The sequence below is a fragment of the Pseudomonas sp. HP_12 genome (assembly GCF_055283955.1).
In genome coordinates this window covers 1-57,671 of the sequence record NZ_JBTOQG010000016.1, presented here as the reverse complement: position 1 = coordinate 57,671, position 57,671 = coordinate 1, and the positions used below count along the sequence as shown (strand labels likewise).

General features: G+C 60.3%; 45 protein-coding genes, 3 tRNA genes and 1 pseudogene (1 of these 49 running past the window's edge). 20 read left to right on the top strand and 29 right to left on the bottom strand.

Annotated features, from left to right (window positions below; genetic code table 11):
* Together ACYASU_RS13480 and ACYASU_RS13475 are read left to right on the top strand one after the other, a co-directional pair.
* Positions 1-29, top strand: the 3' portion of a protein-coding gene (locus tag ACYASU_RS13480) for an enoyl-CoA hydratase/isomerase family protein (protein ID WP_463583064.1). The gene continues 1,069 nt to the left of window position 1, outside the view; the window shows 29 of its 1,098 coding nt (coding positions 1,070-1,098); its start codon lies beyond the left edge, outside the window; its stop codon occupies positions 27-29.
* Between the two features lie 3 nt (positions 30-32).
* The gene (locus ACYASU_RS13475; protein WP_463583063.1) at positions 33-1,184 is read left to right on the top strand and encodes an acyl-CoA dehydrogenase family protein; all 1,152 of its coding nucleotides are present in this window, start codon (positions 33-35) and stop codon (positions 1,182-1,184) included.
* A 65-nt stretch (positions 1,185-1,249) separates the two neighbouring features.
* Here ACYASU_RS13475 and ACYASU_RS13470 read toward each other — a convergent pair whose 3' ends face one another.
* Positions 1,250-6,547, bottom strand: coding sequence for a hypothetical protein (locus ACYASU_RS13470; RefSeq protein ID WP_463583062.1), 5,298 nt, complete (start codon positions 6,545-6,547; stop codon positions 1,250-1,252).
* Positions 6,548-6,774: 227 nt separating this feature from the next.
* Positions 6,775-7,338 carry an NADPH-dependent FMN reductase gene (locus ACYASU_RS13465; RefSeq protein ID WP_282372575.1) on the bottom strand — a complete coding sequence of 188 codons (564 nt, stop codon included), beginning with the start codon at positions 7,336-7,338 and terminating at the stop codon, positions 6,775-6,777.
* A gap of 331 nt (positions 7,339-7,669) precedes the next feature.
* Here ACYASU_RS13465 and ACYASU_RS13460 point away from each other — a divergent pair, with 331 nt between their 5' ends.
* A complete protein-coding gene (locus ACYASU_RS13460) occupies positions 7,670-7,882 on the top strand; it encodes a hypothetical protein (protein WP_192174094.1) in 213 nt (70 codons plus the stop codon).
* Between the two features lie 81 nt (positions 7,883-7,963).
* On the opposite strand, the gene ACYASU_RS13455 is transcribed toward ACYASU_RS13460, so the two are convergent.
* The 4 genes from ACYASU_RS13455 to ACYASU_RS13440 form a co-directional block, all read right to left on the bottom strand.
* The gene (locus tag ACYASU_RS13455; protein ID WP_463583061.1) at positions 7,964-8,530 is read right to left on the bottom strand and encodes a GNAT family N-acetyltransferase; all 567 of its coding nucleotides are present in this window, start codon (positions 8,528-8,530) and stop codon (positions 7,964-7,966) included.
* A gap of 91 nt (positions 8,531-8,621) precedes the next feature.
* Complete coding sequence (gene dnaQ / locus ACYASU_RS13450; protein WP_463583076.1) at positions 8,622-9,368, bottom strand: DNA polymerase III subunit epsilon; 747 nt, start codon at positions 9,366-9,368, stop codon at positions 8,622-8,624.
* A gap of 258 nt (positions 9,369-9,626) precedes the next feature.
* A complete protein-coding gene (rnhA, locus tag ACYASU_RS13445) occupies positions 9,627-10,079 on the bottom strand; it encodes a ribonuclease HI (RefSeq protein WP_192174096.1) in 453 nt (150 codons plus the stop codon).
* A gap of 46 nt (positions 10,080-10,125) precedes the next feature.
* The gene (locus ACYASU_RS13440) at positions 10,126-10,884 is read right to left on the bottom strand and encodes a class I SAM-dependent methyltransferase (protein WP_065986459.1); all 759 of its coding nucleotides are present in this window, start codon (positions 10,882-10,884) and stop codon (positions 10,126-10,128) included.
* Positions 10,885-10,983: 99 nt separating this feature from the next.
* Here ACYASU_RS13440 and gloB point away from each other — a divergent pair, with 99 nt between their 5' ends.
* The 9 genes and pseudogenes from gloB to fabI all read left to right on the top strand — a co-directional run bounded on the left by gloB (position 10,984) and on the right by fabI (position 21,866).
* Positions 10,984-11,763, top strand: a complete 780-nt coding sequence (gene gloB / locus ACYASU_RS13435; protein WP_463583060.1) for a hydroxyacylglutathione hydrolase — start codon at positions 10,984-10,986, stop codon at positions 11,761-11,763.
* Between the two features lie 99 nt (positions 11,764-11,862).
* Positions 11,863-11,971: pseudogene (locus ACYASU_RS13430) on the top strand (lytic transglycosylase domain-containing protein); the annotation flags it as partial.
* A gap of 68 nt (positions 11,972-12,039) precedes the next feature.
* Positions 12,040-13,476, top strand: coding sequence for a lytic transglycosylase (locus ACYASU_RS13425; RefSeq protein WP_423572723.1), 1,437 nt, complete (start codon positions 12,040-12,042; stop codon positions 13,474-13,476).
* A 146-nt stretch (positions 13,477-13,622) separates the two neighbouring features.
* Positions 13,623-15,452, top strand: coding sequence for an extracellular solute-binding protein (locus ACYASU_RS13420; protein WP_282372579.1), 1,830 nt, complete (start codon positions 13,623-13,625; stop codon positions 15,450-15,452).
* Positions 15,449-17,344 carry an extracellular solute-binding protein gene (locus ACYASU_RS13415; RefSeq protein ID WP_346631086.1) on the top strand — a complete coding sequence of 632 codons (1,896 nt, stop codon included), beginning with the start codon at positions 15,449-15,451 and terminating at the stop codon, positions 17,342-17,344. The genes ACYASU_RS13420 and ACYASU_RS13415 overlap by 4 nt, the downstream gene beginning before the upstream one ends.
* A gap of 1 nt (position 17,345) precedes the next feature.
* Positions 17,346-18,419: a microcin C ABC transporter permease YejB gene (locus ACYASU_RS13410; protein WP_237252271.1), complete on the top strand. Its 1,074-nt coding sequence runs from the start codon at positions 17,346-17,348 to the stop codon at positions 18,417-18,419.
* A gap of 1 nt (position 18,420) precedes the next feature.
* Entirely contained in the window at positions 18,421-19,440 is a 1,020-nt protein-coding gene (locus tag ACYASU_RS13405; protein ID WP_074891214.1) for an ABC transporter permease, read from the top strand.
* 1 nt (position 19,441) lies between these two features.
* Positions 19,442-21,052, top strand: coding sequence for an ABC transporter ATP-binding protein (locus tag ACYASU_RS13400; RefSeq protein ID WP_463583059.1), 1,611 nt, complete (start codon positions 19,442-19,444; stop codon positions 21,050-21,052).
* A 19-nt stretch (positions 21,053-21,071) separates the two neighbouring features.
* Positions 21,072-21,866 (top strand): enoyl-ACP reductase FabI, encoded by a 795-nt coding sequence (gene fabI / locus ACYASU_RS13395; protein ID WP_037013635.1) that lies wholly within the window; start codon positions 21,072-21,074, stop codon positions 21,864-21,866.
* 238 nt (positions 21,867-22,104) lie between these two features.
* On the opposite strand, the gene ACYASU_RS13390 is transcribed toward fabI, so the two are convergent.
* The 9 genes from ACYASU_RS13390 to ACYASU_RS13350 form a co-directional block, all read right to left on the bottom strand.
* Positions 22,105-23,979 (bottom strand): SurA N-terminal domain-containing protein, encoded by a 1,875-nt coding sequence (locus ACYASU_RS13390; RefSeq protein WP_463583058.1) that lies wholly within the window; start codon positions 23,977-23,979, stop codon positions 22,105-22,107.
* Between the two features lie 239 nt (positions 23,980-24,218).
* Positions 24,219-24,506, bottom strand: coding sequence for an HU family DNA-binding protein (locus ACYASU_RS13385; RefSeq protein WP_272631174.1), 288 nt, complete (start codon positions 24,504-24,506; stop codon positions 24,219-24,221).
* 121 nt (positions 24,507-24,627) lie between these two features.
* A complete protein-coding gene (gene lon / locus ACYASU_RS13380; protein ID WP_192174103.1) occupies positions 24,628-27,024 on the bottom strand; it encodes an endopeptidase La in 2,397 nt (798 codons plus the stop codon).
* Positions 27,025-27,225: 201 nt separating this feature from the next.
* Positions 27,226-28,509: an ATP-dependent Clp protease ATP-binding subunit ClpX gene (gene clpX / locus ACYASU_RS13375; RefSeq protein WP_037013640.1), complete on the bottom strand. Its 1,284-nt coding sequence runs from the start codon at positions 28,507-28,509 to the stop codon at positions 27,226-27,228.
* A 115-nt stretch (positions 28,510-28,624) separates the two neighbouring features.
* Positions 28,625-29,266 (bottom strand): ATP-dependent Clp endopeptidase proteolytic subunit ClpP, encoded by a 642-nt coding sequence (gene clpP, locus ACYASU_RS13370; RefSeq protein WP_122537614.1) that lies wholly within the window; start codon positions 29,264-29,266, stop codon positions 28,625-28,627.
* Positions 29,267-29,357: 91 nt separating this feature from the next.
* A complete protein-coding gene (tig, locus tag ACYASU_RS13365; RefSeq protein ID WP_463583057.1) occupies positions 29,358-30,668 on the bottom strand; it encodes a trigger factor in 1,311 nt (436 codons plus the stop codon).
* Positions 30,669-31,041: 373 nt separating this feature from the next.
* Positions 31,042-31,126: transfer RNA gene (locus ACYASU_RS13360), tRNA-Leu, on the bottom strand.
* A gap of 56 nt (positions 31,127-31,182) precedes the next feature.
* Positions 31,183-31,258, bottom strand: a tRNA-His gene (locus ACYASU_RS13355).
* Positions 31,259-31,317: 59 nt separating this feature from the next.
* Positions 31,318-31,394: transfer RNA gene (locus tag ACYASU_RS13350), tRNA-Arg, on the bottom strand.
* A 310-nt stretch (positions 31,395-31,704) separates the two neighbouring features.
* Between ACYASU_RS13350 and folD the strand changes: the two genes are divergently transcribed.
* Positions 31,705-32,559, top strand: a complete 855-nt coding sequence (gene folD, locus ACYASU_RS13345; RefSeq protein WP_133776580.1) for a bifunctional methylenetetrahydrofolate dehydrogenase/methenyltetrahydrofolate cyclohydrolase FolD — start codon at positions 31,705-31,707, stop codon at positions 32,557-32,559.
* A gap of 90 nt (positions 32,560-32,649) precedes the next feature.
* On the opposite strand, the gene ACYASU_RS13340 is transcribed toward folD, so the two are convergent.
* The 6 genes from ACYASU_RS13340 to ACYASU_RS13315 are packed head-to-tail and all read right to left on the bottom strand — an operon-like array spanning position 32,650 to position 38,710.
* On the bottom strand, positions 32,650-34,455 hold the full coding sequence (locus ACYASU_RS13340; protein ID WP_192174105.1) for an ABC transporter substrate-binding protein: 1,806 nt from the start codon (positions 34,453-34,455) through the stop codon (positions 32,650-32,652).
* Positions 34,456-34,514: 59 nt separating this feature from the next.
* Complete coding sequence (locus tag ACYASU_RS13335; RefSeq protein WP_065986436.1) at positions 34,515-34,787, bottom strand: DUF2160 domain-containing protein; 273 nt, start codon at positions 34,785-34,787, stop codon at positions 34,515-34,517.
* 11 nt (positions 34,788-34,798) lie between these two features.
* Positions 34,799-35,599, bottom strand: coding sequence for a carbohydrate ABC transporter permease (locus tag ACYASU_RS13330; RefSeq protein ID WP_122537834.1), 801 nt, complete (start codon positions 35,597-35,599; stop codon positions 34,799-34,801).
* Positions 35,600-35,626: 27 nt separating this feature from the next.
* Entirely contained in the window at positions 35,627-36,493 is an 867-nt protein-coding gene (locus ACYASU_RS13325) for a carbohydrate ABC transporter permease (protein ID WP_122537610.1), read from the bottom strand.
* The gene (locus ACYASU_RS13320; protein ID WP_463583056.1) at positions 36,486-37,616 is read right to left on the bottom strand and encodes an ABC transporter ATP-binding protein; all 1,131 of its coding nucleotides are present in this window, start codon (positions 37,614-37,616) and stop codon (positions 36,486-36,488) included. The genes ACYASU_RS13325 and ACYASU_RS13320 overlap by 8 nt, the downstream gene beginning before the upstream one ends.
* The gene (locus ACYASU_RS13315) at positions 37,616-38,710 is read right to left on the bottom strand and encodes an ABC transporter ATP-binding protein (RefSeq protein WP_282372168.1); all 1,095 of its coding nucleotides are present in this window, start codon (positions 38,708-38,710) and stop codon (positions 37,616-37,618) included. Before ACYASU_RS13315 ends, ACYASU_RS13320 begins: the two co-directional genes overlap by 1 nt.
* Before the next feature lie 355 nt (positions 38,711-39,065).
* On the opposite strand from ACYASU_RS13315, the gene ACYASU_RS13310 reads away from it, so the two are divergent.
* The 3 genes from ACYASU_RS13310 (at position 39,066) to ACYASU_RS13300 (ending at position 41,721) form a co-directional block, all read left to right on the top strand.
* A complete protein-coding gene (locus ACYASU_RS13310) occupies positions 39,066-40,937 on the top strand; it encodes a sigma-54-dependent Fis family transcriptional regulator (RefSeq protein ID WP_463583055.1) in 1,872 nt (623 codons plus the stop codon).
* A 170-nt stretch (positions 40,938-41,107) separates the two neighbouring features.
* Entirely contained in the window at positions 41,108-41,347 is a 240-nt protein-coding gene (locus ACYASU_RS13305) for a type II toxin-antitoxin system Phd/YefM family antitoxin (RefSeq protein WP_065986546.1), read from the top strand.
* Positions 41,344-41,721, top strand: a complete 378-nt coding sequence (locus tag ACYASU_RS13300) for a type II toxin-antitoxin system VapC family toxin (RefSeq protein ID WP_463583054.1) — start codon at positions 41,344-41,346, stop codon at positions 41,719-41,721. Before ACYASU_RS13305 ends, ACYASU_RS13300 begins: the two co-directional genes overlap by 4 nt.
* A 253-nt stretch (positions 41,722-41,974) precedes the next feature.
* On the opposite strand, the gene cysS is transcribed toward ACYASU_RS13300, so the two are convergent.
* Entirely contained in the window at positions 41,975-43,357 is a 1,383-nt protein-coding gene (cysS, locus tag ACYASU_RS13295) for a cysteine--tRNA ligase (RefSeq protein ID WP_463583053.1), read from the bottom strand.
* A gap of 10 nt (positions 43,358-43,367) precedes the next feature.
* The gene (locus ACYASU_RS13290; protein WP_192174110.1) at positions 43,368-45,065 is read right to left on the bottom strand and encodes a glutamine--tRNA ligase/YqeY domain fusion protein; all 1,698 of its coding nucleotides are present in this window, start codon (positions 45,063-45,065) and stop codon (positions 43,368-43,370) included.
* Between the two features lie 275 nt (positions 45,066-45,340).
* Here ACYASU_RS13290 and ACYASU_RS13285 point away from each other — a divergent pair, with 275 nt between their 5' ends.
* Together ACYASU_RS13285 and ACYASU_RS13280 are read left to right on the top strand one after the other, a co-directional pair.
* On the top strand, positions 45,341-45,844 hold the full coding sequence (locus tag ACYASU_RS13285) for a peptidylprolyl isomerase (protein WP_463583052.1): 504 nt from the start codon (positions 45,341-45,343) through the stop codon (positions 45,842-45,844).
* Positions 45,841-46,593 carry a UDP-2,3-diacylglucosamine diphosphatase gene (locus ACYASU_RS13280; RefSeq protein ID WP_463583051.1) on the top strand — a complete coding sequence of 251 codons (753 nt, stop codon included), beginning with the start codon at positions 45,841-45,843 and terminating at the stop codon, positions 46,591-46,593. The genes ACYASU_RS13285 and ACYASU_RS13280 overlap by 4 nt, the downstream gene beginning before the upstream one ends.
* 153 nt (positions 46,594-46,746) lie before the next feature.
* Here the strand turns inward: ACYASU_RS13280 and ACYASU_RS13275 are convergent, their stop codons facing one another.
* From ACYASU_RS13275 to ACYASU_RS13250, 6 genes are all read right to left on the bottom strand, one after another.
* Entirely contained in the window at positions 46,747-48,279 is a 1,533-nt protein-coding gene (locus ACYASU_RS13275) for a DHA2 family efflux MFS transporter permease subunit (RefSeq protein ID WP_133773439.1), read from the bottom strand.
* A gap of 69 nt (positions 48,280-48,348) precedes the next feature.
* The gene (locus ACYASU_RS13270) at positions 48,349-49,614 is read right to left on the bottom strand and encodes an HlyD family efflux transporter periplasmic adaptor subunit (protein WP_463583050.1); all 1,266 of its coding nucleotides are present in this window, start codon (positions 49,612-49,614) and stop codon (positions 48,349-48,351) included.
* Between the two features lie 10 nt (positions 49,615-49,624).
* Positions 49,625-51,121 carry an efflux transporter outer membrane subunit gene (locus ACYASU_RS13265; protein WP_463583049.1) on the bottom strand — a complete coding sequence of 499 codons (1,497 nt, stop codon included), beginning with the start codon at positions 51,119-51,121 and terminating at the stop codon, positions 49,625-49,627.
* A complete protein-coding gene (locus tag ACYASU_RS13260) occupies positions 51,118-51,591 on the bottom strand; it encodes a MarR family winged helix-turn-helix transcriptional regulator (RefSeq protein WP_192174116.1) in 474 nt (157 codons plus the stop codon). The genes ACYASU_RS13265 and ACYASU_RS13260 overlap by 4 nt, the downstream gene beginning before the upstream one ends.
* Positions 51,592-51,735: 144 nt before the next feature.
* The gene (locus ACYASU_RS13255) at positions 51,736-52,344 is read right to left on the bottom strand and encodes a MiaE family protein (protein ID WP_122537832.1); all 609 of its coding nucleotides are present in this window, start codon (positions 52,342-52,344) and stop codon (positions 51,736-51,738) included.
* A 119-nt stretch (positions 52,345-52,463) separates the two neighbouring features.
* Positions 52,464-52,937 carry a DUF1289 domain-containing protein gene (locus ACYASU_RS13250; protein WP_423572634.1) on the bottom strand — a complete coding sequence of 158 codons (474 nt, stop codon included), beginning with the start codon at positions 52,935-52,937 and terminating at the stop codon, positions 52,464-52,466.
* A gap of 426 nt (positions 52,938-53,363) precedes the next feature.
* Here ACYASU_RS13250 and acnB point away from each other — a divergent pair, with 426 nt between their 5' ends.
* A complete protein-coding gene (acnB, locus tag ACYASU_RS13245; RefSeq protein ID WP_463583048.1) occupies positions 53,364-55,964 on the top strand; it encodes a bifunctional aconitate hydratase 2/2-methylisocitrate dehydratase in 2,601 nt (866 codons plus the stop codon).
* A 661-nt stretch (positions 55,965-56,625) separates the two neighbouring features.
* Positions 56,626-57,129 carry a GNAT family N-acetyltransferase gene (locus ACYASU_RS13240; RefSeq protein ID WP_463583047.1) on the top strand — a complete coding sequence of 168 codons (504 nt, stop codon included), beginning with the start codon at positions 56,626-56,628 and terminating at the stop codon, positions 57,127-57,129.
* Positions 57,130-57,671 lie beyond the last annotated feature (542 nt).

Here is a 57,671-nt window from a genome sequence, read left to right as displayed (position 1 = left end):
CAAGCTTCTTCAGCGGTCATGAGGGGTGACCTATGCAAGATCTTGAACTGACCGAAGAGCAAGTGATGATCCGCGACATGGCGCGGGACTTCGCGCGCAATGAAATCGCGCCCCATGCCCAGGCCTGGGAACAAGCCGGCTGGATCGACGACGCGCTGGTGGCGAAGATGGGCGAACTGGGCCTGCTCGGGATGGTCGTCCCGGATGAATGGGGCGGCAGCTACATCGACTACGTCGCCTACGCGCTGGCGGTCGAAGAAATCTCCGCCGCCGACGGCGCCACCGGCACGCTCATGAGCGTGCACAGTTCAGTGGGCTGCGGGCCAGTGCTCAACTACGGCAGCGACGGGCAGAAACGACAGTGGCTGGAAAAACTAGCCAGCGGTCAGGCCATCGGCTGCTTCTGCCTGACCGAACCCCAGGCCGGCTCCGAAGCCCACAACCTGCGCACCCGCGCGGAGCTGAAAGACGGTGAATGGGTGCTCAACGGCGCCAAGCAGTTCGTCAGCAACGGCAAGCGCGCGCAGCTGGCGATTGTCTTCGCCGTGACCGATCCGGAGCTGGGCAAGCGCGGCCTGTCGGCATTTCTGGTGCCCACGGACAACCCCGGTTACAGCGTCGACCGCATGGAACACAAGATGGGCATCCGCGCCTCCGACACTTGCGCGGTAACCCTGAGCAACTGCCGGATTCCGGCGGAAAACCTGCTGGGTGAACGGGGCAAAGGACTGTCCATCGCCCTTTCAAACCTGGAAGGCGGACGCATCGGCATCGCTGCCCAGGCCTTGGGCATCGCCCGTGCGGCATTCGAGGCGGCGCTGGGTTACGCCCGTGAGCGGGTGCAGTTCGACAAGCCGATCATCGAGCACCAGAGCATCGCCAATCTGCTGGCCGACATGCACACCCGCATTAACGCTTCGCGCCTGTTGGTTCTGCACGCCGCGCGCCTCAGAACAGCCGGCAAACCCTGTCTGTCGGAAGCGTCCCAGGCCAAGCTGTTCGCCTCGGAAATGGCCGAGTGGGTCTGCTCCAAAGCGATACAAATCCACGGCGGCTATGGCTATCTGGAAGATTATCCGGTGGAGAAATACTACCGGGACGCGCGGATCACCCAGATCTACGAAGGCTCCAGCGAAATTCAGCGTCTGCTGATCGCCCGCGAGCTGCGGCACTACGCGCTGTAAGCGACGCGCCCCTCGCCTCCTCCCCCCCAGAAACGCCGAGCCCCTCAGGGCTCGGCGTCTGTCACTCAGCGCCCGCCTGGCGCGGGGCTTGGCGCGACAAAGCTGCGTCTTCCCAACTGGAGGACAAGCAGGGTCACCGAATCGGCATTGGCCAGGAGAACTCGACTGCGTTTGCGTGCATCGCCGAGAAACGCCTCACGGGCTTCATCCATGGTTTTGCTGCGCGTGAGCTTCAGGATTGCATCATGCTCAAAGCCCTCCTCCTCATCAAAATCACGCCACTCGCCCTCCTTCAACTGCAGAAACAGCTCGTCCCGGACACTCAAATGCGACAAGCCATGGGTTTGCATGCGTTCGATATCCGCTTTCAGCTTGATGTTGTTGGCATTGTTTTCCAGGAGCAGGTCCGGATACGGCGCCGTGGTCTCCAGATAGGCGATGTCATGGGTATCGAGCACCAAGTGGGAGAGTTCGTGGATCAAGGTCGCGGCGCGATAATGGGCCGGGGAATCGAAGCCTTGGGTGGCCGCCTCGGGCGTGAGCGGGAACGGCGGCGCATCGAAATAGCGGTCGGTCAGGAACACGCGCTTTTTCGGGTCTTTCTTGATGACAAAGCCCATGGTCCCGGAATGGCCCGCGCGGCTGGTGCCCACCACAAACCGTGGTGAAGAATATGGCGACAGCGACGCATCCATGACCTCATCGAACAGCGCCTTGATCGCGCGTTCGGTATCGACCAACAGCTCGGGACCGGGCTCACTGACACCAAAAAAGTCAGCGATGATTTGCGTGACGCGCGGGTGCAGTGGCGTGCCGGGTTCATGCACGTTCAGATTATCCAGAGCGTTCTCCAAATACCGCTTGGCCTGCAGATGAGCCTCGCCGATATGCTGCGCGCGTTCGCGAAAAAACTTGCGTATCTCGGGCATGCCATTGGCTTCGATGAGCAACACGTCATCGGCGCTGACGTCCGCCGCGTGTGTGCGCAGCTTGGTCATTGCCCCGCCCCCGCCCTTCAGACCGGACTCGATGTCCAACTGCCAGCGCTGGTTGTCATCCAGCCTGAGGCGCGGGCCGGGTGTTCGGTCGGGGCCAATGATCATCCATCTGCCATCCCTGGCCTGGCGGTGCACTTCATAGACGCGTCCGGCGACTGCTGCATAGGCCTTCCCATTGGTCGGGTCCATGAACAGACTCAGCAATTCATCGCGACGCAGGTCTTTCAGCGAGATGTTCCGGGCTTCCAGCGCCTGCAATCGCTTCAACTGGTCGGCGGTGAGTGTGACGCCGACCCAGGAAAACTCTGGCGGCGTCAAGTCATCGTCGGTGATCAGGTCGCCGCCGATCAGCTCGTCCTTCTCGGCCTGTTCCCTGGCCGTCACCATCACGCCCAATGCGGCAGAAAATTCGGAAATCGCCTCGCCCCAGTGACGCCCGGCCGCCGACGCAGCCGATGCACGAAACAGCGTATGGCTCTGCCAAAACGCGACCATGACGGCAAGCTTGCCGGGCACAATGCTCAGCGCCTGCTCCAGCCCCAGCGAAGCCAGGAACTTGCGCGACGCCTGATCAGCCTCTTCGGTCGTGACCGTATCGGACGCGCCAATGTCCACCAACAGGCTCACGGTGTCGGTGAACATGAACTGCAGCGAGTTGCCTTTTTCTTCAGCCAGCGAAACCGTCACCGGCCCCGGCGTGTGAGTGGGCACATCGCCTGGTCCCTGGTCAAAAAAAGGCAGATGAGGCTCGACGAACCCGCCATGCTCATATCGCTTGCGCACCTCCGGGTCCAGTCGCTCGAGCACCAACTGTTGCAGCGTCGCGTCGCTGCGCAGATCGTCCAGCAGCGCAGACAGGCTGGCGTATTCGCGGAAGACTAAATCCGGGTGGAACACGGCATGTAAGATTACCGGGCCGCTGTCAGGGTGCTCGGCACAGATCAGGTAAACACCCTTGACGAGATCGGGGGTCATGCCCTCGTCGGCGACCAACCGCAGGGCACTGATGATCGTGCGCTCACCGTCGAACGGTTCGCGGGCAATACCGTCAGGCATCTCAACCACCCGCGAGATGAATTCGCAGGCTCGGGAACTCAGCTTTCCCTGCAGCCTCTGCTGCATCGCCACCGCTTGCATCATCGGTGGCAGTTGATTGACAAACAGCGTGTTGCGCTTTCCCCAGTTGGCGTCCGCTGGATTCAACGTCTGCCGCAACAGGGCTCGGAACCCTGCGCCGACGTCCAGCCGGCGGACAGTCCCGCGCACATAATCCTGGGTCAACAGGCGTCCGACATCGGGGTATTCGGTGGCGTGGATGTTCAGTGCCGCTTGCGGAAAATCAACGAAGCGATTGATGGCGTAGTCGGTGAGAGACTCGCTGTGCTCAAGGGTGGCGGCGGGAATCGCTGACGGGATCTGCCCAACGCCGGGGGGCGCGGCGACGTAGCGACGCTGGGTAACGGTGATCTGGTCAGGGTCCAGATCGCGCTCGGGGAAATCCTTGCCCAGCTGATCCAACAGCCTGCTGCGCGCGTATTCAGTCAGGGTCGGGAGGTCAAAGAGAAAATCCTCGTCACCTTCGCTGGCGAGAAAAAAACGACGCCATATCTCGTTATACGCACGAATGTCGCTGGCCGATGCAGACTTGAACCAGTCCGGCAACAGCTCTTCAAACAATGTGTTGTCGATTCGGACCGCCAGAGCGTCGAGCATGTCGACCAGTTGCGCATCCAGTTCGGTGGCGCGTGCAACGCGGGTGAAGAGCCCGGCTTCAAAACGACACCGCCGGGCACGGGCGCACAGTTGCTGGAGGTTCTGTAACTGGCGGTTAAACACAGTCTGTTGCAACGCCTCGATCGCATGGCCATCACAGCGACTGAAATCAAAGCGGACCTGGTCCGCCGGTTGCGCCCGCAGGTGGTTGCGCAACAGCGTACGGTCGCGCTCCCCCACCAGAGCCAACCAGCGCTCGCTGTGCACGCTGCGCAATCGCCTGCCTAGTTTGTCGGTCAATGCCTGCACGGAGTCGAAATGTTCCCAACCCTGCAGGCTGCTCCAGAACATCAAACCTGCACCGGTCCGCCGCGGCTGCCAGAGCACCATTGAATCGCTGAGGGTCGCCCCGGCGCCGGGTCCGTATACCACCGACAGCGAAAACACCTCGGTCATCGACAGGCCCGATTCGGATCTCTGCGCACGGACAGGCGCGTTGAGCACTTGCATGACCATGTGCGCCGGCTCGCTCGGAACCATCTCCATTCGCTGTCTCAGCGCCAGGTCCAGGCGCAACGCGTCTTCCCTGAGCACCAGCGCCATGGCAACCGGTTGCAGTTGCCTGTCACCCAGACGCGCAAGGGCCGTGCGCGATCGTCCAAATCGGTCGAGGTAGCGCTCGACGAAGTCCGAAGCAACGCGCTCGAGCATGACGTTAATCAGTTCGACATCAAGGTGCGCCCCCGCTGCTTGAGAAGTGAGCAGCACCTGCGCCGTGTGTGCGAGCGCATCAGGACGGTGCCCACTGACGCGCTCAAGCAACAGCGCCACCAGATCCATTGACGTGGCGCGCAAGGACTCACTGATGGCGACAGAACTCGGCTCGACATCGGAGGCGGCAACAGGCAGCGATTCCAGCCAGCGCACCCGTATCTCACTCGCGCGCAGGCCGCGTGCCGAAGCCGCGCATAGATAGCATTGCAGTGCCTGCTCGGCGTAGCTGACCAGAAAGTTGTCCAACTGGCGCAGGTGGGCCGCACTGGCATCGGATACCTGGGTTCTCTCCAGCCACGACGGGGGCGACGGCTGTAGCGCAGTGGGCTGGGAAGGTCCGGAGGCGGAAGGTTCAAGGACGGCGCTCTCAGGCTCTGGCGCCGGGACGACCTGAATCAGGTCATCGTTGGCGCTGCTGCACCAGACGGCAGCAAAGTCCATCGGTTGGTCGTGCCGCCAGCGCCCCGCCGTGAAATGCATCTGACGCGGGTCGATCAGGTAACGCACGTCCAGCGCATCGTCATACATCGCTGAGACCTTCACGGGCTCAGCCGACAACCCCGTCACGTACTGCAGGTTACGCAACTGGAGCGCAAGGACGGAGTCCACCCGTTCGCGGAACAAGGGCCCGTCGATGCTATCCAGCGTAAGGGTCAAATGACCTTCGCGCAGCAACAGAGGCTGGTCCGCCAGCGCCAGTGTCGGGCGCAACATCTCGCGCCCTTCCGGGGTCGAGCAAAACGCACTCAGCGCTGTCAGGTTGGCAAATCGACGCAGGCCTTGCTCCGGGGTAAACCACAGCAGCGGCAGCTCGGCCGGGGAGAAATCGAAAACCAGTGTACCGGCCAGTTGTGTGGCTGTTCCGTCGGCCAGGTGCAGCACAAGACGTCTGCAGCGCAGCTCAGCTTCCGACGAAATGTAGTGCGGTCCGGACATGAGCAACGGCCTCAGCATTTCGTGCTCCTGCCGACTGAGATTACCCTCGTGGCCATAGCGGTAGAGCTCATGGCACAGGCTGGTCGCGTAGACCTGAACCGCCACGTCGCGGCAGGAACCGGCCGGGCGTTGATGGCTCCAGTAATCGCGCAGCAACTGGGCGAATCGGTCAGGCAGCGCAGACATCGTGTCGGTTATGGCCTGAGCGAACAATTGTGAGTCGCGTTCGCTCACCACTCGGCCCTGTGCATCCAGGAATTGCGGCGTCACGCCCGGCGCCTGCTCGGCATGGCAAAACGCTTCAAACGCCGTTTGAGAGAGCGTCTGGGTCATCAGCACAAGCTCATCTCCGGTGCCGAAAGCCGGTTGCGCCATGCGCATGAGGTGCCTCGCCGGATCAATCTGCTGATCCGGCAAGAGCCGACGCAGTTGCAGGGCCAGCGCGGAGGTGACAGCCCCAACCAGGTCTGGCGTCAGCTTCAGTCGCTCGGTGAACTGCCTGACCGAATTTGCCTGATATTCGACGATGGCCTGCATCTGGGCCTGAAAAACGTTGTCGTCGATTTTTTCGTACTCGAACGCCGCCGAAGGGTCGTTGTTTGCAAACCGGCCGAGCAATGCCTCCAGCAACTGCTGGCGACCGTCGAAGGCCTCGACGCCGGACGCCAGCGTGAACAGGAATATCCGTGGGTCGCTGGTCTGGCCGTGGCTGAACATCAGCGCAGCACTGAGTTCCAGCGAAGTAGGCAGGCCGTCATTGAGCAGCAACCGATCGACCCTGACCGGATCGGGATCATCGGCGGCCATCGCGCCTGCCGCGCGTTTAAGCCAGGTCTGTTCAGATGAGCGGAGCACGCCGGCAGCAACGGCGCGGTCGACTCCGTCGAGAAAGCGCTGTCGCAGTGACGCGCTGTTGAAGTACGTGGTGGTAACGGTAGGCATTGCAGCTCCTTGAGCACAAACGCCCGCGGCTGGCATCGGCCAGGCAGGGGCAGGAAAGGCTGGGAGCGTAGGGAAGAAATCCACCGCAACTGCGGTACATAACGCTGTACACGGGGAGGGAAATTCAGGATTGAATGGCGAAGACGCGGCGACGTCCGGCGATGAATGCGAAAGGCCTGCACGTTGAGTGGCGTGCAGGCCTTTTCATCGGAAGACAGTCCAGCCGATCAGGCTTTCGACGTGCGCTCAACGTGACCGGCGAAGGCGTCGATGATGTTCTGCAGGAACGGGCGGGTTTTCTCGTTCAGCTTGCCCTGTTCGTCAAAGAAGGTGCCCGCGTTGCCCAGGTACGCTTCCGGCTGCTGCATGCACAGCACGTCGAGGAACACGAAGCACTGGCGCAGGTGCTGGTTGGCGCCAAAACCGCCGATGGCGCCCGGCGAAACGCTGACCACCGCCGCCGGCTTCGCACTGCCCCACGCGCTTTTGCCGTAGGGGCGCGAGCCGACGTCGATGGCGTTCTTCAGCGCGCCCGGCACCGAGCGGTTGTATTCCGGGGTAACGAACAGAAAGCCGTCTGCCCCCTGCAAGGCTTCACGAAAGGCGGTGTACGCGGCGGGCGGCGAATCATGGTCGATGTCTTCGTTATAGAGCGGCAGGTCGCCGATTTCGACGATGCTCAGTTTCAGGCTTGGCGGCGCCAGTTCGGCCAGTGCACGGGCCACTTTGCGGTTGATGGAATCTTTCCTCAAGCTGCCGACGATGACTGCAATCGAATGAACCTGGCTCATGAAACGGACCTTCTGCTGTTGGAGGAGATAACAGTTATAGATGAAACATGGGCGCAATTCTGTGTTGTTTTTCCGTTGCTAATCATCGAAGGGTTCGATGCTGTAGCGTGGGTTATCGGCGCATGTGCGTCGCGCGGGGCGCGCAACCTGCGCTCGCGACTATTTTCCCGAGGGCCGAAAACTCCCCCTGAAAACCGCGGTCTGACTGCCTTAGGCGAATAAGGTCCTGATAGAAATTTGGGAATTACCTTACAAGCGGACACGGTTTATTCACTCGCGGTGTTAGGATGCGAGCGAAAACGAGCAGTTATTTCCAGAGGTTACAAAGCAAATGGCTTCAGTTCTAGTTGGGCAATTTCATGCGCGGGACGCGGAGGGACGCGTTTACTCGGTGCATGAATTCCGTGAATCACAGCCCGATGAGGCTGATGGCAAGGAGCCCGTTTCAACTTATCGCCTGGCCATTGGCGACCGCGTCAAGCACTTGAGCGGAGAGGAATTCGAGTTGATTCAAAGCAAGGTCGTACTGACAAGAGAGCGCTGAGGCGCTGCTGCAAGCCCGGCTCTTTACACACAGGCCACTCACGTCGCGCGGCCACGAGTCAGGCCATAAGGGCTTGCAGCTTTAATCGACGACAGGCCCGTCGAACAGCAGATACCAGAAAATCGCCGCCTCTTGCGTACCCGGATCTATCGCGCGATAACGCAGATGATCCACCCCGCCGACCACAAATCCGTAGCGCTCATATAACCGACACGCCGCCAGATTATTGTTCTGGGTTTCCAGGGTGATGCCCGGCAGACCACGCTTGCGGCTCCAGAACTGCGCCACGTCCAGCAGCTTTTGCGCCACGCCATTGCGCCGCGCCCCGGTGTCGACTGCCAGCTCATCGATGTGGGCGAAACCGTTCCAGTGCTGGCTGACCACCACATGCCCGACCGGCTGTTCATCGAGCCAGGCCACCAGCACAGTGCTGTCGGCGGCGTCCCGATAATGGCAGAACTCTTCGGAATCGATACCGTAGTTTTTCAGGTAGGGCTCGACAGGTTCGACGGGCCACTGCGCCACGGGCTCGCCGATCTGCACCCGGGCATAACCGGTAACGGTGAACGTGAATTCGCTGTTGAGGATGTAATCCTCGAAGCACTCGTCAGCGACACGAATGCTGAAAGTCGGGCTGGACGTGTTCACCATGGGCCTCCTGCACCATTACCGGATCGACATCACCTTCTCTCAAGGCCGCTGCCTGGCGCAAGCAGGGCCTTGAACGCCGCTGCCATCGTCAGGCTTGGGCCTGAGTCTGCGCCTCGAGCAACTGGGTCCACAGGGCCGGAGCACCCGCGGATTTGGCGATCACGGCCAGACGTGCTTCGTGTTCCGCCAGCTCGGCCTCGCTGGCGACGATGATGCGGCCCGGCGTGCGGTTGGCGATCCGGCGGATCTCGGAAGGACGATCAGCGCCGCCCTCTCCATCGTTGTTGCCGGCCAGCGACAGGGTCGTCTGGCCACCGGTCATCGCCAGATAGACTTCCGCGAGAATCTCGGAGTCGAGCAAGGCGCCGTGCAGTTCGCGGCCGGAGTTGTCGACGTCGTAGCGTTTGCACAGGGCGTCGAGGCTATTGCGCTGGCCCGGATGCCGCTCGCGGGCCATGGCCAACGTGTCGAGGATGGTGCAGTAGCTGCTGAGGTTGGCGCGATCGTGCTGGCCGATCAGGGCAAATTCGTTGTTCAGAAAGCCGACGTCGAACGCCGCGTTGTGGATGATCAGCTGAGCGCCTTTGATGAACTCGAAGAATTCGTCGGCGACTTCGGCAAAACGCGGTTTGCCGATCAGGAACTGGTCGGTGATGCCGTGAACACCAATGGCGCCCTCGTCACTCTCCCGGTCCGGTTGCAGGTAAACGTGGAAATGCCGCCCGGTCAGACGCCGGCCAACCAGCTCGACGCAGCCGATTTCGATGACCCGATGGCCATCCGTGACGGGCATACCGGTGGTCTCGGTATCGAGGACAACCCTTCGTTCAGTGATGATGTTTTGTACAGTCATTGCCTACCGCCTCAGCTTCAGGCGCGGATATTAGCATGGGGGTTTTGGGATGTGGGCGGCCTTGCCAGACCGCACCTGCCAGTGTGGGAGTGAGCTTGCTCGCGAAGAGGTCAGTGCCTCCACTCAATCTCTAGCAGCCGGAATGCCGCATTCGTGAGCAAGCTCACTCCCAAAGGGCCCGTGTTTGCTCCACGACCGCGCAGCATCTGGACGACGGAGATCCCGCGCAGGACTCAGCCATCAGCCGTGCTTGATACCGCGCACTTCATCCACCCCACGGTTCGCCAACTGGTCGGCGCGTTCGTTGCCGGGATGGCCGATATGCCCGCGCACCCACTTCCAGCTCACGTTGTGCCGGCTGACCTGCTCGTCCAGCTGCTTCCACAAATCGGCGTTTTTAACCGGTTCTTTCGCCGCTGTCTTCCAGCCGCGCTTCTTCCAGTTGGTCATCCACTCGGTGATGCCTTTCATCACGTACTGCGAGTCGGTCACCAGGATCACTTCACATGGCCGCTTCAGCTCTTCCAGGCCGCGAATGGCGCCGAGCAGCTCCATACGGTTATTGGTGGTGTTGGCTTCACCGCCCCAGAGTTCTTTTTCAACGCCTTTGCACACCAGCAACGCACCCCAGCCGCCAGGGCCCGGGTTGCCCTTGCAGGCGCCATCGGTGAAGAGTTCTACGGTATCGCTCATTACGATGTTTCCAGAAAATTGAGAAAGCGTGGCGCCGGCCGGACAATCAAGGCTCGGGCGTGCGCCGATTGACCTTGGCCATGGGCAACGGCAGCAGTTTGCCCATCGGCTCGCGACGCGGCATGCGCACAGGCCGCAATCCGACACTCATCTTGCGCGCGATCAATAGATAGAAGCCGCCGCCGGGACTTTGCCAGCCATCGCCGAGACGTTCGAGTCCGGCCAGACGGGCCTGCCACTTGGGCGAAGCGAGCGGCGGACGATAGCACCCGAAGCGGCGTTTCTCCAGCGCGAAGCCCAGCAGGTTGAGCCAGTCGCCGACCCGTGAAGGCGAGATGCAGCGGGCCCTGCGCAAGGCATCGTTGGCAAAGAAATGACGAATGCCCCAGGTGCTCCAGGGATTGATCCCGACGATCACCAGGTGCCCGCCGGGACGCACGCTGCTGGCGGCTTCGCGCAACAGGCCGTGGGGCGACAGGCAGAAATCCAGGCCATGCTGCATGACCACCACATCGGCGGCGTGCTCGCTCAACGGCCAGGCCTGCTCTTCGCAGACAATTTCAACGCCCGGCAACGGCGCGCCCAGCCGCACGTTGCGCTGCACTTGCTTCGCCGCTGGCGGCGTCTGTGCCGACGGGCCGTAATGCACCAGATAGCCGCCAAAAAAACGTTCGAGCTCTTGCTCCAGCACGCGGCTTTCTTCTTCCAGCAACAACTGCCCCAGGGGCCCGGACAGCCAGTCGCGGGCGGCGCTGATCAGCTCAAGCCATTCAGGGTCGGCCTGGGCGAACGCTTCATCGGTCATTTCCGGTCTCCATGAGAGGGTCATTGCGATAGAGACTCGCCTCGAGTCAGTTCAGACCCTAAGATGCTTCTCTATGTTTCCAGCCAAGCGAACCGCGCCATGATACAGGTCGATGCCCTGCCCGCTTTCAGCGATAACTACATCTGGTTGTTACAAGACAATGCCGTCAAGCGCTGCGCCGTGGTTGACCCGGGCGATGCTGCCCCCGTCATTGCCTGGCTGGAACGCAACCCGGACTGGCGCCTGACCGACATTCTCATCACCCATCACCACGCGGACCACACCGGCGGCGTCGCGCAACTTAAAAGGCTCACCGGCGCCAAGGTCTACGGCCCGGTCAATGAGAACATTCCGGCGCGGGACGTGGCCCTGTCCGACAACGATGAGCTCACCGTACTCGGCCTGACATTTGCCGTCCATGCAGTCCCGGGCCACACCCTGGGCCACATCGCCTTTTACCACGCCGACGCGCAACAGCCGCTGCTGTTCTGCGGCGACACGCTGTTCGCCGCCGGTTGCGGGCGGCTGTTCGAAGGCACCCCGCAGCAGATGCATCACTCCCTGAGCCGGCTCGCCGAGCTGCCCGACAGCACCCTTGTCTATTGCGCCCACGAATACACACTGAGCAATCTGCGCTTTGCCGTCGCGGTCGAGCCGGAGAATGCCGACGTAGTGGAACGCTTCGAGCAAGTGACGCAATGGCGTGCACAAAATCGCATCAGCGTGCCGTCGACGCTGGCACTGGAGCGCAAGACCAATCCGTTTCTGCGAGCCTCTGTCATCTCCGTGAAACAAAAAGCAGACGAACGGAGCGGAACCCACAACGCGACGCCCACAGAGGTCTTTGCGGTGCTGCGGGCATGGAAAGATAAGTTCTAAACAGGCAGCGAATCAGCACGGAAATTCTGAAAGGTTGACCGTTCAGCAGCCACTTTCTAGAATCGCCCGACATTTTCGCCTGGAACTATCCCCCAGCCAATGTCGTCATCTATACGTAAAACCTTCAATTCCGACACATTGACTCGGTTGGCCCAGGCAATCGCGGTGGTCGCGAGCGCGACACTGGCAGGCTGCCAGAGCACCGGCGGCCTGGAATCCGGCAGCGGCGCCAGCGCCGCTCACCCCGTCGCCAGCACCAAACCAAAACCTGTTTATATCGCGCGCAAACCCGTGCCGCTGGCCCCGCCCCATGATGTCTGGGAGCGCATGCGTCAGGGTTTCCAGCTGCAAGACGGCAACGACCTCAACCCGCGCATCGATCAGCAACGCCTCTGGTACGCGAACAACCCGTCGTTTCTCGAAACGGCCGGGAACCGCGGCAGCTTGTACATGCACTACATCGTCGAGCGACTGGAAGAGCGCAACATGCCCCTCGAGCTGGCGCTGCTGCCGGTGATCGAGAGCGCGTACAACCCGATGGCCTTGTCGCGCAGCGATGCGGCGGGGATCTGGCAGTTCATTCCGTCCACCGGCCGCTACTTCAACCTGCGCCAGACCAATTTCTACGATGGCCGCCGCGACATCACGGCGTCCACCACGGCAGCGCTGGATTACCTGACCAAGCTGCACGACATGTTCAACGGCGACTGGCTGCTGGCACTGGCAGCCTATAACGCCGGCGAAGGCACAGTCAGCCGCGCCATCGAACGCAACGAAAAGCTCAACCTGCCCACCGATTACTGGAACCTGCCGCTGCCGCAGGAGACCCGCGACTACGTGCCGAAACTGCTGGCGCTGTCCCAGGTGGTCATGTCGCCGGACGCCTATGGCGTCAACCTCAACCCGATCGACAACAAGCCGTACTTCCAGGTGGTCGAGCTGAATCAGCGCATGGACCTGTCGAAAGTCGCCGCCATGGCGAACATCGACGAAGACGAGCTGGTGCAGCTCAACCCTGCGTTCAAGAAGCGCCTGACCATCGACGGCCCTCAGCACTTGTTAGTGCCCACGTCAAAATCCCAGTTGCTGACGGCGAACCTGTCGAACATGAAGCCCGAGGAGCTGGTCGACTGGCAGCAATACCGCGTACGTCCGGGCGATAGCCTGGCCAGCATCGCCAGCCGCTACAAGGTCTCGACCAGCACCCTCAAGGACATCAACAAGCTGTCCGGCAACCAGGTGAAACGCGGCCAGGCGCTGACGATTCCGGTGCAACCGGGCATGCAATATGCGATGCCGGTGTTCGAAGAAGTTGCCGAGGTGGACGAGAAGCCCGCGCGTACCCGCAGCTACAGGGTGAAAAAGGGCGACAACTTGGTGCAGATCGCGCGTATCAATAAGGTCGACGTCAAGGATTTGCAGCACTGGAACAAGCTGTCCGGCCAGAACCTTAAGGTCGGCCAGACGCTGGTCATGCAGGACAACAGCAAACCGGCGAAAGCCAGCTCCCGTGCCGTGGCCAAGGCCGACAGCAGCGCCAGGGGCGAGGACGCCGGCAAGAAGTCGATGCAGTACAAGATTCAGAAAGGCGATTCGATGTACCTCGTCGCCAAGCGCTTCAACGTCGAAATGCAGCACCTCAAGCGCTGGAATCCGCGCAGCGGCCAGGCGCTCAAGCCAGGGCAGACGTTGACGGTTTATTTGCCCCATTGATCTAGCGCCCGCCACGCTCTGGTGGGAGCCAGCGCGCTCCCCCAGGCTCTCGCCCAGGTCGGCACCCTCCAGCCGCCCGCACCACCCTTTTTCCAGCCGATACAAGCTGTTACTGTGACCGACCGCTGCCTGGATCGACCGCCGACTTGATACGTCACCTGCTGCTGACTTTCAGCCTGGTCTTGAGCACGACAGCCGCCGCGACCATCAGCGAAAGCCATGGTTACGCACAATTCGGCGTCCTCAAGTACCCTGCCAGCTTCACGCATTTCGACTGGGTCAATCCTGAGGCGCCGAAGGCTGGCACCCTGCGAATCATGGCCAACGGCACGTTCGATACCCTCAACCCCTACACCTTCAAGGGCAGCAGCCCGATTTCGACGCCCAACTTCGGCCAGTATGGCGTCAGCGAGCTGAACGAACCGCTGATGGTCGGCACCGGCCAGTACGACCCCTCTGGCGATGAACCCACCTCCAGTTATGGCCTGATCGCTAAAACCGTCGAATACAGCGACGACCGCAGCTGGGTGGTGTTCAACCTGCGCCCCGAAGCACGTTTCCACGACGGCAAGCCGATTACCGCCTACGACGTGGCGTTCTCCTACAGAACGCTGCTGAAGGACGGTCATCCGCAGTACCGCACCGCGTTGCAGGAAGTGCAGCGGGTGGACATCCTCAACCGCCACCGCATTCGTTTCGTGTTCAAGCGCTCCGGCAATCCATTACTGATTCTGCGCCTCGGCGAGCTGCCGGTTCTGCCGCAGCACTACTGGAAGAACCGCGACTTCAAGGCCACCTCCTTCGAGCCTCCGTTGGGCAGCGGCCCCTATCGCATCACCCAGGTGCGGCCGGGGCGCAGTCTGGTGTTCGAGCGCGTGAAGGACTATTGGGGCAAGGACCTGCCGGTCAATCGCGGCAAGTACAACTTCAACCGAGTGGAAGTGGAGTTCTACCGCGACGCCGACGTGGCGTTCGAAGCGTTCAAGGCCGGTGAGTTCGACATCTACATCGAGCATCAGGCGAAGAACTGGCTCACCGGTTATGACTTCCCGGCGGTGACCGAGGGCAAGGTGATCAAGGCGCAAATCCCGCACCAGATCCCCACCCAGACCCAAGGGCTGTTCATGAACACGCGTCGCGGCGCGTTCGCCGACATCCGCGTGCGCGAAGCCCTGGGGCTGATGTTCAACTTCGAGTGGACCAACCGCACGCTGTTCAACGACGCCTACATGCGCTCGACGAGCTACTACCCCAACAGCGAATTCACTTCCAGCGGACTGCCCGCCGGCCGCGAATTCCTCATGCTCGCGCCCTACCGCGAGCAATTGCCGGCCAAGCTGTTCACCCAGCCCTTCGAAGTGTCGAAAACCGACGGTGGCGGCGTGCCCCGGGATTCCATTCGCAAGGCGCTGGGGCTGCTGGCCGACGCGGGCTGGACATTCACCGAGCGCGGCTTGACCAACAGCGCAGGGCAGCCGTTGCGTTTCGAAATACTTCTGGTCAATCCCAACCTAGAACGAATCCTGCAGCCTTACATCGAAGACCTCACGCGGATCGGCGTCGACGCGCACCTGCGCACCGTTGACCGCGCCCAATACAAACAGCGGCTGGACCAGTTCGATTTCGACATGATTCTGATGACCCTGAACCAGACCCTCAGTCCGGGGCTGGAGCAATGGCAGTATTTCCATTCCAGCCAGGCCAACATCAAAGGCAGCAAAAATTACGCGGGTGTTGCCAACCCGGTGGTCGACAACCTGCTCAACCAGTTGCTGGCGGCAAAAACCCGGGATGACCAGGTGGCGGCCACCCGCGCTTTGGATCGCGTGTTGCTGTGGCAGCACTACATGATTCCCAACTGGTACCTCAATAATCATCGTCTGGCGTACCGCAACCGGTTCGCCATGGTCACCACCCCGCCCTACACCCTGGGCCTGCGTGCGTGGTGGCTCAAGCCTTCGGAGAAAACCCAATGACTGCCCTGCGCTCCCTCACCCGCGCCGGCGGCCTGTTTCTGAGTCCGTTCGTGCTGGCCCCGCTTCTGCTGGGCGTGACCGGTGCAGCCCAGGCGGCCCCGCAACACGCCATCACCCTATACAACGAAGCGCCGAAATACCCGGCCGACTTCAAGCATTTCGATTACGTGAACCCGGACGCGCCCAAAGGGGGCATTCTGCGCAGCGCCGGTTTTGGCGGCTTCGACAGCCTCAACCCGTTCATCAGCAAGGGCGTGCCTGCCGACGACATCGGCCTGATCTACGACACCCTCGCCCGCCAGGGCCTGGACGAGCCGTTCACCGAGTACGGCCTGATCGCCGGCAAGATCGAAAAAGCCCCGGACAACAGCTGGGTGCGTTTCTACCTGCGCCCCGAAGCTAAATTCAACGACGGCCATCCGGTGCGCGCCGAAGACGTGGTGTTCAGCTTCGAAACCCTGATCAAGGACGGCTCGCCGCTGTACCGCAGTTACTACGCGGACGTCGATCAGGCCGTCGCCGAAAACCCGACCACGGTGCTGTTCAAGTTCAAGCACAACGACAACCGCGAACTGCCGCTGATCCTCGGCCAGTTGCCGGTACTGCCAAAACATTGGTGGGCCACCCGCGACTTCAGCAAAGGCAACCTGGAAATTCCGCTGGGCAGCGGGCCGTACAAGGTGGTCGAGGTCAAGGCCGGGCGCTCGGTGCGCTACGAGCGGGTCAAGGATTACTGGGGCAAGGACCTGCCGATCAACAAGGGCTTCTACAACTTCGACCGGTTGTCCACCGACTACTACCGCGACAACACGGTGGCGCTCGAAGCACTGAAAGCCGGCGCCTTCGACTACTGGCAGGAAATGGCGGCGAAGAACTGGGCGACGGCCTATGACGTTCCGGCTGTCAGACAGGGCCGTCTGATCAAGGAAGAAATTCCCAACGGCAACCCCCAGGGCATGCAGGGCTTTATCTTCAATCTGCGCAAACCGATGTTTCAGGACGTGCGCGTGCGTCAGGCCCTCAGCCTGTTGCTCGACTTCGAGTGGACCAACAAGCAGCTGTTCTTCGGCAGCTACACCCGTACCAAAAGCTATTTCGACAATTCCGACATGGGCGCCAAAGGCCTGCCGACGCCTGCCGAGCTGAAGATTCTCGAACCTCTGCGCGGCAAACTGCCGGAATCGGTGTTCACCGAGGAATTCAAACTGCCGGTCACCGATGGCAGCGGCATCATCCGCGAGCAACAGCGCAAAGCATTTCAGTTGCTCAAGGAGGCCGGCTGGAAGATCGTCGGCGACAAGATGGTCGACACCGAAGGCAAGCCCGTCACCATCGAGTTTTTGCTCGCCCAGACCGAATTCGAGCGGGTGTTGCTGCCGTACAAACGCAACCTGGCCGACATCGGTATCGACCTGGAAATCCGTCGGGTCGACGTCTCCCAGTACATCACCCGCCGCCGCTCACGGGACTACGACATGATCGTCGGCAGTTTCCCGCAATCGAGCTCGCCGGGTAACGAACAGCGCGAATACTGGGACTCCTCCGCCGCCGACAAACCGGGCAGCTACAACGTGATCGGCCTCAAGGACCCGGCGGTCGACACGCTGGTGAACGGCTTGATTAACGCGGACTCGCGCCAGAGCCTGATCGACCACACCCGCGCCCTCGACCGCGCGCTGCTGTGGGGCTACTACGTGATCCCGAACTGGCACATCAAGACCTGGCGCGTGGCGTACTGGGATCACCTGGGCCACCCGGGAAAAACCCCGCTGTACGATATCGGCACCGTGACCTGGTGGGTCAAACCCGACGCGACGCCGGCCATTCCCGTGCAAGTCGCGCCAGATCAAGTGCCGGCCGACGCCGAGTCATCAAAAGGCACGGAGCAATAACATGCTGGCCTACATCCTGCGGCGCTTGCTGCTGATCATCCCGACCCTGTTCGGCATTCTGCTGATCAACTTCGTCATCATCCAGGCGGCACCGGGCGGTCCGGTGGAGCAGATGATCGCCAAGCTCGAAGGCTTCGAAGGCGCCACCAGCCGCATCGCGGGCGGCGGCGCGGAAGTCTCGGTGGCCGGCTCGACCTATCGCGGCGCCCAGGGCCTGGACCCGAGTTTGATCAAAGAAATCGAGCACATGTACGGCTTCGACAAATCGGCGCCGGAACGCTTGTGGATCATGGTCAAGAACTACGCCCGGCTGGATTTCGGCGACAGCTTCTTTCGCGACGCCAAGGTCATCGACCTGATCGTCGAGAAGATGCCGGTGTCAATCTCCCTCGGGCTGTGGAGCACGCTGATCATGTACCTGGTGTCGATCCCCCTGGGGATCGCCAAAGCCACGCGACACGGCAGCCATTTCGACGTCTGGACCAGCTCGGCGATCATCGTCGGCTACGCCATCCCGGCGTTCCTGTTCGCCATCCTGCTGATCGTGGTATTCGCCGGCGGCAGCTATTTCGACTGGTTCCCGTTGCGCGGATTAACGTCGAGCAACTTTGATGAGATGAGCTGGCTGGGCAAAGTGGGCGACTACTTCTGGCACCTGGTGCTGCCGATCACCGCGCTGGTCATCGGCAACTTCGCCACCATGACCCTGCTGACGAAAAACAGCTTTCTCGATGAGATCGGCAAGCAGTACGTGATCACCGCCAAAGCCAAGGGACTGACCCAGCGCCGCGTGCTCTACGGCCACGTATTCCGCAACGCCATGCTGCTGGTGATCGCGGGTTTCCCGTCGGCGTTCATTGGCATCTTCTTCACCGGTTCCCTGCTGGTGGAAGTGATCTTTTCCCTCGACGGCCTAGGCCTGATGAGCTTTGAAGCCGCGATCAACCGTGATTACCCGGTGGTGTTCGGCACCCTGTTCATCTTCACCCTGCTGGGGCTGGTGGTGAAACTGATCGGCGACCTGACCTACACGCTGGTTGACCCACGCATCGACTTCGACCGCAGGGATCATTGATATGACGCTGTCCCCTCTCAATCGACGCCGTTTCGAACGCTTCAAGGCCAACAAGCGTGGCTGGTGGTCGCTGTGGCTGTTTCTGATCCTGTTCGGCGCCAGCCTGGGCGCCGAGCTCATCGCCAACGACAAGCCGCTGGCCGTGCGCTACGACGGCGAGTGGTACTTCCCGGTGTTCAAGCGCTACCCGGAAACCACCTTTGGCGGCGAATTCCCGCTGGAAGCCAACTACAAGAGCCCGTACATCAAGGAGCTGCTGGCAGCGAAAGACGGCTGGACGCTGTGGGCCCCGATTCCGTTCAGCTACCAGAGCATCAACTACGACCTGAAGGTCCCGGCCCCTGCGCCGCCTTCGCGGGAGAACCTGCTGGGCACCGACGATCAGGGCCGTGACGTGCTGGCGCGGGTGATCTACGGCTTCCGCGTGTCGGTGCTGTTCGCCCTGACGCTGACGATCCTCAGCTCGATCATCGGCGTGATCGCCGGGGCGCTGCAGGGCTTTTACGGCGGCTGGGTCGATCTGATCGGCCAGCGCTTCCTGGAGATCTGGTCCGGGTTGCCGGTGCTGTATTTGCTGATCATCCTCGCCAGCTTCGTCCAGCCCAACTTCTGGTGGCTGCTGGGCATCATGCTGCTGTTTTCGTGGATGAGCCTGGTGGACGTGGTGCGCGCCGAGTTCCTGCGCGGCCGCAACCTGGAATACGTGCGCGCTGCCCGGGCGCTGGGCATGGAGAATGGCGCGATCATGTTCCGCCACATCCTGCCCAACGCGATGGTCTCGACCATGACCTTCATGCCGTTCATCCTCACCGGCGCAATCGGCACGCTGACCGCGCTGGACTTCCTCGGCTTCGGCCTGCCTGCCGGCTCGCCTTCCCTGGGCGAACTGGTGGCGCAAGGTAAATCCAACCTGCAGGCACCGTGGCTGGGCATCAGCGCCTTCGCTGTACTGGCGATCATGTTGAGCCTGCTGGTGTTCATCGGCGAATCCGCCCGCGACGCATTCGACCCGAGGAAATGAGATGAATCAGGACAATCTAGTCGAGATCCGCGACCTCTCCGTCGAATTCGTGAACGGCACCAACGTGCAGCGGGTGGTCGAAGGCATCAGCTTCGACATCCGCAAGGGCGAAACCCTGGCGCTGGTCGGCGAAAGCGGATCGGGCAAGTCAGTCACCGCCCACTCGATCCTGCGATTGCTGCCCTACCCGCTGGCGCGCCACCCGACCGGGACGATTCGCTACGCTGACGACGACCTGCTGAAAGTCAGCGAGAAGCGCCTGCGTGGCATTCGCGGCAACCGCATCGCGATGATCTTCCAGGAGCCGATGACCTCGCTGAACCCGCTGCAGTCCATCGAAAAACAGATCAACGAAGTGCTCGGCCTGCACAAGGGCCTGACCGGCAAAGCCGCGACGCGACGCACGCTGGAGCTGCTGGATCTGGTGGGCATTCCGGAACCGGCCAAGCGCCTGAAAGCCTTGCCCCACGAGCTGTCTGGCGGCCAGCGCCAGCGGGTGATGATTGCGATGGCCTTGGCCAACGAGCCCGAGCTGCTGATCGCCGATGAGCCGACCACTGCGCTGGACGTCACCGTGCAGCTGAAAATCCTCGAGCTGCTCAAGGAATTGCAGGCCCGGCTGGGCATGGCCTTGCTGCTGATCAGCCACGATTTGAACGTCGTCAGGCAAATTGCCAACCGCGTATGTGTCATGCAGCGCGGTTGCATCGTCGAACAGGCATCGTGCGAAGAGCTGTTCCGCGCGCCGCAGCATCCGTACACCCGTGAACTGCTCAGCGCCGAGCCCAAAGGCGGGCCGGCGAACAATCCGCCGGGCGCGCCGATGCTGGAAGTCGAGGACCTACGGGTCTGGTTTCCCATCAAGAAAGGCGTGTTCAAGCGCACAGTCGATCACGTCAAGGCCGTCGACGGCATTCACTTCAGTCTGCCCAAGGGCCAGACGCTGGGGATTGTCGGCGAGAGCGGCTCGGGCAAATCGACGCTGGGCCTGGCGATCCTGCGGTTGATTCGCAGCGAAGGCGAGATACGCTTTCATGGGCAATCGCTGGCGGGAATGAATCAGCATCAGGTCAGGCCGCTGCGGCGACAGATGCAGGTGGTGTTCCAGGACCCGTTCGGCAGCCTAAGCCCGCGCATGTCGGTGTGTGACATCGTTGGCGAAGGCCTGCGGATCCACAAGATGGGCACGCCGGTGGAGCAGGAAGCGGCGGTCATCGAAGCGCTCAAGGAAGTGGGCCTTGATCCAGCGACCCGGCACCGCTATCCCCATGAGTTTTCCGGGGGACAACGGCAAAGGATCGCCATTGCCCGGGCATTAGTGTTAAAACCGGCGCTGATTTTGCTGGACGAGCCGACTTCGGCCCTCGACCGCACCGTTCAGCGTCAAGTGGTGGAGCTGTTACGCTCCCTGCAAACCAAGTACAACCTGACGTATTTGTTCATCAGCCATGATCTGGCGGTGGTCAAGGCGTTAAGCCACCAACTGATGGTGGTGAAACAAGGCCAAGTGGTCGAACAGGGTGTGGCAGAAGACATCTTCGCCGCGCCGCAACATCCTTATACACAGCAGCTGCTGGAGGCCGCCTTCTTGGCGCCGGCAGCTGTCGATTAACCTGAAGAGGAACAAAACAATGGGTTTTCTCGCCGGTAAGCGCGTCCTGATCGTCGGTGTCGCCAGCAAATTGTCCATCGCATCCGGTATCGCTGCCGCCATGCACCGCGAGGGCGCTGAGCTTGCCTTCACGTATCAGAACGAAAAACTCAAGAAGCGCGTCGAGGAATTCGCCGAGAGCTGGGGTTCGAACGCTGATCTGTGCTTCCCTTGCGACGTCGCCAGCGACGAAGAAATCGCCAAGGTTTTCGAAGAACTGAGCAAGAAGTGGGACGGCCTGGACTGCATCGTGCACTCCGTGGGCTTCGCGCCGGGCGACCAGCTGGACGGTGACTTCACCCAAGCCACCACCCGTGAAGGTTTCCGCATCGCTCACGACATCAGCGCCTACAGCTTCGTGGCCCTGGCCAAAGCCGGCCGCGACCTGATGAAGGGCCGCAATGGCAGCCTGTTGACGCTGTCGTACCTGGGCGCCGAGCGCACCATGCCGAACTACAACGTGATGGGTATGGCCAAGGCCAGCCTTGAAGCCGGTGTCCGTTACCTGGCCCGCAGCCTCGGCCCGGAAGGTACCCGCGTCAACGCAGTATCGGCTGGTCCGATCCGTACCCTCGCGGCGTCGGGTATCTCGAACTTCCGCAAAATGCTGGCCGCGAACGAGGCACAGACTCCACTGCGTCGCAACGTGACCATCGAAGAAGTGGGTAACGCAGGCGCGTTCCTGTGCTCTGACCTGGCGTCCGGTGTCAGTGGCGAGATCATGTACGTCGACGGTGGTTTCAACACCACGGCGATGGGTGATCTGGAAGGTTGATGGTTGCCTGCCCGTTTTCAGCGTGATGACGCTCTGAAAACGGGCGCAAGACCTGCAAGCGCCGGCTAGCTGGCGAAAGCGGTGGATCAGACGGCCCTGGGGCTTAATGATCTGCCGTTTTTTTTGCCTTGGGTTCTGCCTAACGGCAGACGCTCTTGATCTTGCCCTACCCCAGCGAATACAAAAAAGCCCCGACTCTCGCGAATCGGGGCTTTCTGTTAACAGCATCCTGCGTCGATCAATACTTCTCGATCTTCGCCGCCGCTTCCAACTGCTTACGGTAGGCCGCGAAATCCTGCTGCCCCTCACGGGATGACAGGAAACGACGGTACTGGCTCTTCTCCTCATCCGACGCCGGAGCCGCCTGATTCACGCCGTTCAGACGCACAATCACAAAGCTGCCATCCGCCGCCGTCAGACTGCCATAAACCGGCTTGTCCTTGCCTTCCGGCTTCGGCATACGGAACACCGACTGCAGCACCTGAGGATCAACACCCTCCTGGCTGCGTGAGGCCGCCTCCACGACCTTCCAGCTCTGACCTTCCTGCTTGGTGGCCGCGTACGGCACCTTACCGTCACGCAGGCCTGCAAGGAGCGCTTCGCCCTTGGCCTTCACCGCATCGCTGGCATGTTCTTTCGCCAGCTGCGCACGAATCGGCGCCGACACCGCTTCCAGTGGCAGTTGCTCAGGCTGACGGTGCTCTTTGACATGCACCACCACCACGGTCTCAGGATCCAGCTCCAGCGCAGAACTGTTGGACCCTTCTTCCATCACTTCCGGACTGAAAGCCGCCTGAATCACCGCACGGTTGGCTGCAATGCCTTCGCCACCCTCGCGACCGAACGGCGCAGTCGTCTGCACTTTCAGCCCCAGGTCCTGAGCCGGCTGCGACAGATCCGACGCTTCGAACGCCGCATCTTCCAGCTTCTTGCTGGCATCGACGAACTTCTGCTCGACCTGCTGAGACTTCAGCTCGTGGGTCAGCTTCTCCTTCAGGCTGGCGAACGTCGGTACCGACGGCGCTTCAACGCCCAGCAGCTTGATCAAGTGCCAACCGAACTGACTGCGAACAGGCGCTGAGACCTGATCCTTGTTCAGCGCGTACAGCGCGTCTTCAAAGGCTGGGTCATAGACACCCTTGTCGGCGTAGCCCAAGTCACCGCCCTTGGTCGACGAGCCCGGATCCTGAGAGAACTCCTTGGCAAGCGCAGCAAAATCTTCACCTTTGGCCACGCGCTGCTGGATTTCTTCAATCTTGGCTTTGGCCTGAGCGTCCGTGGTCTTGTCGTTGACTTCGATCAGGATGTGCGCCGCGCGGCGCTGCTCGGCCAGGTTGGCGATCTCTTTCTGATAGGCGGCCTGCAGGTCTTCATCCTTCACCGACACCTTGTCGAAGAACGAAGACTTCCTCAGTTCGATGTAGTCGAGCACCACTTGCTCAGGACTCAGAAACTCTTTCGCGTGCTGATCGTAGTGCGCCTTGACCTCGTCGTCGGTGACTTTCGCGCTGGTCGGATCGGCCGGCAACGTCAGGGTGGCGAAATCGCGGGTCTGCTTTTCGAGGCGGGCGAACGCGTCAACTTGAGCATCCGTGACGAACGCACTGCCGCCGATACCGGCACGAATCTGGCCGATGAGCATTTCCTGACCAAGGATCTGGCGGAACTGCAGACGGGAATAACCGAGCTGGCGAATGACCTGATCGAAGCGATCAGCGCTGAATTTACCGTCGACCTGAAATTCAGGGGTCAGCAACATCTGTTGATCCAGCGCGGCTTCGGAGAAACCGAACTTCGAATCAGCGGCGCCCTGCAACAACAGCTTGCGGTCGATCAAGCCTTTAAGGGCCGAATCACGCAGCATCTTTTCGTTGAGCATTGCAGGGTCGAAATCCTTGCCCAGCTGTTGCATCAGCTGGCGGCGTTGCATTTCAACCGCTTGACCCAGTTCTGCCTGGGTGACTTCCTCGCCATTGACCTTCGCAGCATCCTGCGAGTGGCTGGTGGCCCGGAAAATGGCATCGAACCCGGTCAGGGCCATCAGAGCGATGATGACCCCGATGATGGTTTTGGCAATCCATCCCTGTGAATTGTCCCTGATATTCTGCAGCATGTATCCCCCAGAGGGTTGTACTCGACTCACCAGGCTGCTGCACACGGTAACGCGGAGCGTGGGTTGAATCCGGATAGAAGAAAGGCGCATCCGAGGATGCGCCTTCTCGTAACTTGCAAAGCGGACGGGGTTCGATGTGCGTTCCCCGAGTGACAGTCCAGCGCTTGAGCAACCGCACTTGCCGCTTCACGCCCCGAACAGAGATAACGCTGTCCTGGGCGGGCAAAGTAAAAAGAAACTTAGTTGACGGCTTCTTTCAGAGCTTTACCGGCTTTGAAGCCTGGTTTCTTGGCCGCTGGAATTTCCAGGGTTTTACCGGTCTGAGGGTTACGGCCGGTACGGGCAGGACGATCAGTGACGGAGAAAGTGCCGAAGCCTACCAGTACAACAGAGTCGCCAGCCTTGAGAGCGCCAGTGACGGATTCGATTACAGCGTCCAGCGCACGGCCAGCAGCAGCTTTCGGGATGTCAGCGGATGCGGCGATGGCATCAATCAGTTCCGACTTGTTCACTCTAAGTCCCCTTATATATTTGAGTATTTCTAAGTTTTTTTTGGTGTAACCAAACGAACACTGAGCGGCCTGAACAGGCTTGAAGAGCCGCTTTATAGCAAGGGCTCCAAAAACCTGTCAAGGAAGGCCTCCCAGACTAATGCGTGCTGATCCTCTCCTTGGCGTCAGACTCGCGCTTTTCATCCTTGGCAACCATCTCGGGAGCCACGTCCGGCAAGGGCTCCGGCGCGTATTGCAGCGCAATTTGGAGGACCTCGTCAATCCATTTAACCGGTTTGATCTGCAGGTCGGCCTTGATGTTGTCCGGGATCTCTTTGAGATCTCGCACGTTCTCTTCGGGGATGATCACGGTCTTGATGCCACCACGGTGAGCGGCCAGCAATTTCTCCTTGAGACCACCGATAGCCAGTACCTGTCCGCGCAGGGTGATTTCACCCGTCATGGCCACGTCGGCGCGGACCGGAATCCCCGTCAGTGCCGACACCAGCGCCGTGCACATGCCTACGCCTGCGCTCGGGCCGTCTTTTGGCGTCGCGCCTTCCGGCATATGGATATGCGTGTCGCGCTTCTCATGGAAGTCCAGAGGGATGCCCAGGCTTTTCGCACGGCTACGCACAACGGTCAGCGCGGCAGTGATCGACTCCACCATCACATCACCCAGCGAACCGGTCTTGATCAATTGACCCTTGCCCGGAACAACTGCCGCTTCGATGGTCAGCAGCTCGCCGCCGACCTGCGTCCACGCCAGACCGGTCACCTGACCCACCTGGTCCTGCTGCTCGGCCAGGCCATAACGGAATTTGCGCACGCCCAGGAAGTTCTCGAGCATGTCCGCTGTCACGGTCACGGAAAAACGCTTCTCGTGGGCGTGTTCCTTGACCGCCTTGCGGCATACCTTGGCGATTTGACGTTCGAGGCTACGCACGCCGGCTTCACGGGTGTAATACCGGATGATGTCGCGAATCGCCTCGACTTCGAACTCGATCTCGCCTTTCTTCAAGCCGTTGGCAGCAATCTGCTTGGGCGAGAGGTACTTGGTCGCGATGTTGATCTTCTCGTCTTCGGTGTAGCCGGGCAGACGAATGACTTCCATACGGTCGAGCAGCGCCGGCGGAATGTTCATCGAGTTGGCGGTGCACAGGAACATCACGTCGGACAGGTCGTAATCGACTTCCAGGTAATGGTCGTTGAAGTTGTGGTTCTGCTCGGGGTCGAGCACTTCCAGCAACGCCGACGCCGGGTCACCGCGCATGTCGCTGCCCATCTTGTCGATTTCATCGAGCAGGAACAGCGGGTTACGCACACCGACCTTGGTCATTTTCTGGATCAGGCGACCTGGCATCGAACCGATGTAAGTCCGACGGTGACCGCGAATTTCAGCTTCATCGCGCACGCCGCCCAGGGCCATGCGGACGAACTTGCGGTTGGTCGCGTGGGCAATCGACTCGGCCAGCGAGGTTTTACCCACACCAGGAGGACCGACCAGGCAAAGCACCGGGCCACGAATTTTCTTCACGCGCTTCTGAACGGCGAGGTATTCGAGGATCCGCTCTTTGACTTCGTCCAGACCATAGTGATCGGCGTCGAGGATATCTTCCGCACGGGCGAGATCCAGACGGACCTTGCTCTGTGCCTTCCACGGCACCTGGACCAGCCAGTCGATGTAGGAACGAACGACGGTGGCCTCGGCAGACATCGGCGACATCTGCTTGAGCTTGTTCAGCTCGGCGGTGGCCTTGGTCATGGCGTCTTTGGGCAGGCCGGCGGCATCGATGCGCTTTTTCAGCTCCTCGATTTCGTTATGGCCTTCCTCGCTGTCTCCGAGCTCCTTCTGAATGGCCTTCATCTGCTCATTCAGGTAGTACTCGCGCTGACTGCGCTCCATCTGCTTTTTCACGCGACCGCGGATGCGCTTCTCGACCTGCAGCAAGTCGATTTCGGCATCCAGCAACGCCAGCACGTGCTCAACACGGGCCGACAGGTCAATGATTTCGAGAATTTCCTGCTTCTGCTCGATCTTCAGCGCCATGTGGGCAGCCATGGTGTCGACCAGACGACCCGGCTCATCAATGCTGTTGAGGGAGGAAAGCACTTCGGCCGGGACTTTTTTGCCCAGCTGCACGTATTGTTCGAACTGAGCCAGCAGGCTGCGAACGAAGACTTCGGATTCACGATCCGGCGCGTCGACCTCATCGATCAGCGCAACCTCGGCGCGGCAGTGGCCGTCCACCTCAATGAAGCGCTCGACCGAGCCACGCTGCTCGCCTTCGACCAGAACCTTCACAGTGCCGTCCGGCAGCTTCAGCAACTGCAGCACGGTGGCAACGGTGCCAACGTTGTACAGCGCCTCTTCACCGGGATCGTCATCGGCCGGGTTTCGTTGCGCAAGCAGCAGGATCTGCTTGTCGCCGGACATCGCCGCTTCCAGGGCCTCGATCGACTTCTCGCGCCCCACGAACAGCGGGATAACCATATGCGGGTAAACCACAACATCGCGCAGTGGCAAGAGAGGCAGTTCAATGGTCGTCTTCATGATTTCGCCTCTACGGCGGCCTTCAGGCCATGGACAGATATAAATAAGCTGAAAATCAAGATGGGGGTTGAACCTTAAAAAAACAAGCGCCGGCTTGAGTTAAAGCGAAAGGACTCGGAAACGCAGACCGGCTTTGAAGGAAACGCGAAAAGGGCCCGAGGGCCCTTTTCGTTTCCAGTCGCCCTGTGCGTTGCCAGCAGGCTACGCGTCGGGTGCCGCCTTGGCAGGTGGCTCGCTGTTTTCGTAAATCAACAGCGGCTTGGAGGTGCCCTCGATCACGCTCTCGTCGATCACCACCTTGCTCACGTCGGACTGCGACGGGATCTCGTACATGGTGTCGAGCAGAACGCCCTCGAGGATGGAGCGCAGACCGCGAGCACCGGTCTTGCGCTCAAGCGCACGACGGGCAACCGATTTCAGCGCATCCGGGCGGAACTCAAGGTCCACGCCTTCCATCTCGAACAGCTTGCCGTATTGCTTGGTCAGCGCGTTCTTCGGCTCGGTCAGAATCTGCATCAGCGCAGCTTCGTCCAGCTCGTCCAGCGTCGCCAGAACAGGCAGACGACCCACGAACTCCGGGATCAGACCGAACTTGACCAGATCGTCAGGCTCGACTTCACGCAGGGATTCGCCGACCTTCTTGCCCTCTTCCTTGCTGCGTACTTCGGCGTTAAAGCCGATGCCGCCTTTGGTGGAGCGATTCTGGATGACCTTTTCCAGGCCAGAGAACGCACCGCCACAGATGAAGAGGATATTGCGCGTGTCCACCTGCAGGAATTCCTGCTGTGGGTGCTTGCGACCACCTTGCGGCGGAACGGAAGCCACGGTGCCTTCAATCAGCTTCAGCAAGGCTTGCTGCACGCCTTCGCCCGACACATCACGGGTGATGGAAGGGTTGTCGGACTTGCGCGAAATCTTGTCGATTTCGTCGATGTAGACGATGCCCATCTGGGCCTTCTCGACATCGTAATCGCACTTCTGCAACAGCTTTTGAATGATGTTCTCGACGTCCTCACCCACATAACCGGCTTCGGTCAGGGTGGTGGCATCGGCAATGGTGAACGGAACGTTGAGCAGACGTGCTAGCGTCTCGGCCAGCAAGGTCTTGCCGGAGCCCGTCGGGCCGATCAGCAGGATGTTGCTCTTGCCCAGTTCAACGTCGTCGTTTTTCTTGTCGCGCTGGTTCAGCCGCTTGTAGTGGTTGTACACCGCTACTGCGAGAACCTTTTTGGCACGTTCCTGACCAATGACGTATTGGTCAAGGATGCCGCTGATTTCTTTAGGCGATGGCAGTTTATGCGCGCTGCTCTCGGCCTGTGCTTCCTGCACCTCCTCGCGGATGATGTCGTTGCACAGGTCGACGCACTCGTCACAAACAAATACCGAGGGGCCGGCAATCAACTTGCGCACTTCATGCTGGCTTTTGCCGCAGAAGGAGCAATAAAGCAGTTTGCCGTTGTCCTCGCCGTTGCGGGTGTCAGTCATTCGATCGATCCAATCCGGTAGGCTTGCAACACAAGATGAGGGCAATTGCTCGATTTTTCAAGTCCACAGGCGGCACGGATGTATCAACCGCCCGGGATTATTGCCCTTCACGCAATCATTTGGTCATTTGACGCCGGTCGATCACCGAGTCCACCAAACCGTATTCAGCAGCGCGTTCGGCGCTCATGAAGTTGTCGCGGTTGGTGTCGCGCTCGATCGCTTCCAGCGTCTGGCCGGTGTGGTGCGCCAGCAGTTCGTTCAGACGTTGACGGATGAACAGGATTTCCTTCGCGTGGATATCAATGTCCGACGCCTGGCCCTGAAAACCGCCCAACGGCTGGTGAATCATGACGCGTGAGTTCGGCAGTGCGAAACGCTTGCCCTTGGCACCACCGGCCAAAAGGAAAGCGCCCATGCTGCACGCCTGACCCATGACGGTCGTGGAAACGTCCGGCTTGATGAACTGCATGGTGTCGTAGATCGCCATGCCCGCAGTCACCGAACCGCCTGGGGAGTTGATGTAAAGATGGATGTCCTTGTCCGGGTTTTCCGCTTCAAGGAACAGCAGCTGCGCCGAGATGAGGTTGGCCATGTAATCTTCAACCGGACCGACCAGGAAAATGACGCGTTCCTTGAGCAGGCGGGAGTAGATGTCATAGGCGCGCTCGCCACGGGCGGACTGCTCGATAACCATCGGGACCAGGCCGCCAGCGGCCTGGATGTCAGAGTTCTGCTGAATATAAGAATTGCGGGACATGTCTCGCATTCACTCCCAAATAGTCATGTCTTGAATACGCATAAGCCAGCGCGAAGGCTGGCTTATGGTGTTTTCGAACGAGAGAAGGAAATCAGTCGGCTTGTGGAGCTTCAACCGGCTTGACTGCCTCTTCGTACGAGACCGCTTTGTCGGTCACGCTCGCTTTCTGCAAAACAGTATCCACAACTTGTTCTTCCAGCACAACCGAACGAACTTCGTTCATTTGCTGTTCGTTCTTGTAGTACCAGGCCACAACCTGCTCTGGCTCCTGGTAAGCGGAAGCCATTTCCTGGATCAGCTCGCGAACGCGGGTGTCGTCAGGCTTGAGGTCGAATTGCTTGACGACTTCAGCCACGATCAGACCCAGTTCGACGCGGCGCTTGGCCTGCTCTTCGAACAACTCTGCCGGCAGTTGGTCAGGCTTGATGTTGCCGCCGAACTGCTGAACAGCCTGAACGCGCAGACGGTTCACTTCGTTTTCCAGCAGCGCTTTAGGCACTTCGATCGGGTTGGCGGCCAGCAGACCGTCCATTACCTGATTTTTGACCTTGGACTTGATGGCCTGACGCAGCTCGCGCTCCATGTTCTTGCGAACTTCGGTGCGGAAGCCTTCGAGGTTGGTTTCCTTGATGCCGAACTGCTTGAAGAACGTTTCGTTCAGCTCAGGCAGGGTCGGTGCCGACACGGTGTTGACCGTGACGGTGAACTCGGCGGTTTTGCCGGCCAGTTCAAGATTCTGATAATCCTCAGGGAAGGTCAGGCTCAGAACGCGCTCTTCGCCGGCTTTGGCGCCGACCAGACCGTCTTCGAAGCCCGGGATCATGCGACCCGAACCCAGCACCAGCTGAGTACCGGTGGCCGAACCGCCAGCGAATGCTTCACCGTCGATCTTGCCGACGAAGTCGATGTTCAACTGGTCTTCGTTTTGTGCCGCACGGTCAACGACTTCGAAGCTGACGTTCTGCTTGCGCAGGATTTCCAGCATGTTGTCCAGATCGGAATCAGCGACGTCAGCCGACAGACGCTCGACGGAAATGGAGTCGAAACCGGCAACGGTGAATTCAGGGAACACTTCGAAAGTAGCGATGTACTCGAGGTCCTTGCCCTTTTCGAAGGTTTTTGGCTCGACGGAAGGTGCGCCAGCCGGGTTCAGCTTTTGCTCGACGACGGCTTCGTAGAAGGTCGCCTGGATCAGGTCGCCCAGTGCTTCCTGACGAGCACCGTCTTCGTAACGCTGGCGGATCACGCTCATAGGCACTTTGCCTGGGCGGAAGCCCGGGATCTTGGCTTTACGTGCGGTCTGCTGCAGACGCTTGTTGACTTCAGTCTCGATGCGCTCAGCGGGCACGCCAATGGTCATGCGGCGCTCGAGAGCGGAAGTGTTTTCAACAGAAACTTGCATGGATATTCCTCGTTGCACAGACGTTAGCCGGCCGTTTCCGACCCCAGAATCAAGGGCAAGCATTCTAGTGGGTCAAACTCAAGAAGTCACCCTACTGAACAAGGGTAAATAAAGTGGCATGCAGCCCGGGAATCACAGACGACTGTTTCAGCCTGCGGGAGGTGTCTGGAACGCACCTGATACGCCCCTATATAAAGGAAGCAAAAGGACGACCGAAACATGATCCAGTCCCTGGAAGCACACCGGACGAGCCCTGTGTCATGGGCCCATCAAGCTCGCACTGCGTTAAAACGCAGTACGCTGAAACAAAAAAAGCCGCACAAGGCGGCTTTCTTTCATCCCTCAACACCCCAGGTGTTGCGAGAGCTTTAACTGGTGCGGACGGAGAGACTCGAACTCTCACACCTTTCGGCGCTGGAACCTAAATCCAGTGTGTCTACCAATTCCACCACATCCGCGTTTGAAGCGCTTAAAGCAAAGGCGCCAGATTATGAATCTGGCGCCTTTTCGAATATGGGGTGGACGAAGGGGATCGAACCCTCGACAACGGGAGTCACAATCCCGTGCTCTACCAACTGAGCTACGCCCACCATATTGCGTTGTAACCGACGCATTCAAACTGAATGCTACTTGTGCCAAAGCTGCCTAATGGCGCACCCGGCAGGACTCGAACCTGCGACCATCCGCTTAGAAGGCGGATGCTCTATCCAGCTGAGCTACGGGCACTTATTTCATTTGCCTTCGTGAGACTGCAAATTAAGAGCTTTCAATCACGCTGAGCCGATCTTAACTCTACCTGACTTATTCAACCTTTCGACTTGATCCGCCGCTTCCGGCTTATCCTGTGTGGGGTTGTGCCCGACAAGTGCGACGAATCTTATAGACGGTCCAAAAGGTCGTCAACACTTTTTTCTAAAAAATTCAGTTAATTAAAGGGCTTAGCTTATTAAGCGGACCAACCGTCTTTGCCCTTGCGTCAGGTCATGCGAGAATGCGCGCTCTTTTTCCCTCCCCTTCCGATGGTTAATCACGCGTAATGACTGCAAAACTAATAGACGGCAAAGCGATCGCAGCCAACCTGCGCCAGCAGATCGCCCAACGAGTCGCCCAGCGTCGCGAGCAAGGCCTGCGCACGCCCGGCCTCGCGGTGATTCTGGTCGGCAGCGACCCCGCCTCTCAGGTTTACGTCTCGCACAAACGCAAAGACTGCGAAGAGGTCGGCTTCATCTCCCAGGCCTATGACCTGCCCAGTGAAACCACCCAGACCGAACTGACCGATCTGATCGATCGTCTCAACGACGACCCGGCCATCGACGGCATCCTGCTGCAACTGCCGCTGCCAGAGCATCTGGAATCCTCCAGCCTGCTGGAGCGCATCCGCCCGGATAAAGACGTCGATGGCTTCCACCCCTACAACGTAGGCCGGCTGGCCCAGCGCATTCCGCTGCTGCGCCCGTGCACGCCCAAGGGCATCATGACCCTGCTGGAAAGCACCGGTGTCGATCTGTACGGCAAGGACGCTGTTGTGGTGGGCGCTTCCAACATCGTCGGTCGTCCAATGGCGATGGAGCTGCTGCTGGCGGGCTGCACCGTGACCGTGACTCATCGTTTCACCCAGGATCTGGCCGGACACGTGGGTCGTGCCGATCTGGTGGTCGTGGCAGCAGGCAAGCCCGGCCTGGTCAAGGGCGAGTGGATCAAGGAAGGCGCGATCGTCATCGACGTGGGCATCAACCGTCAGGATGACGGCAAGCTGGTGGGCGACGTGGTATACGAAACCGCCCTGCCCCGCGCCGGCTGGATCACGCCGGTGCCAGGCGGCGTCGGCCCGATGACCCGCGCCTGCCTGCTGGAAAACACGCTGTATGCGGCTGAGACGCTTCACGGCTGATTTCCCAAGCCCCGAGTGCCAAAGCGCGCACATGAAAAACGGCACCCGAGGGTGCCGTTTTTTTATGCGCAGAACGTAGAAGCGTGCAGGTTACTTCTTCGCGGCTTCCCAGCTCTTCAAGAGGTCCGAGTAAGCGATGGTTTCGCCCTTCGGTTTCTCGTTGGCCAGTTTGCGTTGTGGCGCGAGGAATGCACCGTTACTCTTCTCGGCCTTGGTGTACCACTCTTCGGCCGAGGTTTCCGGGTTCATCTTCGGCGCGCAACCGCTTGGTTCCTGAACCTTGGAGCGCTCGATGCGGGTCATGATCGCATCCTGATCCTTGGCCAGACCGTCGAGGGCCGCCTGCGCGGTTTTCTCGCCGGTAACGGCTTCAGCCACATGACTCCACCACAATTGAGCCAGCTTCGGATAGTCCGGAACGTTGGTGCCGGTTGGCGACCATTGCACGCGGGCCGGGCTGCGATAGAACTCGACCAGGCCACCGAGTTTCGGTGCCAGGGCGGTCATCTCTTTGGAGTTGATGTCCGATTCGCGAATCGGCGTCAGGCCCACGATGGTTTTCTTCAGCGAGACGGACTTCGACGTCACGAACTGCGCGTAGAGCCAGGCGGCCAGGCGTTTCTTCTCTTCGGTGGACTTGAGGAAGGTCCAGGAGCCCACATCCTGATAACCCAGCTTCATGCCCTCTTTCCAGTAAGGACCTTTTGGCGATGGCGCCATCCGCCATTTCGGCGTGCCGTCGGCGTTCATGACCGGCAGACCCGGCTTGGTCATGTCAGCGGTGAAAGCGGTGTACCAGAAGATCTGCTGAGCGACGTTACCCTGGGACGGCACCGGGCCGGACTCGGAGAACGTCATGCCCGCCGCTTCAGGCGGCGCGTAAGCCTTGAGCCAGTCGATGTACTTCTGAGTGGCGTACACAGCGGCCGGGCCGTTGGTGTCGCCGCCGCGGGTGATGCTCGAACCGACCGGGTGGCAGTCTTCTACGCGAATGCCCCACTCGTCGACCGGCAAACCATTCGGCAAGCCTTTGTCGCCGCTGCCGGCCATGGAGAACCAGGCATCGGTGAAGCGCCAGCCCAGGGACGGGTCTTTCTTGCCGTAGTCCATATGGCCGTAGACTTTCTTGCCGTCGAGCTCTTTGACGTCTTCGCTGAAGAACTTGGCGATGTCTTCATACGCGGACCAGTTCACTGGAACGCCCAGCTCGTAGCCGTATTTGGCTTTGAACTTCTCTTTCAGATCAGGACGCTCAAACCAGTCGGCGCGGAACCAGTACAGGTTGGCGAACTGTTGATCAGGCAGTTGATACAGCTTGGCCGGCGTGATGACTTTGCCGGACGCGTCTTTGACTTCAGGCGACGTGGTGAACGAGGTACCGATGAAGTCCTTCAGGTCGAGCGTCGGAGAAGTGACTTTCGCCCCTTCCGGGCTGGCCATCAGGTCTGTCAGAGACATCGCCTTGCCGTAGCGGAAGTGCGTACCGATCAGGTCAGAGTCGTTGACCCAGCCGTCATAGATACTCTGGTTGGACTGCATGGCGGTCTGCAGTTTCTCGATCACGTCGCCTTCCTGCAGCAGGTCGTGGGTGACCTTGATGCCGGTGATTTCGGTGAACGCCTTGGCCAGGGTTTTGGATTCGTATTCATGGGTGGTCAAGGTTTCGGAAACCACCTTGATGTCCATGCCGCGGAACGGCTCGGCGGCCTTGATGAACCACTCCAGTTCCTTGAGCTTCTCGGCATCGGAGAGCGTGCTCGGCTTGAACTCGCTGTCGGCCCACTTCTTGGCCGCATCCTCGTACTGATCAGCCCAGGCCGACACGCTCAAGCCACTGAGCATTACCATCGTCGCTACCGTCACACTATGTCGCAGCTTGTTTTTCTTATTGAACATAGACACCTCTTGTGTTGATTCTTATGTGATCCCGCGTTTCAACCTTCGCTTAAACCTTCTCAACCCCAGCGCATCACCACCAACAGCCAGACCAGGGACAACCCGGAGGCCACCCAGATATCCCAGCTCGTCGCGCCGATGACCAGCAGATGCAGGTAGGCACTTCCGAGCAGGCCGATGAACAGACGATCGCCGCGTGTGGTGGCAATCGGTAGAAAACCACGACGTTCAATGCTCGCCGAACGCAGTTCCCAGGCCGTCATCGCAACCAGAATCGCAGCGATGGACGCAAAGAAAATAGCAGTTGGCAGGGTCCAGGACATCCACTCCATTTTTCGACTCCTCAGACACGACCAAGAGCGAAGCCCTTGACCACGTGATTACGAACGAACCAGATAACCAGCATGCCCGGCAGAATGGTCAACACCCCCGCCGCTGCCAGCACCCCCCAATCGATCCCCGACGCCGAAACGGTGCGGGTCATGACCGCTGCGATCGGCTTGGCGTTGACCGAGGTCAGCGTCCGCGCCAGCAGCAACTCGACCCAGGAGAACATGAAGCAGAAGAACGCCGTCACACCGATGCCCGAGCCAATCAGCGGGATGAAAATCTTGCCGAAGAACTTGGGAAAGCTATAGCCGTCGATGTAGGCCGTTTCGTCAATTTCCTTGGGAACGCCGGACATGAAGCCTTCCAGAATCCAGACCGCCAGCGGCACGTTGAACAGGCAGTGCGCCAACGCTACCGCAATGTGCGTGTCGAACAGGCCGATGGACGAATACAGCTGGAAGAATGGCAGCAGGAAAACCGCAGGTGGCGCCATCCGGTTGGTCAGGAGCCAGAAGAACAGGTGTTTGTCGCCGAGGAAACGATAGCGTGAAAACGCGTAGGCCGCAGGCAATGCGACGCTCAGCGATATCACCATATTCAGGCAGACGTAGTACAGCGAGTTGATGTAGCCGCTGTACCAGCTTTCGTCGGTGAAGATCACCTTGTAGTTCGCCAGCGTGAAGTCCTGTGGGAACAGGGTCAGGCCGCCGAGGATTTCGGTGTTGGTCTTGAACGACATGTTGATCAGCCAGTAGATCGGCACCAGCAGAAATAGCAGGTAGATCCACAGCGGTATGAGCTTTTTGAACGACACTTTCTCGCGCTTGTTCATGGGCGCTCCTCAGTTCTTTTCGCTGTGGGTCATGGCGGTGTAGAACACCCACGACACCAACAGAATGATCAGGAAATACACCAGCGAGAACGCCGCCGCAGGGCCCAGGTCGAACTGGCCGAGGGCCATGGTCGTCAGGGTCTGGCTGAGGAAGGTCGTCGAGTTGCCCGGACCGCCACCGGTAAGCACGAACGGCTCGGTGTAGATCATGAAGCTGTCCATGAAGCGCAGCATCACCGCGATGAGCAGCACGCTTTTCATCTTTGGCAGCTGGATGTGTCGGAACACCGCCCAGTTGGACGCCCGATCAATACGCGCCGCCTGGTAGTACACGTCCGGAATGGCGCGCAGACCCGAATAGCACAGCAACGCCACCAGCGAGGTCCAGTGCCAGACGTCGATGACCAGCACGGTCACCCAGGCGTCCGACGCATTGGCCGCGTAGTTGTAGCTGATGCCCAGCACATCGTTGAGGATCCAGCCCAGCAGACCGATGTCGCCACGGCCGAAGATCTGCCAGATCGTGCCGACCACGTTGAAGGGGATCAGCAGCGGAATGGTCATGACGATCAGGCACACCGACGACCAGCGTCCCTTGGTCGGCATGGTCAGGGCGATGCCGATGCCCAGCGGGATTTCGATCAGCAGCACGCAGGCGGAGTAGATGAACTGACGCAGCAGCGAATCATGCAGGCGCGGGTCCTGCAGCACTTGCCGGAACCAGTCGGCGCCGACGAAATAACGGCTGGACTGGTCGAAGATGTCCTGCACCGAATAGTTGACCACGGTCATCATCGGAATGATGGCGCTGAACGCCACCAGCAGGAACACCGGCAGCACCAGCCACCAGGCCTTGTTGTTTTGCACTTTAGTCATGGGACACCTCGCTGGCCGGCAATGTGTTCGTCGCGGCCTCCAGCAGAAATTCATCGGCGTAGAGCATCAGCCATTGCGCGGGGAAACTGATCCAGGCCGGGCCCTGGGGCACAGGCTTGTCTTCCTGCACGCGCACTTTCAACAGCTGGCCGGCCAGTTTCAGGGTGAGGATCTTGTAGGTCCCCAGGTCCTCGACGTAGGTCACTTCAGCCTGCATGGCGTCATCAACCGGGCCGTCCCAGACGTGCACGAACTCGGGACGAATCCCGACTTTCAACGTGCTCCACTGAGTGGCGGCCAGGCGCTGCTGCAAGGCTTCGGACAACGGCAGATGAATGCCGCCAAAGCCCACGCCGCCGGCTTCAGGCTTGACCTCGATGAGGTTCATGCCGGGGCTGCCGATGAAGTAGCCGACGAAGGTGTGGTGCGGCTTTTCGAACAGTTCGCGCGGGGTGCCGAACTGGACGATCTGACCGCCGTACATCACCGCAATCTTGTCGGCGAAGGTGGAAGCCTCCAGCTGATCGTGGGTGACGTAGACCATGGTGATGTTGAACTGCTCGTGAATCTGCTTGAGCTTGCGGCGCAGCTTCCACTTCAGGTGCGGGTCGATCACGGTCAGCGGTTCGTCGAACAGAATCGCCGACACGTCATCGCGAACCAGCCCGCGGCCCATGGAGACTTTCTGTTTTTCGTCAGCAGTGAGGCCTTTGGCTTTCTTCTTCAGCAACGGCTGCAGATCCAGCACGTCGGCGATTTCCTGCACCTTGATCTTCACTTTCGCTTCCGGCATGCCCTGATTGCGAAGCGGGAAAGCGAGGTTGTCGTACACCGTCATGGTGTCGTAGACCACCGGGAACTGGAAAACCTGAGCGATGTTGCGCTCCTCCGGCGACATGTCGTTGACCACGGTGGTGTCGAACAGAACCTTGCCTTCGGACGGGCTGAGCAGGCCGGAGATGATATTGAGCAGGGTCGACTTGCCGCAGCCGGACGGGCCGAGCAAGGCATAGGCGCCGCCCTGCTCCCAGATGTGGGTCATTTCGCGGATCGCATAGTCTTCAGGGCCGGTCGGATTGGCGCTGTAGCTGTGCGCGAGTTGTTGCAAGCGGATCTCGGCCATCAGGCAACCCTCGCCATGCGCAGGCCCGGCGCCTGAATCAGGCCGCCCTGCTGATCGAATACGAACAGTTTGTGAGTCGGGATGTACACGCGAATCGGCGTGTCCACGTCGTACTCATGGACGCCCGGCAAATGCAGCACCAGCGAGAAATGCTCGTTGCGCACGTGCAGGAAGGTTTCCGAACCGCTGATTTCGGCGAGCTCGACGGTGACCGCCAGTTCGAGATCGTCGTCGTTGGACGGCACCAGACTCAGGTGGCTCGGGCGCACGCCAAAGCGGTACTCGCCGTCGCCGATGGCGCGCAGGTCGACGTTCAGCGGGAAGTGCACGAAGTTGGCGAAGCTCACTTCGTTGCCTTCGATGCGACCGGGCATCAGGTTGATCGGCGGCTCGGAGAACAACTCGGCGGCCAGCACGGTTTTCGGCTGGTGATACACCTCGGGCGTACGGCCGCTCTGGATGACGCGGCCTTCGTGCAGAATCGTGGTGGTCCCGCCCAGCGCCAGCGCTTCGTTCGGCTCGGTGGTGGCGTAGATAGCGATGGTATTGCGCGTTTCGAACAGCTGGCGCATTTCCTGACGCAGCTCTTCACGCAGCTTGTAGTCGAGGTTGACCAGCGGCTCATCGAACAGAATCAGCTCGGCGTCCTTGACCAGCGCCCGCGCCATGGCCGTGCGCTGCTGCTGGCCGCCGGACAATTCGAGGGGGTGACGGCTGAGGAATTTTTCGATGCGCAGCATCTTCGCGGTTTCGCGAACCCGGCGGTCGATTTCGTCCTTCGACATCTTGGCCTGGCGCAGCGGCGAGGCGATGTTGTCGTAGACGGTCATGCTCGGATAGTTGATGAACTGCTGATAAACCATCGAGACGTTGCGATGACGCACCGCGACCTGGGTGACATCTTTGCCATTCATCAGTACCCGGCCGCTGTCTGGCTTGTCCAGACCGGCCATCAAGCGCATCAGGCTGGTTTTGCCTGATAAGGTGCGCCCCAGCAATACGTTGAATGAGCCGGGTTCAAAGCTCAGCGAAGCATCGTCGATCCAGATCTGACCGTCGACGGAGCGGCTGACGTGCTCAAGCGTGAGAGACATGGCGTGCCCTTTTTATTTGTTTTGTTCGGGGTGTTGCGTGTGTGCCGTATGGCAGGTCGTGACATCCGTTGACCGATTGTGCTGACCGCTTGTTGGATAGCGACAATCGTGCCAACCGGCCTGCTCAGGCGCTTTCTGGCTGGAATACGCGGACTAGAGCGGTTGCGACAATTTGCCGCACAGATCGGCATTCGTTGGTGAACATAAATGAACAGGAAAGGCTGAACACCTGAACAAAATGAACATTGACTTTGAACAATCCTGAACAACAATGGGTGGACGTTTTCGAGCAGGGATGCTCTGCCTAGCGGCATCTCGACAACAATAAATAAAAGCACTCGGACGGAGCCATTTCATGGCCACAGCAGGCGCATCCCCCAGCCACGACAGTATCATTCAGGACTCGTGGGCCCGTTGCCGCGAGTTCGGCCTCGACCACCAGTCACGCCCGTCTTTCGGTCGCCTGCCCGATCAGCAGGTTTCGCAACTGCTCGAGCGCCATCATTCACTGGTGCAGACCACTCACCAGCAGGTGCTGCCCTTCTACGAGAACATCCTGAGCAATTCCAATTGCCTGATCCTGCTCGCCGATCAGCAGGGCCAGGTGCTCAATTCCTGGGGCAACAAGCGCTTCGTCGAGCCGGATCAACAGCCGGGTTTCGTCGCCGGGGCCAGCTGGCTGGAGCAAGGCGCGGGCACCAACGCCATCGGCACGGCCCTGGCCTGTGAACAGGCTGTTCACATTGAACACGATGAACACTTCCTCAAGGCCAACCGTTTCATGACCGGGTCGGCAGCGCCGATTTTCGATGCGTCACGGCGAATGATCGCGGTGCTCGATGTGTCCAGCGACAGCTTCCTGCCGCCCTCCCACACCCTGGGGATGGTCAAGATGATGGGCCAGACCATCGAAAACCGGCTGATCCTCGACCAGTTCCAGCACAGCCATTTCCAGCTGGTATTCAACACCGGCCTGAACAACCTCGACAGCCAGTGGGCCGGGCTGCTGGTGTTCGACGAAAGCGGCCGGGTGCTCTGCGCCAACCGCCGTGCCGACAACCTGCTGGGCGTCAGCCTGCTCAACGCCAACATCGAAAATCTGTTCAAGGCGCCGATCACCGACCTGCTGGATCAAATGGAAGGCCAGCCCTTTCCGCTTCAGGCCTCGGGCCATAACCGTTTTCATTGCGTGCTGAAGCGGCCGAAGGCGCCGGTGCTCAAGCTCAGAACGGTGCCGGTGCCGGTGCCGACTCCGGTGCAAGTATCGGTTGCGTCTCGGTCGGCCACTGTTGGCGCCAGTGAGCCAGGGCTGGGTGATGAGCGGGTTGAGAAAGCCGCGCGCCAGGGGCAGCGACTGCTGGAGAAGAACGTGCCGCTGTTGATCCTCGGCGAAACGGGTGTGGGCAAGGAAGTGTTCGTCAAGGCCCTGCACCGTGCCAGCTCCCGCGCCGATCAGCCAATGATCGCCGTGAACTGCGCGGCGATCCCGTCGGAGCTGGTCGAAGCGGAACTGTTTGGCTACGAAAAAGGCGCGTTCACCGGGGCTCACCATAAAGGCAGCATCGGGCTGATCCGCAAGGCGGACAAAGGCACGCTGTTTCTCGACGAGATCGGCGACATGCCGCTGCCGGTTCAAGCGCGCTTGCTGCGGGTGTTGCAGGAGCGGTGCGTGCAGCCGGTGGGCAGCAGCGAGTTGTACCCGGTGGACATCCGGGTGATTTCCGCGACCCATTGTTCACTGCGCGAGCATGTGCAGAACGGGCGGTTTCGTCAGGATTTGTACTACCGCATCAGTGGCCTGAACCTGGAGCTGCCGCCGTTGCGCGATCGCAGCGATAAACCCGCGCTGGTGCGTGCCATCTGGGAACAGCACCGCGAACCGCAGCAGACAGCGGGCTTCGAGCCTCAGGTGATGGAGCTGTTTGAACGGCACCCGTGGCCGGGAAATCTGCGGCAGTTGAGCAACGTGATTCAAGTGGCGTTGGCGCTCGCCGACGATCAGCCGATCTCCACCGAGCATCTGCCGGAAGACTTTTTTGCGGACCTGGCGATGGGCTGCGAACGTGTCGAGCCCGAGACAGTGCTCAACCGCAAGGCTGCGCTGGATACGCCTGAGGAACTGAGCGAGTTGTTGCAGGCGGCAGGCGGAAATATCTCGCAGCTGGCGAAGCGGCTAGGGGTGAGCCGGAATACGCTGTACAAGCGACTGCGGGAACAGGGGTTTTGATTGGGGTTTGTCGCTAGTGCGCAGAGCCAGCAAAACCGGGAGGCGGAGTGTCAGACGAGGCATTCCCACGCGGGGCGTCTTCACAATCAGCACAGAATTGTAACGGTGGCTTGGGCAAGAAGAATTATATGGCTATATTTGGCCAATATTTCCGAATGCGAGCATACGTCATGATTATCGTCCCCCTCGGTGAGGCCAAGGACAATCTGTCAAAACTGGTAGATGACGCTGCGGCGGGCCAGACTATCACGATCGCTAAACATGGTCGCGCAATGGCGCGCCTCGTCCCGATCGGGCGGCCCACCGGTAAACGCATCGGTGCTATGAAAGGTATTCTCCAACTACCGGACGACTTCGATGCACCGCTTTCTGACTCTGTGCTGGATGATTTCGAAGGCAGTCGCCCATGAGGATACTGCTGGATACTCATATTCTTCTGTGGGCTCTGACTGACGACCCGAAGCTTTCTCCTAAAGCAAAAAAACTGATCGAAACCGCTACTGAGGTTTACATCAGCGCCGCCACGTTTTGGGAGATGTCGATAAAGATTGGCTTGGGGAAACTAACGGCCGATCTCGAGGAGATTCGCGAGTACTGCCGAGACAGCGGCTTTATCGAGCTCCCTGTCAGCGTTGAACATGGAATCGCAGTCAAAGATCTGGAACACCATCATCGCGACCCATTCGATAGGCTAATTGTTGCTGCCGCCATTACTGAACCGATGAAGCTAATTACGTCAGACGCGATGGTTGCCAGGTACACGTCACTTGCTGTTCTGGCCTAAAGCACTTAGGCGCCAAAAGCAGCAGGTCAGTCGACATCAACAATTTGCCAAACGAGCTCCGTGAGACTGATTGTTCCACCCAGAACGGGAACAATCACCGCAGATGTAACGGGTGACAGATGAACTGTGGGAGCGAGCTTGCTCGCGAAGAGGCGGTTACAGTCGCTACATCTTCATTGGCTGAAAAGCCGCCTTCGCGAGCAAGGTGGAGCGCCACCCCGGTCGCTCCCACATCAACCGTGTGCGCGGCTGATCAATCCGCCAACCGCCAGGTCGTGCCGCCTTTGCCGTCTTCCAGCACCACGCCCATGGCAGTGAGTTGATCGCGGATGCGGTCGCTCTCAGCCCAGTTCTTGTCAGCGCGCGCCTGCAGGCGTGCGGCGATCAAGGCTTCGACTTGTGCGGCATCCACTCGCCCTTCGGCGCCGGCGCGCAGGAAGTCATCGGCTTCCAGTTGCAACACGCCCAACACACTGGCCAGCTCCTTCAAGCGCGCCGCCAGACCTGCCGCTGCGTTGACATCGCTGTCGCGCAGGCGGTTGATCTCGCGGACCATCTCGAACAGAACGGCGCACGCTTCCGGGGTCCCGAAGTCGTCGTTCATGGCAGTCGAAAAACGCTCGACGAACGTCTCGCCCCCCGCAGGCTCCGCGACCGGCAAGCCTTTGAGCGCGTGATAGAACCGCTCCAGCGCGCCTTTGGATTCCTTCAGGCTGTCTTCGGAATAGTTGATCGCGCTGCGGTAGTGGCTCGACACCAGCAGGTAACGCACCACTTCCGGGTGGTATTTATCCAGCACGTCGCGAATGGTGAAGAAGTTGTTCAAGGACTTGGACATCTTCTCGCCATTGATGCGGATCATGCCGCAGTGCAACCAGGCGTTGGCGTAGGTCTTGCCGGTCGCGGCTTCGCTCTGGGCAATCTCGTTTTCGTGGTGCGGGAATTCCAGATCGCTACCGCCACCATGAATGTCGAAGGTCTCACCCAGGCAGCAGGTGGACATCACCGAGCACTCGATGTGCCAGCCCGGACGCCCCGCACCCCACGGCGATTCCCAGCTCGGTTCGCCCGGCTTGACGCCTTTCCACAGCACGAAATCCAGGGGGTCGTCCTTGGCTTCATCGACTTCGATCCGGGCACCGATGCGCAGGTCTTCGATCTTCTTGCGCGACAGCTTGCCGTAGCCGAGGAATTTGCCCACGCGGTAATACACGTCGCCATTGCCCGGCGCGTAGGCATAGCCCTTGTCGATCAGGCGCTGAATCATGTCGTGCATGCCGCCGATGTAATCGGTGGCGCGCGGCTCCATGTCCGGCTTGAGGATGTTCAGGCGCGCTTCGTCCTCGTGCATCGCGTCGATCATGCGCGCGGTCAGGGCATCGAACGCTTCACCGTTTTCACGGGCACGGTTGATGATCTTGTCGTCGATGTCGGTGATGTTGCGCACGTAGGTCAGGTCGTAGCCGCTGAAACGCAGCCAGCGGGTGACGACGTCGAACGCCACCATGCTGCGGCCGTGGCCCAGGTGGCAGTAGTCGTACACGGTCATCCCGCAGACGTACATGCGCACCTTGTTGCCATCCAGCGGTTTGAAGACTTCTTTGCTCTTGCTGAGCGTGTTGTAGATAGAAAGCACGTTGCCTACCTTAGCTCCACGAATCGCGGAGCGTCACAGTCCGGTTAAAGACCGGATGACCGGGTTTCGAGTCCTTCAGATCCGCGCAGAAATAGCCTTCGCGTTCGAACTGGAAACGGTCTTCCGGCTGAGCGTCAGCCAACGACGGTTCAGCGCGACAACCGGTCAACACCTGCAGGGAGCCTGGATTGATGTTGTCCAGGAAGGTCTTGCCCTCTTCTGCTTTCTCGGGGTTTGCCGACAGGAACAGACGGTCGTACAAACGCACTTCGCATTCGATGCTTTCGGCTGCCGGTACCCAGTGCACAACGCCTTTGACCTTGCGGCCTTCAGGGTTCTTGCCCAGGGTTTCCGGGTCGTAGGAGCAACGCAGCTCGACGATGTTGCCGTCGGCGTCCTTGATCGCTTCGTCGGCGCGAATCACGTAGCTGCCACGCAGGCGCACTTCACCGTTCGGCTCCAGGCGCTTATAGCCCTTCGGCGGCTCTTCCATGAAGTCGTCACGGTCGATGTAGATCTCGCGGGAGAACGGCAGCTTGCGCACGCCGAGTTCTTCCTTCTGCGGATGGCGCGGCAGTTCGAGGTGGTCGACCTGGCCTTCCGGGTAGTTGGTGATCACGACTTTCAACGGACGCAGCACGCACATGGCGCGCGGGGCGTTGTGGTCTAGGTCCTGACGGATGCTGAATTCCAGCATGCCGAAATCGACCACGCCGTCGGAACGGTTGGTGCCGATCATTTCGCAGAAATTGCGGATCGACGCCGGGGTGTAACCGCGACGGCGGAAGCCCGACAGCGTCGACATGCGCGGGTCGTCCCAGCCGTGCACGTGCTTTTCATCGACCAGTTGCTTGAGCTTGCGCTTGCTGGTGATGGTGTAGTTCAGGTTCAGACGTGAGAACTCGTACTGACGCGGCTTGCACGGCACCGGCAGGTTATCGAGGAACCACTCGTAGAGCGGGCGATGGCTCTCGAATTCCAGGGTGCAGATCGAATGGGTGATGCCTTCGATGGCGTCCGATTGACCGTGGGTGAAATCGTAGATCGGGTAGATGCACCACTTATCACCGGTCTGGTGGTGATGGGCGTGACGAATGCGGTAGAGGATCGGATCGCGCAGGTTCATGTTCGGCGAAGCCATGTCGATCTTGGCGCGCAGGACGCGGGCGCCGTCTTCGAACTCGCCGGCCTTCATGCGGCTGAACAGGTCGAGGTTTTCTTCGACGCTGCGATCGCGGAACGGGCTGTTCTTGCCCGGTTCGGTCAGGGTGCCGCGGTATTCACGCGCCTGCTCGGGGGTCAGGTCATCGACGTAGGCCTTGCCCGTTTCGATCAGATGGACCGCCCAGGCGTACAACTGGTCGAAATACTGCGAGGCATAACGCACTTCGCCGGACCACTCGAAGCCCAGCCATTTGACGTCGGCTTCAATGGCGTCGATGTATTCCTGGTCTTCCTTCGCCGGGTTGGTGTCGTCGAAGCGCAGATGCGTGACGCCGCCGAATTCCTGAGCCAGACCAAAGTTGACGCAAATCGACTTGGCATGACCGATGTGCAGGTAGCCGTTGGGCTCCGGCGGGAAGCGGGTCACGATCTGGGTGTGCTTGCCCGAATCCAGGTCAGCCTGCACGATGGGGCGCAGGAAGTTGGTTGGAATGGCTGGGCCTGCCTTGGAATTCGCAGCGGCATCTTGAGTGGGCTTGCTCATAGGATCCTTGTACGGGTCGCGGCCAGGAAGGCCGGTTAAATCAAAGCGCCTATCATAGCCGAAGCTGTCAAGCCCCTGACAGCGCGCTGTGACAAAACTGCCAAGATGGGCGCCCGGTCAGCGGCGGAACCTGCAGCTCAATCGCAACTACCCGAGCAACGGCTACCCTCTGTAAACTGCGCGCCTGGAGTAAATCCGAAGGACTGGCCTCGCATTCCGATGGCCGACTGCCGCGATCACTGCCTCCCATTACGACTTCAAAGAGCGAGCTGACCATGTCGAAAGTAAAGCTGACCACCAACCACGGTGAAATCGTTCTGCAATTGAACGCAGAAAAGGCGCCGCTGACTGTCGCCAACTTCATCGAATACGTCAAAGCCGGCCACTACGAAAACACCGTGTTTCACCGCGTGATCGGCAATTTCATGATCCAGGGCGGCGGTTTCGAGCCCGGCATGAAAGAGAAGAAAGACAAGCGCCCGAGCATCCAGAACGAAGCCGACAACGGCCTGCCGAACAAGAAGTATTCAGTGGCCATGGCCCGCACCATGGAGCCCCATTCAGCCTCGGCGCAGTTCTTCATCAACGTCGCCGACAACAGTTTCCTCAACCACAGCGCCAAGACCGTGCAGGGTTGGGGTTACGCCGTGTTCGCTGACGTCATCGAAGGCGCTGACGTGGTCGACAAGATCAAAGGCGTCGCCACCACGTCCAAGGCCGGTCACCAGGACGTGCCGGCCGAAGACGTGATCATCGAGAAAGCCGAGATCATTGAGTGATATTGCTGATCTCCGATCTGCACCTTGAAGAAGGACGCCCGGACATTACCCGGGCGTTTCTCGGTCTGCTGAATGGTCGCGCGCGCGAGGCTGAATCGCTGTACATCCTTGGGGATTTCTTCGAAGCCTGGATTGGCGATGACGCCATGTCGCCCTTTCAGCGCTCGATTTGCCAGGCGCTGCGTACGCTGAGCGACAGCGGCACGCAGGTGTTCCTGATGCATGGCAATCGCGACTTCATGATCGGTCAGGGTTTTTGCAAAGCGGCGGGCTGCACGCTGCTCAAGGACCCGAGCGTCGTGAATTTCAATGGCGAACCGGTGCTGCTGATGCACGGCGACAGCCTGTGTACGCGGGACGAAGCCTACATGCGGATGCGCCGTTACCTGCGCCATCCGCTGACGCTGTGGGTGCTGCGGCATCTGCCGTTGAGCACACGGCACAAGCTGGCGCGCAAGCTACGCAGCGAAAGCCGTGCGCAGACGCGGATGAAGGCCAGCGACATTGTCGACGTCACGCCGGACGAAGTGCCACGGGTGATGAACGAGTCTGGCGTGAAGACGCTGATTCATGGTCACACCCATCGGCCTGCGGTTCACGACCTTCAACTGGATGAGACCACGGCGGAGCGCATTGTGCTGGGGGATTGGGATCGTGAGGGGTGGTTACTGCAGATCGATGAGTCGGGCTTTCATCTGGAGTCGTTTGCATTTGAGCCAGAGCCGGGTTTGCCGGTAGGTCAGGACTGACCACGGATTATCGTCGGGAGTGAAACCTGTGGGAGTGAGCTTGCTCACGAATACGGTATTTCAGCCGCTGAAGATTTAGCGAATGTCCCGGCCTCTTCGTGAGCAAGCTCACTCCCACAAGTATTGTGTTTGACGCCGACAGCGCGGCGTCAATCAATGCCCTCCCCCAGGCGCCGCCTTCGCGGTAAACGGCGGTTTGGCCAGCCAGATAATCAAGATCAGCGACAGGAACACCCAGCCCATCATGTAGAAGTAGTCCACCGTGGACATCATGTACGCCTGGCTGGTGACCATCGAATCGAGCTGTGCATACGCCTGATTGCTCGCCCCACCCAGGGTCTCCAGCGCATGTCGCGTCGTCGGCTCGTAGGCGTTCACGCTTTCGCTCAGATAGGCGTGGTGCTGATCGGCGCGGCGGATCCAGATCCACGTGGTCAAGGAGGCCGCGAAGCTGCCCCCCAGGTTACGCAGGAAGGTCGCCAGCCCCGAGCCGTCGGCGATCTGCGACGGCGGCAGGTCGGAGAGCAGGATGCTCAAGGTCGGCATGAAGAACAGCGCAATCCCCGCGCCCATGAACAACTGCACCAGCGCGATGTGCTCGAAATCCACCTGACTGGTGAAACTTGCTCGCATGAAGCAACTCAGGCCAATCCCCAGAAACGCGAGCCCGGCGAGGAGGCGCAAGTCGAATTTATGCGCATAACGTCCCACGAAGGGCGACATCAATACTGGCAGCACCCCGAGTGGCGCCACCGCCAGCCCCGCATAGGTCGCCGTGTAACCCATCTGCGTTTGCAGCCACTGGGGCAGAATCAGGTTGATCCCGAAGAACCCCGCGTAGCCCGCCACCAGACAGATCGTCCCGTAGCGAAAGTTGCGAAACGCAAACAGCCGCAGGTTGACCACCGGGTGATCATCCGTCATTTCCCAGATGACAAATGCCGCCAGGCCAATGGCTGAAATCACCGAGCCGATGATGATGAAGTTCGACTCGAACCAGTCCAGGTCATTGCCTTTGTCGAGCACGATCTGCAGCGCGCCCACGCCGATGATCAGCGTAATAAGCCCCACGTAATCCATGGGCTGGCGGCTGGTGCTGACCGGCCGGGTAGCCATCTGCTGACGCACAACGAACGCCGCGAACAGTCCGATCGGCACGTTGATGAAAAAGATCCACGGCCAGCTGTAACTGTCGGTGATCCAGCCGCCGAGAATCGGCCCGGCAATCGGCGCCACGACCGTCACCATCGCCAGCAATGCCAATGCCATCCCCCGTTTCGCAGGGGGATAAACGGCGATCAGCAGCGTTTGCGTCATCGGGTACAACGGCCCGGCAACCATGCCCTGCAACACTCGAAAGCCCACCAGCTCAGGCATCGAGGTGGAAATGCCGCAGAGAAACGAGGCGGTGACGAACAGCAGCGTGGCCCACAGAAACAGCTTCACCTCGCCGAAGCGCCGGCTCAGCCAGCCGGTCAGCGGCAGCGCGATGGCGTTACTGACCGCGAACGAGGTGATGACCCACGTGCCCTGCTCCGAGCTCACGCCTAGGTTGCCGGAGATGGTCGGCAAGGCCACGTTGGCGATGGTCGTGTCGAGCACTTGCATGAAAGTCGCCAGCGACAGGCCGATGGTGGTCAGCAACAGGCTTGGCGGCGTAAAAGAAGCGGGAGCGTTCGTACTCATCGCGAATCCTTTGACACTCAAAGATCACCACGGCCTGTACACACAGGCCGTGGCAGATGGATTGGCGAATCAGCGCTGGGCTGTCTTGCCGCTGGTTGACGCGCTGTTCTCGTGGATCACGCGGGCGATCATCGTGTCGGCGTCGGCCAGTTGTTTGGCGTAGACATCGGTGGTGAACAGCGGCTGCTTCGGCGGTTGCTGCGCCAGCACCGGACCGCTCTGGTCGTGAAGGTTCACGTCAACGGTGGTCGACAGGCCGATGCGCAGCGGATGCTTGGCCAGCTCGTCGGCGTTGATGTGAATCCGCACCGGAATACGCTGGACGATCTTGATCCAGTTACCGGTGGCGTTCTGTGCGGGCAACAATGCAAACGCACTGCCGGTACCGGCGCCGACGCTGTCCACGGTGCCGCTGTATTTGACGTCGCCGCCGTACAGGTCGGCTTCGATGTCCACCGGCTGGCCGATGCGCATCTGGCCGAGCTGGGTTTCCTTGAAGTTGGCATCGATCCACAGCTGGTCGAGGGGGATCACCGCCATCAGCGCAGTGCCCGGCTGAACCCGCTGGCCCAGCTGCACGGTGCGCTTGGCGACGTAACCGGTGACCGGCGCGATCAGCGTGCTGCGTGCGTTGCTCAGGTAGGCCTGACGCAGTTGAGCGGCAGCGGCTTTGACGTCCGGGTGCGAGGACACCTGGGTGTCGTCCACCAGCGCAGTGCTGGTGGCCAGCTGCTGCTGGATGTTGGTCAACGCGTTCTGCGCGGTGGTCAGGTCATCCTTGGCGTGGGACAGCTCTTCCTGGGAAATCGCCCCGCCGGCCGCCAAGCTGCGACGACGGTTGTAGTTGTCCTGGGCTCTCTGCACTTCAGCGCGCTGGGCCGCCAGTTGCGCCTTCATGCCATCGACGTTGCTGTACAAGCCGCGCACCTGACGCACGACTTTCGCCAGATTGGCTTCGGCACTTTGCAGCGCCACTTCGGCGTCATTCGGGTCGAACTGCACCAGCACCTGCCCCTCGCGGACCAGATCGCCGTCGTCGGCGCCGATGCTGACCACGGTGCCGGTGACTTGGGGGGTGATCTCCACGACGTTGCCATTGACATAGGCATCGTCGGTGCTCTCGCTCCAGCGACCGTACATTTCGTACCAGGCCCAGACGCCAAGCACGCCAAGCACCACGATCAGCAGCAGGCCGAGCAACAGCAGCTTGCGCTTGCGCGGGTTCTTGGTCGGTTTGGTCTGCTCGGCGCCCTTGTCAGCGGCCTTGTCAGGCGCGGAGGCGTTGACGTCCTTTTCTTCGTTTGTAGCGTTGTTGTCGGTAGTGGCAGTGGCCATGACGATTACCTTAATGAGTCAGCGAAGCAGTTGACGGGACGACCGGGGCGGCGTTATCGCCGGGCTTGCTGTCTTCGATGCCTCCCCCGAGGGCCTGCATCAACTGGATCGAAAGATCGATTCGTTCCGCGTTGAGATCAGCCTGTTGGCGTTGCGATTGCAGCAGTTGTTGCTCGACGCTCAGCACGTCCAGGTAGTTGCCGATCCCCGAGGAGTAGCGCTGAACGACGGTGTCGTAGGATTTCTGAATCACGTCGGTCGCCTGCTGGCGAGCCTCGATCTGACGGCGGATGTCGCGCAACTGACCGATGCCATCGCTGACATCACCCAGCGCCCGGACCAGCGTCTTGTTGTACTGCGCCACGGCGAGGTCATAGTCGGCGTCCCGCGCATCCAGGTCGGCACGGCGACGGCCGCCGTCGAAGATCGGCAGCGACACCGTCGGCGCGACGTTGAAGAAGCGACTGGCCGAGCCGAACATCGCATCACCCAACAGCGACTCCACCCCTGCCGACGCGCTCAGGTTGAGGTTCGGGTAGAAGTTGGTCTTGCTGACGTCGATGTTTTTGCTCGCCGCTTCAACCCGCCAGCGCGCGGCTACCAGATCCGGGCGACGGCCCAGCAATTCCGCAGGCACCACCGAAGGCAGGGCCACGGCAGCAGGTTGCAGCACCGCAGGCCGACTCAGTTGTTCGCCGCGGTCCGGGCCTTTGCCCATCAGCACGGCCAGCTGGATCTTGGCGCTGCGCAGGCTTTTTTCCGCGTCCGCCAACGACTCGCGAGAGTTGGCTTCCAGGCTCTGGGTCTGTTCGTACTGGTACTCGCTGTCGATGCCCGACTTGAAGCGCCGCGAGCCCAGGTCAAGCAATTGACTTGTGCGTTTGAGGTCTTCAGCCGCCAGGTCACGGACGATGTAGGCCTGGCCCAGGTCGCTGTAAGCGCGGGCGACGTCGGCGGCCAGGGTCAATTGCGCTGCTTGCTGGTCGACTTCGCTGGCACGGGCCTGGCCCAACGCCGCTTCCCAGGCCGCACGCTGGCCGCCCCACAAGTCGAAGTTGTAATTGAAGCCGGCGCTCAGGCTGCGCAAGGTGCTGTAGCGGTCGCCCGCCCCGGTCGGGTCCTGATCGCGGGCCAGACGCGAACGGCTGACGCTGGCGTCGGCATCCACGGTCGGCATGCGTTCGGCGTCGGCGGCATAGGCCTGCGCGTTCGCCTGATGGGTCCGGGCGGCAGCGATCTGCATGTCCGGACTGTCGCGCAGTGCTTCGGTGATCAGGCTATTGAGTTGTGGATCGCCCAGGCTGGTCCACCAGTCGCGCTTCGGCCAGGCGGCCGGCGACAGGGTGATGCCATTGAGGCTTTGAGCGGTCTGCAGACTGTTGGCATCGATGCCGACGGCTTCGGTTTTCAGGCCTTTGGAACTGGCGCAACCGGCCAGCACCAGTGCCACGACTATCAGGCTCAGGGACGTGCGCAGGGTCGAGCCCCGCTGAAGGTGAGTGCTCATTGTTCGGCAATCCGGGCAATCGTGATGGGGTCGCCCGAGGCAACCAGAATTTTCGTCAGAATCTTTTCCAGGGCCAGCAGCTCGCTGTCTTCCAGTACGCCGACCATCTCGTTCATCGCGTGTGCGCCGATTTCCGGCAACAGGTCGGAGAGCGCCTTGCCTTCCTCGGTCAGCACCAGTTGCACCTGACGCCGATCGGATTCCGAGCGCGCGCGGGACAACAGGTTTTTCTGTTCCAGACGATCGAGCATGCGGGTCATCGAACCGCTGTCGAGGTTCAACATGCGGCAGATGTCGGCCGGGGTCTCAGCGCAGAAACGCGCGATCATCACCAGCACTTTGAACTGCTGCGCAGTGACGCCGTGGGGCTCGAGATGCCGGTCGAGGATGCGGTTTTTCAGTTGCTCAGTCCGGCCCAGCAACATGCCCAGCAGACTGTCGTGAAAATTTTCAGGAGTGAAATGCGCCATTGATAGCCACCCATTATCTGCTTAGGCAGTGAATGGAGGCGATCTTACTGCCTAGGCAGTAAACACACAATGAAACAATACTTAGGGTGCGCGAATTCGGACGAACGTAGTTCGCCTGCTGAATGGGTAGGTTTCTAGAGTGGCTTAGAGCGCCGGCACACCGCTGTGGAAGCGGAAATCTTCATCCGGGCTCAGGATCAGCTCGCGCTCGGCCAGGCGGATTTCTTCGATCTTGGCGTCGACGTCCGCTTCAGTGCCGTAGGTGTAGGCGAGTTTCAGGTAGTCCTGAAAATGCCGGGCTTCGGACTTGAGCAGGCTGGCGTAGAACTTCGACAGGTCTTCGTCCAGATGCGGCACCAGGGCGGCGAAGCGTTCGCACGAGCGCGCTTCGACGATGGCGCCGACGACCAGCGCGTCGGTCAGGCGATACGGGTTGTGGGTACGAACGAGTTTGCGCAGCGACCCGGCATAGCGCGCCGAGCTGATGTTGGCCATCGGAATGCCGCGCTTCTTGATGATGCCGATCACTTGTTCGAAGTGACGCAGCTCTTCGCGCGCCAGCCGGGACATCTTGGCCAGCAGGTCGAACTTGTCGTTGTACTGGAACATGAACTGAAACGCCGCGCCGGCGGCCTTCTTTTCATTGTTGGCGTGATCGATCAGCAGGATATCCAGATTCTGCAAGGCGGCCTGAACCCAACTGTCGGGCGTGGGGCAAAGCAGGAAAGCGTCGATTTCTGGATAGATCTGCATGGGTTCACGGATGGCTGGCTGGGCAAGGCGCAGCATTATACGGAGCCTGACGGGCAGAGCCAGCGTGCGCAGATGAAAAGCATGGATTGTCGGGACCGGGCGCGAGAATCAGGTCACGATCAAACCGCGCCCATCGCATCCTTGAGGAAGCCGGGCGCAATGTAGCGCTCGTAGTGCGCTTCGGAGAGGAGGAAGAATTCCCGATCAATGGCATCGCGCAGCTCAGGCAGCGACCAGTCGCGAAACTCCGGCAGCAGCACCATGCCGTAGGCGTCCAGCTGGTTGATCACCCTCGCGCCCCGGGCAATCAGCTGGTAGGCCCAGCAATATTCCGACTGATGGGGGACGAAACGGATTTTGCGTTGCTCCAGTTGCGACCGCAGCTTTGCCGGATCGAATACCTCGACTTTCCCGGCCATCACTTGCACCAGCAGCTGTTCCAGGCGCAGCCAGACAGCGCGCTTCGCGTCTTCGTCGTAGCCGTTCCAGTGGATCACTTCGTGGTGAAAGCGCTTGCATCCCCGGCACACGAGGTCGCCGTAGACGGTGGAGCACAGGCCCACGCAGGGCGTCTTGATGATTTGATTGGGCATGGCAAGGGAACACGACGGCGAACGAAACAAGCCGGCATGTTAGCCCTTTGTCTAACGAGGTACACCCTTCAACCTGTAGGGGCTAACTTACCTTCAGCGGTTTTTTACCGTAGAATCACCGGGCCTTTTAAGGCGCCAATGTCCGTTGGAAGCTGTTTTCAAAGCGTCACGAGCACAGTCAGGGCTTTTTACGATAAGCCGGCGAGCCACTTATCGTACAAAGCCCGCCCCGCAGTCCGGTTTGACGCGAGTCCCTCGCGTCCCCTCCCCGACCGATCATGCAGGCGTAAAACTTTGAAAACAGCTTCTGTTGGAGATCGTCAGCTTCCTGCCAAGAAACCTTAAAAAGTTCGAGAGCGCCGATGCGGACCTTCTCTGGATGAGCGTCCCGGACACCCATTTGGGACCACTGATGAGGGTAATACTGTGCTTGAAGCCTACCGTAAACACATCGAAGAGCGTGCCGCCCAGGGTATCGTGCCCCAGCCGCTTAACGCCGAACAAACTGCAGGCCTGGTCGAGCTGCTGAAAAACCCACCGGCTGGCGAAGAAGCTTTCCTGCTTGACCTGATCACCAATCGCGTTCCACCGGGCGTTGACGAAGCTGCCTACGTCAAAGCCGGTTTCCTTTCTGCCCTGGCCAAGGGCGAAGTTCATTCCCCTCTGCTGGACAAGAAGCGCGCCGTCGAACTGCTCGGCACCATGCAGGGCGGCTACAACATCGTGACCATGGTTGATCTGCTGGACGACGCCGAGCTGGCACCTGTCGCTGCAGAGCAACTGAAGCACACCCTGCTGATGTTCGATGCCTTCCACGACGTCGCTGAAAAAGCCAAGAACGGCAACGCACACGCCAAGGGCGTGCTGCAGTCCTGGGCTGACGGCGAGTGGTTCCAGAAGCGTCCGACCCTGGCCGAAAAGATCAGCCTGCGCGTCTTCAAGGTCACCGGCGAAACCAACACCGACGACCTGTCGCCTGCGCCTGACGCCTGGTCCCGCCCGGACATCCCGCTGCACGCCCTGGCCATGCTGAAAATGGCCCGCGACGGCATCGTCCCTGACGTGCAAGGCTCCATCGGTCCGATGAAGCAGATCGAAGATATGCGCAGCCAGGGTTTCCCTATCGCCTACGTCGGTGACGTGGTCGGTACCGGTTCCTCGCGTAAATCGGCCACCAACTCGGTGCTGTGGTTCTTCGGCGACGACATCCCGAACGTGCCGAACAAGCGCGCTGGCGGCTTCTGCTTCGGCAGCAAGATCGCACCGATCTTCTACAACACCATGGAAGATGCGGGCGCCCTGCCGATCGAGTTCGACGTATCGAACATCAACATGGGCGACGTCATCGACGTTTACCCGTATGCCGGCAAAGTCACCAAACATGGCACCGACGAAGTCCTGGCGACCTTCGAACTGAAGACGCCTGTGCTGCTTGACGAAGTCCGCGCTGGCGGCCGTATTCCGCTGATCATCGGCCGTGGCCTGACCGGCAAGGCCCGCACCGAACTGGGCCTGCCGCCTTCGACGCTGTTCAAGCTGCCTGACGTTCCCGCTGCCAGCACCAAGGGCTTCACCCTGGCGCAGAAGATGGTCGGCAAGGCCTGCGGCACCGACGGTATCCGTCCGGGCACTTACTGCGAGCCGAAGATGACCACCGTCGGTTCTCAGGACACCACCGGTCCCATGACCCGTGACGAACTGAAAGACCTGGCGTGCCTGGGCTTCTCCACCGATCTGGTGATGCAGTCGTTCTGCCACACCGCGGCGTATCCGAAGCCGATCGACGTCAAGACTCACCACACGCTGCCTGACTTCATCATGACCCGTGGCGGCGTTTCCCTGCGTCCGGGCGACGGCATCATCCACAGCTGGCTGAACCGCATGCTGCTGCCGGACACCGTCGGCACCGGTGGCGACTCCCACACCCGTTTCCCGATCGGTATCTCGTTCCCGGCCGGTTCCGGTCTGGTCGCGTTCGCCGCTGCCACTGGCGTCATGCCGCTGGACATGCCGGAGTCGATCCTGGTTCGTTTCAAGGGCAAGCTGCAACCGGGCGTCACCCTGCGCGACCTGGTTCATGCGATTCCGTACTACGCCATTCAGAAAGGCCTGCTGACGGTCGAGAAGAAGGGCAAGAAGAACACGTTCTCCGGTCGCATTCTGGAGATCGAAGGTCTGGAAACCCTGACCGTCGAACAGGCTTTCGAACTGTCCGACGCTTCGGCCGAACGCTCTGCCGCCGGTTGCACCATCAAGCTGTCGAAAGAGTCGATCGCCGAGTACCTGAAGTCGAACATCACCCTGCTGCGCTGGATGATCGGCGAAGGCTACGGCGACCCGCGTACCCTGGAGCGTCGTGCTCAGGCGATGGAAGCCTGGGTGGCCAACCCAGAACTGCTGGAAGCCGATGCTGACGCGGAATACGCCGAGATCATCGAGATCGATCTGGCCGATGTGAAAGAGCCTGTACTCTGCGCGCCGAACGACCCGGACGATGCCCGTCTGTTGTCGAGCGTCGCTGGCGAGAAGATCGACGAGGTGTTCATCGGTTCGTGCATGACCAACATCGGCCACTTCCGCGCCGCCGGCAAGTTGCTGGAGCAGGTGAAGGGTCAGTTGCCGACGCGTCTGTGGCTGTCGCCGCCGACGAAGATGGATGCTCATCAGTTGACCGAGGAAGGTTACTACGGCATTTACGGCAAGGCTGGCGCGCGCATGGAGATGCCGGGCTGTTCGCTGTGCATGGGTAACCAGGCGCGTGTTGAGCCGAATTCGACAGTGGTGTCGACGTCGACTCGTAACTTCCCGAACCGTTTGGGTGATGGGGCGAACGTGTACCTGGCGTCGGCTGAGTTGGCGTCGGTGGCGTCGATTCTGGGTCGTCTGCCGACGGTCGAGGAGTATATGGAGTACGCGGGCAAGATCGACAGTATGGCTGCCGATGTTTACCGTTACTTGAGCTTCGATCAGATCGCGGAATTCCGTGAGGCTGCAGCAAACGCTAATATCCCGGTTGTTCAGGCTTAATAGCTGAGACCGTGTTGAGAGAACCCCGCTTCGGCGGGGTTTTTTTTGTTTTGAAGATCAAGGGCGTCTGCCTGGGGGCAGACGTTTCGCCTTCGGCGAGTTACTTGGAAAAGTCGAAAGTCGCACCATCCCCAAGTAACCAAGGGTGCTTGCTCCTGGTTGGGCCCGACTTCGTCGGGTTCCTTCACTCCGACGATGCTCCGTGGGCCAGCGCCGAACGGACATCCATGTCCTGACGGCGCTCTCGCCGCATCCATGCGGCTCGGCCCACTGCGCATCGTCTACGTTCAGCCTGCACCCAAGTCGCGTTTGACGGTGTCTGAACTTTTTGCGTAGGAAGATCAAAAGCGCAAAGCAGATCAAAAGCAGATCAAAAGCTTCCCGGCTAAAGCCGGTCCTACTGATGGTATGCGATGCTTTTTTGTAGGACTGGCTTTAGCCGGGAAGGCGGTCCCACTGGCTGCATGCGTTGCTTTTAGTGGGACCGGCTTTAGCCGGGAAGGCGCCAGTTCAAGCGGGCGAAGGCCGATGAAGCGACGCCGTCCCCGTGGGAGCGAGCTTGCTCGCGAATGCTGTTGATCGTGCGCGGGGGTAGCCGTAGCCAGGTCCGCCGTCAGCCGCTTAGACTGTCCCCTCTTTCTGTTTTCAAAGGACGAATCCAGTGAATGTTGCTGTTGATCAGGTGGTGATCCATCGTTTTACCGATGCCCATATCGAGGGTGTCACTGCGCTGTATAACGACCCCAGTGTGTGTCGTCAGGTGCTTCAGATGCCGTATCAGTCGGCCGATGTCTGGCGCAAACGGCTGGCGGGGGCCGATGACCGTTCGGTGAAGCTGGTCGCTTTGCACCAAGGTCAGGTGATCGGCAACATCGGTCTGGAACAATACGCGCGCATTCGCCAGCGCCATGTCGGCGCCATCGGCATGGGCGTGGCGGCGGGGTGGCAGGGCAAAGGGGTGGGGTCGCGGCTGATGGCCGCCGTACTGGAAGTCGCGGACAACTGGATGAACCTGCACCGGGTTGAACTCACCGTGTTTGCCGATAACGAAGCCGCCCTGGCGCTGTACCGCAAATTCGGCTTCGAAACCGAAGGCCGCCTGCGCGACTACGCCATACGCGACGGCGTCCTCGTCGACGCCATCAGCATGGCGCGATTGAAATAACCGCTCAGCCCATTGGAACAGCGACGCAGAGCGTCACAGGCTGCATTCCCACGCGGAGCGTGGGCACGATCATCAGGGTACATTCCGCGAAAGGGATGGTGCTCACACCGGCCCCTTCCCGGCTAAAGCCGGTCCTACAATTTGAAACGCGCGCGGTCAGTAGGACCGGCTTCAGCCGGGAAGCTGTTGATCTGCCTTGCTTTTGATCTTTGAACACAAACAGTCCAGACACCGCCAGACGCGACTTGGGTGCAGGCTGAACGCAGGTCTCGCGCAGTGGGCCGAGCCGCATGGATGCGGCGAGAGCTGCCCCCGCCATGGATGGCGGATGGCAGCGGGCCCACGGAGCGAGGCCGGAGTGAAGGAACCCGACGAAGGAGGGCCCAACCAGGAGCAAGCACCCTTGGTTACTTGGGGTGCTTTTCCGTAACTGGGGGTGTCAGAAATTTTGTGTTCGGGCATAACATGAGTAAGAGGTGCATGTATGCCAACCAAAAAGAAACCTGCGTTACGCGAGCTACCCAAAATCCCTAAAGAGCTGC

Excerpts from the sequence above, each read along its gene's own strand:
- ACYASU_RS13475 (WP_463583063.1), top strand. The coding sequence starts at position 33 with ATGCAAGATCTTGAACTGACCGAAGAGCAAGTGATGATCCGCGACATG.
- ACYASU_RS13470 (WP_463583062.1), bottom strand. The coding sequence starts at position 6,547 with ATGCCTACCGTTACCACCACGTACTTCAACAGCGCGTCACTGCGACAG.
- ACYASU_RS13465 (WP_282372575.1), bottom strand. The coding sequence starts at position 7,338 with ATGAGCCAGGTTCATTCGATTGCAGTCATCGTCGGCAGCTTGAGGAAA.
- ACYASU_RS13460 (WP_192174094.1), top strand. The coding sequence starts at position 7,670 with ATGGCTTCAGTTCTAGTTGGGCAATTTCATGCGCGGGACGCGGAGGGA.
- rnhA (WP_192174096.1), bottom strand. The coding sequence starts at position 10,079 with ATGAGCGATACCGTAGAACTCTTCACCGATGGCGCCTGCAAGGGCAAC.
- ACYASU_RS13440 (WP_065986459.1), bottom strand. The coding sequence starts at position 10,884 with ATGACCGATGAAGCGTTCGCCCAGGCCGACCCTGAATGGCTTGAGCTG.
- gloB (WP_463583060.1), top strand. The coding sequence starts at position 10,984 with ATGATACAGGTCGATGCCCTGCCCGCTTTCAGCGATAACTACATCTGG.
- ACYASU_RS13415 (WP_346631086.1), top strand. The coding sequence starts at position 15,449 with ATGACTGCCCTGCGCTCCCTCACCCGCGCCGGCGGCCTGTTTCTGAGT.
- ACYASU_RS13410 (WP_237252271.1), top strand. The coding sequence starts at position 17,346 with ATGCTGGCCTACATCCTGCGGCGCTTGCTGCTGATCATCCCGACCCTG.
- ACYASU_RS13405 (WP_074891214.1), top strand. The coding sequence starts at position 18,421 with ATGACGCTGTCCCCTCTCAATCGACGCCGTTTCGAACGCTTCAAGGCC.
- ACYASU_RS13400 (WP_463583059.1), top strand. The coding sequence starts at position 19,442 with ATGAATCAGGACAATCTAGTCGAGATCCGCGACCTCTCCGTCGAATTC.
- fabI (WP_037013635.1), top strand. The coding sequence starts at position 21,072 with ATGGGTTTTCTCGCCGGTAAGCGCGTCCTGATCGTCGGTGTCGCCAGC.
- ACYASU_RS13390 (WP_463583058.1), bottom strand. The coding sequence starts at position 23,979 with ATGCTGCAGAATATCAGGGACAATTCACAGGGATGGATTGCCAAAACC.
- lon (WP_192174103.1), bottom strand. The coding sequence starts at position 27,024 with ATGAAGACGACCATTGAACTGCCTCTCTTGCCACTGCGCGATGTTGTG.
- clpX (WP_037013640.1), bottom strand. The coding sequence starts at position 28,509 with ATGACTGACACCCGCAACGGCGAGGACAACGGCAAACTGCTTTATTGC.
- clpP (WP_122537614.1), bottom strand. The coding sequence starts at position 29,266 with ATGTCCCGCAATTCTTATATTCAGCAGAACTCTGACATCCAGGCCGCT.
- tig (WP_463583057.1), bottom strand. The coding sequence starts at position 30,668 with ATGCAAGTTTCTGTTGAAAACACTTCCGCTCTCGAGCGCCGCATGACC.
- folD (WP_133776580.1), top strand. The coding sequence starts at position 31,705 with ATGACTGCAAAACTAATAGACGGCAAAGCGATCGCAGCCAACCTGCGC.
- ACYASU_RS13340 (WP_192174105.1), bottom strand. The coding sequence starts at position 34,455 with ATGTTCAATAAGAAAAACAAGCTGCGACATAGTGTGACGGTAGCGACG.
- ACYASU_RS13335 (WP_065986436.1), bottom strand. The coding sequence starts at position 34,787 with ATGGAGTGGATGTCCTGGACCCTGCCAACTGCTATTTTCTTTGCGTCC.
- ACYASU_RS13325 (WP_122537610.1), bottom strand. The coding sequence starts at position 36,493 with ATGACTAAAGTGCAAAACAACAAGGCCTGGTGGCTGGTGCTGCCGGTG.
- ACYASU_RS13320 (WP_463583056.1), bottom strand. The coding sequence starts at position 37,616 with ATGGCCGAGATCCGCTTGCAACAACTCGCGCACAGCTACAGCGCCAAT.
- ACYASU_RS13315 (WP_282372168.1), bottom strand. The coding sequence starts at position 38,710 with ATGTCTCTCACGCTTGAGCACGTCAGCCGCTCCGTCGACGGTCAGATC.
- ACYASU_RS13310 (WP_463583055.1), top strand. The coding sequence starts at position 39,066 with ATGGCCACAGCAGGCGCATCCCCCAGCCACGACAGTATCATTCAGGAC.
- ACYASU_RS13305 (WP_065986546.1), top strand. The coding sequence starts at position 41,108 with ATGATTATCGTCCCCCTCGGTGAGGCCAAGGACAATCTGTCAAAACTG.
- ACYASU_RS13300 (WP_463583054.1), top strand. The coding sequence starts at position 41,344 with ATGAGGATACTGCTGGATACTCATATTCTTCTGTGGGCTCTGACTGAC.
- ACYASU_RS13290 (WP_192174110.1), bottom strand. The coding sequence starts at position 45,065 with ATGAGCAAGCCCACTCAAGATGCCGCTGCGAATTCCAAGGCAGGCCCA.
- ACYASU_RS13285 (WP_463583052.1), top strand. The coding sequence starts at position 45,341 with ATGTCGAAAGTAAAGCTGACCACCAACCACGGTGAAATCGTTCTGCAA.
- ACYASU_RS13275 (WP_133773439.1), bottom strand. The coding sequence starts at position 48,279 with ATGAGTACGAACGCTCCCGCTTCTTTTACGCCGCCAAGCCTGTTGCTG.
- ACYASU_RS13270 (WP_463583050.1), bottom strand. The coding sequence starts at position 49,614 with ATGGCCACTGCCACTACCGACAACAACGCTACAAACGAAGAAAAGGAC.
- ACYASU_RS13265 (WP_463583049.1), bottom strand. The coding sequence starts at position 51,121 with ATGAGCACTCACCTTCAGCGGGGCTCGACCCTGCGCACGTCCCTGAGC.
- ACYASU_RS13260 (WP_192174116.1), bottom strand. The coding sequence starts at position 51,591 with ATGGCGCATTTCACTCCTGAAAATTTTCACGACAGTCTGCTGGGCATG.
- ACYASU_RS13255 (WP_122537832.1), bottom strand. The coding sequence starts at position 52,344 with ATGCAGATCTATCCAGAAATCGACGCTTTCCTGCTTTGCCCCACGCCC.
- ACYASU_RS13250 (WP_423572634.1), bottom strand. The coding sequence starts at position 52,937 with ATGCCCAATCAAATCATCAAGACGCCCTGCGTGGGCCTGTGCTCCACC.